This window comes from Neisseria sp. 83E34 (assembly GCF_001308015.1).
Classification (GTDB): domain Bacteria; phylum Pseudomonadota; class Gammaproteobacteria; order Burkholderiales; family Neisseriaceae; genus Neisseria.
Genome location: NZ_LGYH01000001.1, coordinates 342,383 through 397,871 on the forward strand (window position 1 = coordinate 342,383; position 55,489 = coordinate 397,871).

Annotated in this window: 57 protein-coding genes and 4 tRNA genes (1 of these 61 only partly in view); 43 read left to right on the plus strand and 18 right to left on the minus strand. The window is 47.3% G+C overall.

Going from position 1 to position 55,489, the window contains the following annotated elements; translation table 11 throughout:
* Positions 1-28: 28 nt before the first annotated feature.
* Positions 29-367, plus strand: a complete 339-nt coding sequence (locus AKG09_RS01615) for a P-II family nitrogen regulator (RefSeq protein ID WP_054617748.1) — start codon at positions 29-31, stop codon at positions 365-367.
* Positions 368-450: 83 nt separating this feature from the next.
* Here the strand turns inward: AKG09_RS01615 and efeB are convergent, their stop codons facing one another.
* From efeB to efeU, 3 genes are all read right to left on the minus strand, one after another.
* The gene (gene efeB / locus AKG09_RS01620; RefSeq protein WP_054617749.1) at positions 451-1,713 is read right to left on the minus strand and encodes an iron uptake transporter deferrochelatase/peroxidase subunit; all 1,263 of its coding nucleotides are present in this window, start codon (positions 1,711-1,713) and stop codon (positions 451-453) included.
* Positions 1,714-1,974: 261 nt separating this feature from the next.
* Positions 1,975-3,150 carry an iron uptake system protein EfeO gene (gene efeO / locus AKG09_RS01625; protein ID WP_054617750.1) on the minus strand — a complete coding sequence of 392 codons (1,176 nt, stop codon included), beginning with the start codon at positions 3,148-3,150 and terminating at the stop codon, positions 1,975-1,977.
* A 13-nt stretch (positions 3,151-3,163) separates the two neighbouring features.
* Complete coding sequence (gene efeU / locus AKG09_RS01630; protein WP_054617751.1) at positions 3,164-3,982, minus strand: iron uptake transporter permease EfeU; 819 nt, start codon at positions 3,980-3,982, stop codon at positions 3,164-3,166.
* Between the two features lie 419 nt (positions 3,983-4,401).
* Here efeU and AKG09_RS01635 point away from each other — a divergent pair, with 419 nt between their 5' ends.
* From AKG09_RS01635 to AKG09_RS01655, 5 genes are all read left to right on the plus strand, one after another.
* Positions 4,402-4,776, plus strand: a complete 375-nt coding sequence (locus tag AKG09_RS01635) for a hypothetical protein (protein ID WP_054617752.1) — start codon at positions 4,402-4,404, stop codon at positions 4,774-4,776.
* Positions 4,777-5,150: 374 nt separating this feature from the next.
* Positions 5,151-6,380 (plus strand): nitrate/nitrite transporter, encoded by a 1,230-nt coding sequence (locus AKG09_RS01640; protein ID WP_054617753.1) that lies wholly within the window; start codon positions 5,151-5,153, stop codon positions 6,378-6,380.
* Between the two features lie 17 nt (positions 6,381-6,397).
* Entirely contained in the window at positions 6,398-7,780 is a 1,383-nt protein-coding gene (locus AKG09_RS01645) for a NarK family nitrate/nitrite MFS transporter (RefSeq protein WP_054617754.1), read from the plus strand.
* Positions 7,781-7,896: 116 nt separating this feature from the next.
* Positions 7,897-8,388 (plus strand): peptidylprolyl isomerase, encoded by a 492-nt coding sequence (locus tag AKG09_RS01650; RefSeq protein WP_054617755.1) that lies wholly within the window; start codon positions 7,897-7,899, stop codon positions 8,386-8,388.
* 75 nt (positions 8,389-8,463) lie between these two features.
* Positions 8,464-8,772, plus strand: a complete 309-nt coding sequence (locus tag AKG09_RS01655; RefSeq protein WP_054617756.1) for a hypothetical protein — start codon at positions 8,464-8,466, stop codon at positions 8,770-8,772.
* Positions 8,773-8,937: 165 nt separating this feature from the next.
* On the opposite strand, the gene AKG09_RS11570 is transcribed toward AKG09_RS01655, so the two are convergent.
* The gene (locus tag AKG09_RS11570; RefSeq protein ID WP_009117145.1) at positions 8,938-9,072 is read right to left on the minus strand and encodes a DUF3149 domain-containing protein; all 135 of its coding nucleotides are present in this window, start codon (positions 9,070-9,072) and stop codon (positions 8,938-8,940) included.
* A 176-nt stretch (positions 9,073-9,248) separates the two neighbouring features.
* Entirely contained in the window at positions 9,249-10,259 is a 1,011-nt protein-coding gene (locus AKG09_RS01660) for an FAD-binding oxidoreductase (protein ID WP_054617757.1), read from the minus strand.
* Between the two features lie 122 nt (positions 10,260-10,381).
* Here AKG09_RS01660 and AKG09_RS01665 point away from each other — a divergent pair, with 122 nt between their 5' ends.
* Both AKG09_RS01665 and AKG09_RS01670 read left to right on the plus strand, forming a co-directional pair.
* Positions 10,382-11,839: a hypothetical protein gene (locus tag AKG09_RS01665; RefSeq protein WP_054617758.1), complete on the plus strand. Its 1,458-nt coding sequence runs from the start codon at positions 10,382-10,384 to the stop codon at positions 11,837-11,839.
* Between the two features lie 187 nt (positions 11,840-12,026).
* A complete protein-coding gene (locus tag AKG09_RS01670; protein ID WP_054617759.1) occupies positions 12,027-12,326 on the plus strand; it encodes a hypothetical protein in 300 nt (99 codons plus the stop codon).
* 218 nt (positions 12,327-12,544) lie between these two features.
* Here the strand turns inward: AKG09_RS01670 and AKG09_RS01675 are convergent, their stop codons facing one another.
* The 3 genes from AKG09_RS01675 to upp all read right to left on the minus strand — a co-directional run bounded on the left by AKG09_RS01675 (position 12,545) and on the right by upp (position 14,563).
* Positions 12,545-13,354, minus strand: coding sequence for a DUF4198 domain-containing protein (locus tag AKG09_RS01675; protein WP_054617760.1), 810 nt, complete (start codon positions 13,352-13,354; stop codon positions 12,545-12,547).
* Between the two features lie 176 nt (positions 13,355-13,530).
* Positions 13,531-13,848 carry a DUF2322 family protein gene (locus AKG09_RS01680; protein WP_054617761.1) on the minus strand — a complete coding sequence of 106 codons (318 nt, stop codon included), beginning with the start codon at positions 13,846-13,848 and terminating at the stop codon, positions 13,531-13,533.
* Between the two features lie 88 nt (positions 13,849-13,936).
* A complete protein-coding gene (gene upp, locus AKG09_RS01685; RefSeq protein WP_054617762.1) occupies positions 13,937-14,563 on the minus strand; it encodes a uracil phosphoribosyltransferase in 627 nt (208 codons plus the stop codon).
* A gap of 120 nt (positions 14,564-14,683) precedes the next feature.
* Between upp and AKG09_RS01690 the strand changes: the two genes are divergently transcribed.
* Positions 14,684-15,211, plus strand: coding sequence for a GbsR/MarR family transcriptional regulator (locus tag AKG09_RS01690; RefSeq protein WP_054617885.1), 528 nt, complete (start codon positions 14,684-14,686; stop codon positions 15,209-15,211).
* Between the two features lie 147 nt (positions 15,212-15,358).
* Positions 15,359-15,787, plus strand: coding sequence for a hypothetical protein (locus tag AKG09_RS01695; protein ID WP_054617763.1), 429 nt, complete (start codon positions 15,359-15,361; stop codon positions 15,785-15,787).
* Positions 15,788-15,850: 63 nt separating this feature from the next.
* Here the strand turns inward: AKG09_RS01695 and AKG09_RS01700 are convergent, their stop codons facing one another.
* Complete coding sequence (locus AKG09_RS01700; protein WP_054617764.1) at positions 15,851-16,213, minus strand: hypothetical protein; 363 nt, start codon at positions 16,211-16,213, stop codon at positions 15,851-15,853.
* Between the two features lie 163 nt (positions 16,214-16,376).
* On the opposite strand from AKG09_RS01700, the gene mutY reads away from it, so the two are divergent.
* From mutY to argS, 4 genes are all read left to right on the plus strand, one after another.
* Positions 16,377-17,459: an A/G-specific adenine glycosylase gene (mutY, locus tag AKG09_RS01705; RefSeq protein ID WP_156320767.1), complete on the plus strand. Its 1,083-nt coding sequence runs from the start codon at positions 16,377-16,379 to the stop codon at positions 17,457-17,459.
* A 23-nt stretch (positions 17,460-17,482) separates the two neighbouring features.
* A complete protein-coding gene (gene hpnC / locus AKG09_RS01710) occupies positions 17,483-18,298 on the plus strand; it encodes a squalene synthase HpnC (protein ID WP_054617765.1) in 816 nt (271 codons plus the stop codon).
* A gap of 228 nt (positions 18,299-18,526) precedes the next feature.
* The gene (locus AKG09_RS01715) at positions 18,527-18,826 is read left to right on the plus strand and encodes a hypothetical protein (protein ID WP_054617766.1); all 300 of its coding nucleotides are present in this window, start codon (positions 18,527-18,529) and stop codon (positions 18,824-18,826) included.
* 311 nt (positions 18,827-19,137) lie between these two features.
* The gene (argS, locus tag AKG09_RS01725; protein ID WP_054617768.1) at positions 19,138-20,856 is read left to right on the plus strand and encodes an arginine--tRNA ligase; all 1,719 of its coding nucleotides are present in this window, start codon (positions 19,138-19,140) and stop codon (positions 20,854-20,856) included.
* 99 nt (positions 20,857-20,955) lie between these two features.
* Here the strand turns inward: argS and AKG09_RS01730 are convergent, their stop codons facing one another.
* The 3 genes from AKG09_RS01730 to folD all read right to left on the minus strand — a co-directional run bounded on the left by AKG09_RS01730 (position 20,956) and on the right by folD (position 23,387).
* Positions 20,956-21,528, minus strand: a complete 573-nt coding sequence (locus AKG09_RS01730; protein WP_054617769.1) for a hypothetical protein — start codon at positions 21,526-21,528, stop codon at positions 20,956-20,958.
* Between the two features lie 262 nt (positions 21,529-21,790).
* Positions 21,791-22,492: a hypothetical protein gene (locus AKG09_RS01735; RefSeq protein ID WP_054617770.1), complete on the minus strand. Its 702-nt coding sequence runs from the start codon at positions 22,490-22,492 to the stop codon at positions 21,791-21,793.
* Between the two features lie 31 nt (positions 22,493-22,523).
* A complete protein-coding gene (folD, locus tag AKG09_RS01740; protein ID WP_054617771.1) occupies positions 22,524-23,387 on the minus strand; it encodes a bifunctional methylenetetrahydrofolate dehydrogenase/methenyltetrahydrofolate cyclohydrolase FolD in 864 nt (287 codons plus the stop codon).
* 213 nt (positions 23,388-23,600) lie between these two features.
* Here folD and AKG09_RS01745 point away from each other — a divergent pair.
* From AKG09_RS01745 to ubiB, 9 genes are all read left to right on the plus strand, one after another.
* Positions 23,601-23,678: transfer RNA gene (locus AKG09_RS01745), tRNA-Pro, on the plus strand.
* 47 nt (positions 23,679-23,725) lie between these two features.
* Positions 23,726-23,802 (plus strand) — tRNA-Arg (locus AKG09_RS01750).
* A 23-nt stretch (positions 23,803-23,825) separates the two neighbouring features.
* Positions 23,826-23,901, plus strand: a tRNA-His gene (locus AKG09_RS01755).
* Between the two features lie 133 nt (positions 23,902-24,034).
* Positions 24,035-24,541 carry a D-glycero-beta-D-manno-heptose 1-phosphate adenylyltransferase gene (gene rfaE2, locus AKG09_RS01760; protein WP_054617772.1) on the plus strand — a complete coding sequence of 169 codons (507 nt, stop codon included), beginning with the start codon at positions 24,035-24,037 and terminating at the stop codon, positions 24,539-24,541.
* Positions 24,534-26,282: a bifunctional biotin--[acetyl-CoA-carboxylase] ligase/type III pantothenate kinase gene (locus AKG09_RS01765; RefSeq protein WP_082391717.1), complete on the plus strand. Its 1,749-nt coding sequence runs from the start codon at positions 24,534-24,536 to the stop codon at positions 26,280-26,282. The genes rfaE2 and AKG09_RS01765 overlap by 8 nt, the downstream gene beginning before the upstream one ends.
* Positions 26,279-27,169, plus strand: a complete 891-nt coding sequence (locus tag AKG09_RS01770) for a hypothetical protein (protein ID WP_054617774.1) — start codon at positions 26,279-26,281, stop codon at positions 27,167-27,169. The genes AKG09_RS01765 and AKG09_RS01770 overlap by 4 nt, the downstream gene beginning before the upstream one ends.
* Positions 27,170-27,295: 126 nt before the next feature.
* Complete coding sequence (locus AKG09_RS01775) at positions 27,296-27,922, plus strand: protein-tyrosine-phosphatase (RefSeq protein ID WP_082391726.1); 627 nt, start codon at positions 27,296-27,298, stop codon at positions 27,920-27,922.
* 80 nt (positions 27,923-28,002) lie between these two features.
* Entirely contained in the window at positions 28,003-28,731 is a 729-nt protein-coding gene (nfsA, locus tag AKG09_RS01780) for an oxygen-insensitive NADPH nitroreductase (RefSeq protein ID WP_054617775.1), read from the plus strand.
* A gap of 230 nt (positions 28,732-28,961) precedes the next feature.
* Positions 28,962-30,473, plus strand: coding sequence for a ubiquinone biosynthesis regulatory protein kinase UbiB (ubiB, locus tag AKG09_RS01785; RefSeq protein WP_054617776.1), 1,512 nt, complete (start codon positions 28,962-28,964; stop codon positions 30,471-30,473).
* A gap of 228 nt (positions 30,474-30,701) precedes the next feature.
* Here the strand turns inward: ubiB and uvrC are convergent, their stop codons facing one another.
* Positions 30,702-32,540 carry an excinuclease ABC subunit UvrC gene (uvrC, locus tag AKG09_RS01790; RefSeq protein ID WP_369814076.1) on the minus strand — a complete coding sequence of 613 codons (1,839 nt, stop codon included), beginning with the start codon at positions 32,538-32,540 and terminating at the stop codon, positions 30,702-30,704.
* Positions 32,541-32,553: 13 nt separating this feature from the next.
* Positions 32,554-33,036 carry a DUF4124 domain-containing protein gene (locus AKG09_RS01795; protein ID WP_054617778.1) on the minus strand — a complete coding sequence of 161 codons (483 nt, stop codon included), beginning with the start codon at positions 33,034-33,036 and terminating at the stop codon, positions 32,554-32,556.
* A gap of 191 nt (positions 33,037-33,227) precedes the next feature.
* On the opposite strand from AKG09_RS01795, the gene guaB reads away from it, so the two are divergent.
* The 5 genes from guaB (at position 33,228) to AKG09_RS01820 (ending at position 39,921) form a co-directional block, all read left to right on the plus strand.
* A complete protein-coding gene (guaB, locus tag AKG09_RS01800) occupies positions 33,228-34,694 on the plus strand; it encodes an IMP dehydrogenase (protein WP_054617779.1) in 1,467 nt (488 codons plus the stop codon).
* A gap of 184 nt (positions 34,695-34,878) precedes the next feature.
* Positions 34,879-36,165, plus strand: a complete 1,287-nt coding sequence (eno, locus tag AKG09_RS01805; RefSeq protein ID WP_054617780.1) for a phosphopyruvate hydratase — start codon at positions 34,879-34,881, stop codon at positions 36,163-36,165.
* Positions 36,166-36,177: 12 nt separating this feature from the next.
* On the plus strand, positions 36,178-36,459 hold the full coding sequence (gene ftsB / locus AKG09_RS01810; RefSeq protein ID WP_054617781.1) for a cell division protein FtsB: 282 nt from the start codon (positions 36,178-36,180) through the stop codon (positions 36,457-36,459).
* A 251-nt stretch (positions 36,460-36,710) separates the two neighbouring features.
* Positions 36,711-38,369, plus strand: coding sequence for an electron transfer flavoprotein-ubiquinone oxidoreductase (locus AKG09_RS01815; RefSeq protein ID WP_082391718.1), 1,659 nt, complete (start codon positions 36,711-36,713; stop codon positions 38,367-38,369).
* Between the two features lie 298 nt (positions 38,370-38,667).
* Complete coding sequence (locus AKG09_RS01820; protein WP_054617782.1) at positions 38,668-39,921, plus strand: acetate kinase; 1,254 nt, start codon at positions 38,668-38,670, stop codon at positions 39,919-39,921.
* An 85-nt stretch (positions 39,922-40,006) separates the two neighbouring features.
* On the opposite strand, the gene AKG09_RS01825 is transcribed toward AKG09_RS01820, so the two are convergent.
* A complete protein-coding gene (locus AKG09_RS01825; protein ID WP_054617783.1) occupies positions 40,007-41,248 on the minus strand; it encodes a YihY family inner membrane protein in 1,242 nt (413 codons plus the stop codon).
* A 73-nt stretch (positions 41,249-41,321) separates the two neighbouring features.
* On the opposite strand from AKG09_RS01825, the gene wrbA reads away from it, so the two are divergent.
* Together wrbA and AKG09_RS01835 are read left to right on the plus strand one after the other, a co-directional pair.
* On the plus strand, positions 41,322-41,927 hold the full coding sequence (gene wrbA, locus AKG09_RS01830; RefSeq protein WP_054617889.1) for an NAD(P)H:quinone oxidoreductase: 606 nt from the start codon (positions 41,322-41,324) through the stop codon (positions 41,925-41,927).
* A gap of 394 nt (positions 41,928-42,321) precedes the next feature.
* Complete coding sequence (locus tag AKG09_RS01835) at positions 42,322-43,557, plus strand: sugar MFS transporter (protein ID WP_054617784.1); 1,236 nt, start codon at positions 42,322-42,324, stop codon at positions 43,555-43,557.
* A 359-nt stretch (positions 43,558-43,916) separates the two neighbouring features.
* On the opposite strand, the gene AKG09_RS01840 is transcribed toward AKG09_RS01835, so the two are convergent.
* From AKG09_RS01840 to AKG09_RS01850, 3 genes are all read right to left on the minus strand, one after another.
* A tRNA-Pro gene (locus tag AKG09_RS01840) sits at positions 43,917-43,993 on the minus strand.
* Between the two features lie 57 nt (positions 43,994-44,050).
* Positions 44,051-44,761, minus strand: a complete 711-nt coding sequence (locus AKG09_RS01845) for an SAM-dependent methyltransferase (RefSeq protein ID WP_054617785.1) — start codon at positions 44,759-44,761, stop codon at positions 44,051-44,053.
* 143 nt (positions 44,762-44,904) lie between these two features.
* Positions 44,905-45,495: a nucleoside triphosphate pyrophosphatase gene (locus AKG09_RS01850; protein ID WP_197272087.1), complete on the minus strand. Its 591-nt coding sequence runs from the start codon at positions 45,493-45,495 to the stop codon at positions 44,905-44,907.
* A 52-nt stretch (positions 45,496-45,547) separates the two neighbouring features.
* Between AKG09_RS01850 and AKG09_RS01855 the strand changes: the two genes are divergently transcribed.
* From AKG09_RS01855 to AKG09_RS01915, 13 genes are all read left to right on the plus strand, one after another.
* Complete coding sequence (locus tag AKG09_RS01855; protein ID WP_054617787.1) at positions 45,548-46,051, plus strand: DUF177 domain-containing protein; 504 nt, start codon at positions 45,548-45,550, stop codon at positions 46,049-46,051.
* A gap of 38 nt (positions 46,052-46,089) precedes the next feature.
* Positions 46,090-46,269, plus strand: coding sequence for a 50S ribosomal protein L32 (gene rpmF / locus AKG09_RS01860; RefSeq protein ID WP_002214744.1), 180 nt, complete (start codon positions 46,090-46,092; stop codon positions 46,267-46,269).
* A 186-nt stretch (positions 46,270-46,455) separates the two neighbouring features.
* On the plus strand, positions 46,456-46,986 hold the full coding sequence (locus AKG09_RS01865; protein ID WP_054617788.1) for a phosphoribosyltransferase: 531 nt from the start codon (positions 46,456-46,458) through the stop codon (positions 46,984-46,986).
* A 15-nt stretch (positions 46,987-47,001) separates the two neighbouring features.
* Positions 47,002-48,066, plus strand: coding sequence for a phosphate acyltransferase PlsX (gene plsX / locus AKG09_RS01870; RefSeq protein WP_054617789.1), 1,065 nt, complete (start codon positions 47,002-47,004; stop codon positions 48,064-48,066).
* Positions 48,067-48,235: 169 nt separating this feature from the next.
* Complete coding sequence (locus AKG09_RS01875) at positions 48,236-48,778, plus strand: DUF2062 domain-containing protein (RefSeq protein ID WP_054617790.1); 543 nt, start codon at positions 48,236-48,238, stop codon at positions 48,776-48,778.
* A 754-nt stretch (positions 48,779-49,532) separates the two neighbouring features.
* Positions 49,533-50,147 carry a lytic transglycosylase domain-containing protein gene (locus AKG09_RS01880; protein WP_054617791.1) on the plus strand — a complete coding sequence of 205 codons (615 nt, stop codon included), beginning with the start codon at positions 49,533-49,535 and terminating at the stop codon, positions 50,145-50,147.
* 106 nt (positions 50,148-50,253) lie between these two features.
* Complete coding sequence (locus AKG09_RS01885) at positions 50,254-50,583, plus strand: hypothetical protein (RefSeq protein ID WP_054617792.1); 330 nt, start codon at positions 50,254-50,256, stop codon at positions 50,581-50,583.
* A gap of 11 nt (positions 50,584-50,594) precedes the next feature.
* Positions 50,595-51,017, plus strand: a complete 423-nt coding sequence (locus AKG09_RS01890) for a VirB3 family type IV secretion system protein (RefSeq protein ID WP_054617793.1) — start codon at positions 50,595-50,597, stop codon at positions 51,015-51,017.
* 43 nt (positions 51,018-51,060) lie between these two features.
* A complete protein-coding gene (locus AKG09_RS01895; protein WP_231623880.1) occupies positions 51,061-53,337 on the plus strand; it encodes a conjugal transfer protein in 2,277 nt (758 codons plus the stop codon).
* Positions 53,338-53,379: 42 nt separating this feature from the next.
* Positions 53,380-54,120 carry a type IV secretion system protein gene (locus tag AKG09_RS01900; protein ID WP_082391719.1) on the plus strand — a complete coding sequence of 247 codons (741 nt, stop codon included), beginning with the start codon at positions 53,380-53,382 and terminating at the stop codon, positions 54,118-54,120.
* A 59-nt stretch (positions 54,121-54,179) separates the two neighbouring features.
* Positions 54,180-55,112, plus strand: a complete 933-nt coding sequence (locus AKG09_RS01905) for a type IV secretion system protein (protein ID WP_054617796.1) — start codon at positions 54,180-54,182, stop codon at positions 55,110-55,112.
* Positions 55,113-55,124: 12 nt separating this feature from the next.
* Positions 55,125-55,325, plus strand: coding sequence for a hypothetical protein (locus AKG09_RS01910; RefSeq protein WP_054617797.1), 201 nt, complete (start codon positions 55,125-55,127; stop codon positions 55,323-55,325).
* A 76-nt stretch (positions 55,326-55,401) separates the two neighbouring features.
* A protein-coding gene (locus AKG09_RS01915; RefSeq protein ID WP_054617798.1) for a hypothetical protein crosses the window boundary here: on the plus strand, positions 55,402-55,489 show its 5' end (the start). Its footprint extends 380 nt past the window's final position; only the first 88 of its 468 coding nucleotides appear in the window; it begins with the start codon at positions 55,402-55,404; the stop codon falls past the right edge of the window.

Sequence of the window (55,489 nt, forward strand, 5' to 3'; positions counted from 1 at the left end):
TTGCGTTATTTGAGAATTTGAGGAAACTATGAAAAAAATCGAAGCCATTATCAAACCTTTTAAATTAGACGATGTGCGCGAGGCGCTTACCGAAGAGGGTATTGCGGGCATGACGGTGAGTGAAGTGAAAGGTTTCGGCCGCCAGAAAGGCCACACGGAAATTTATCGCGGGGCGGAATATGCGGTGGATTTTCTGCCGAAAGTGAAGCTGGAAATCGTGTTGGGCGACGATATGGTGGAGCGTGCGGTTGAGGTGATTGTGGAAGCGGCGCGTTCGGGCAAAATCGGCGACGGTAAAATTTTTATCTTGCCGGTTGAAGAGGCCATCCGCATCCGAACCGGTGAAACTTCGGATGCGGCGATTTGATCATTGAAACTGTTTGAAACGTTTGCAATAGAATGCCTGTCTGAAAAGTTTTTTCAGACAGGCATTTAAGTTGCACCGAAACGTTAACCCAGCATCAGACTCTGGCCGATAAATTCGCCTTTTTTGACGCCCGGAAGGGTGAAGAAATAGCCGCCGCCGAAGGGGCTGATGTATTCTTCCAGCGGCTCGAGATCGAGCAGTTTTTGCACGAAGATAAAGCCGTCGTCAAGGTTCGCTTGGTAGCAGATAAATACCAAACCTACGTCTAATTGGCCCGATTTGGCTAGGCCGCGCGAATAGTTGAAGGGGCGGCGGAAGAGTTGGTGTTTTTTCATAAACTCGGGATCGCGCGGGTTGGCCAAACGCATATGGCTGTCTTGGGGGATGGTTTTGCCCTCGGGGTCTTTGGCATAGTCGGGCGTATCCTGTTCTTTTTTCATGCCTAATGGTGCGCCGCTGTATTTTTCGCGCCCGAAAATGGCTTCTTGTTCTTGCAGGGGCGTTCTGTCCCAGAATTCTACGAAATGGCGGATAATCCGCACGGCCTGATAAGTGCCGTTTTTGGCCCATGCCGGTTCGTCGAGGCTGTTGGGTGCCACGCCCGTCCATAACACCGCATCGGCGGTTTTGGGATTGGAAACGTCGGGGTTGGCCGACCCGTCGTGGAAACCGAGCAGATTACGGGGGGCGGAACCGGGCGTGGTTTTGGGCAGGAAGCCGTCAACGCTCCAGCGAACCACGGCAAATTGGGCGGTGTTTTTGATGATGTCGCGCAGGGCGTTTTGGCAGGTTTCGGGGCTGAGGGCGCAGATTTGCAGGCTGATGTCGCCGTCGCACCATTCTGCGGCCAGTTTGTCGTTGGGGAAGCGTTTCATTTCTTGCAGATGTTTGGGTTTTTTGGCTTCAAGGCCGAAACGCTTGTCAAAGAGGCTGTCGCCGACGGATACGGTAACGGTGAGGCCGTCGCTCGGCATTTGTTTGCCCAAGATGCCGCTGCCTGCGGGCGGCAGTTTGGCATCGCCGTCTTGCAGCTCACCGCCTTGTGTAAGGAATTCGATGCGGGTGGTGAGCACGCGGAAGAAGTTGATTAATTGGGATGCGTTGTTGGCGGTGATGTCGAAGGCGCACATGATGGAGAAAGGCTGGTGCGGCGTGGTAATGCCTGCCTGATGGGTGCCGTAGCAGTCGTAGCGTTGTTTGCTGTGCATGTTGGCGGCGGTTTTTTCTTCCTGCTTGCCGAATTTGATGCCGCCGAGCGCGCCTGCGGCAACACCGGCTCCGGCGATGGCGGCGGCTTTAAACAAATTGCGTTTGCTTTTGTCGGGTGTTTGGTTGGGGTCTGACATATCGGTTTCCTTGTTTTCAGACAGGCCTGTCTGAATTTATGGTTATTGGACATAATGACCGTACGCACCATAGTCAATTCATTTAAGTTTAATAACGAGACCGTCATACTCGGGCTTGACCCGAGTATCTCTTAAAGTTACTGCAACTCAAGATACTCGGGTCAAGCCCGAGTATGACGAGCGTACTATTTTTTAAGTTGATTCACTACAAAACGCGGGCAGAACCCACGTTTTAGTGTTCTGCCTTTTTTCAGACAGGCATCAATTCAAACCCAATGTGCCGCGCAATTGAGCCAAGTCTTCGGCCAATGCGTTGATGGGCGCTTGTAGGGTTTTGCGGTCGGCTTCGGAGAGTTTGTCATAAGTTTCAAAGCCGTTGGCGGTTTTGTATTTGGCCAGAATGTCGTTTACCTGTTTGAAGTTGGCATCGGTTTTATCCAACAGCGCTTTGTTTTTCTCGGTAATCATCGGGCGGAAAAGCTCGACGATTTTTTGTGCGCCTTCCACATTGGCGTTGAAGTCGCTTAAATCGGTGTGGCTGTAGCGGTCTTCTTCTCCGCTGATTTTGCTGCCGGCCACTTCTTCAATCAACACGGCGGCACCGCCTACCACTTTGTTCGGCGGGAAGGTCAGTGCGTCGATTTCTGTTTGCAGTTTTTTCACGTCTGCTTCCAGTTTGTCGGCCACTTCTTTCACGCCGTCGGTGGATTTTTCAACCCATAAAGCGTATTCGATGCGGTGGAAGCCGGTGAATTCCGGATCTTTCGGGCCTTTTTTGAAGTCGTCCTCACGCGCGTCGATGGCGGGGTCGAGCTCGTTAAACAATTCGGCAATCGGCTCGATGCGCTCGTAATGGGTGCGTGTGTCGGCAAATTTGGCTTTGGCATCTTCAATTTTGCCTGCTTTCACGTCGGCAACGAAGGCGGCGGTTTTCTTCACGAGCTCGGCGGCTTCGGCTTGAACGTAGGTTTTGTAGTCAGCCAGCGGTTGGGCAAGTTTTTCCAGGTTGGCGGTGTTGTCGGCAGGTTTGAAGCCACTGTCGGTTACGATCAGTTTGCCGCGCGGGTTGGTAAGCAGGCCGCAGGCCATTTCGTATTCGCCGGGCAGGAGGGTAACGGTCATTTTGTCAGACAGGCCGGGGGCGATGTTTTCGCGCTCGTCCACCACCATCACGCCTTTGAGGATTTCCCATTCGAGTTTGCGGCCGCTGTTGTTCTTGATGTTGAACACGGTTTCGCCGCTGGGCACGGTCAGCTCCATCGGGTCGCAGGCGCTGTCGTTAACGGCAATGTTGAACGATCCGTCAGGGTTTTTGGTTTGGGCCGCACCTGATGCACCGGAAGCCGGGGCTGCGGTTTTTTCCGCCTCGGGCGGTTGGCAGCCAGACAAGCCTAATGCAATTAAGATAGATAAAGCAGTTAGGTTGGATTTATTCATTTTTCTCTCTCCATTATGGTTTCGCAGCGGGTTTGCTGCCTTTTAAAAACAAGAATAAAACGGGAATCAGATAGGCGAAGTAGAGCACTACATCGCTTAAAACCGGATGATCGGTGTAGCCGAAAAAGCCGCCGAGCAGCACGCCTAACGGGCTGTCTTCATGCAGCACTGATGAAAAATCGGCGATAACGTTTTGTCCGATATTCCAAACGCCGGCTTCGTGCAAAGCGCGGAATGCGCCTGCAAATAAACCGGCGGCTACAAAAATCAGGAATACGCCTGTCCAGCGGAAGAATTTCGCCAGATTAATCCGCATACCGCCCTGATAAATCAGCCAACCGATAACGATGGCGATCAGCAGGCCGAGCACGGCACCGGCGGGCATCCAAGGCGTGGGGCTCTGCTGGAACACTGCGATTAGGAAAAACACGCTTTCCAAACCTTCGCGGATAACGGCGAGAAAGGCCATTAGCACCAAAGCCCAGCCTTGCCCGCTGCCCCTGTTGAGCGCGGCTTGGACTGAGCTTTGTAATTGCTGTTTGATGGAGCGCGATGCTTTTTGCATCCAGAGAATCATATAAGTAAGCATACCCACGGCAATCAGCCCGATAACGCCCACAACAAATTCTTGCTGCTTCTGGGGGATTTCGCCTGTGGTTTTATAAATGGCAACTCCTGTGCCGATGCAGATCAGCGCAGCAAGTATCACGCCAGTCCAAACTTTAGCCATCAGATGGCTGTATCCTGATTGTTTTAAGAAGCCGGCCACGATGCCGACAATCAATGCTGCTTCAATACCTTCGCGCAGCATGATGAGTAATGCAATCAACATATTTAATGCAAGCAGATTTTTAAGTTATGTAAATTATCGCGCTTTCTTTTTTTAAATGCAAATCGTTTTTGTTTTCTTTCGTGATAATTTGGCATGAATGCCTGTCTGAAACTTTTTTCAGACAGGCATTTGAAGCAGATTTATTCTTTTAAAAAGAAAGCAGTTAACGGAATCTTGCCGCAAACTTGAGTTTGTTTAATGATTCTTGAGAAACTTAAATCAGCCTGAAGGCTCCAATCCAAAGCCTGTCTGAAAACGATTCAGACGAGTGTGTATGGTTTGGGTTTGCGTCGCTTTGCCGGAAATACCAAACCAAATACAAGAAACAGAATGTTTAAACAGAGAGAATAGGGATAAGCCGTAACCCCGGGTAAGCGGGGCGGCCGCTGTCCTTTGAAGTAGACAAGAAAGGAATCTTCATGAAAAAAAGTATCGTAATGTCTTTGGCTGCAGTAGCCGCTTTGGGCAGCGCATTGGCTAATGCGCAAACTCCTGTTGAAAGCGCGCCAAGCGACATTCCGGGTTTGCAGGCTGTGGAAAACGATGGTGTTGCCCGCAGCTCTAAAAATGACGACAGCGTGAAATTCCAGTTTGAGCCGGGTGCTGCCGCGATTCCTGCCGCTCCGGCTGAAGCAGGTGCTGCAGTACCTGCGCCTGCCGATGCTGCGCCGGTCGCTCCGGTTGAAGCCGAACCTGTACAAGTAGATGCGCCGCCTGCATTGCCTGCTGAAGGTGCGATGGTTCCTGCCGCACCTGCTGAAGGCGGCATCAACGTGGCACCGGCTGCACACTAATCCCCGCTATTTAGCAAACAACCATGCCTGTCTGAAAAGCTTTTCAGACAGGCATGGTTGTTTGTGTAGGGAGTGAATCTAGTTCTTTTGCATTAGCTTGATGTTCATGTGGCGTATCTGCGTTCTAGTTACACACGATGCCTGAGCCGTGCTTTGTAATAATGTAAAAGGAAGTGCTCTTGGCGTAAGGTTATGTTCAGATGAATATAGTCAATCACCTTAACTTTTGCTACGGCGTTGCAGTGTCTCGCCGTACTAACTGTACTGTCTTCGGCTTGCTGCCTTGTATCAAAAATTAATTTGACTGACTATGGCGCGCCGTATTGCGGCGCTTATTCGGGAACTTCAATCCAGATACCGAAAAGGTAAATAGCATGGCTTCCTTAACATATAAACGATATTCCGTTTTAATATCCAGTACGCTCTCGTTTACGGTCTGCTTCATGATTTGGATGATGCTGGCTGTGGTGGGCATTCCGATTAAGAACGAATTAGGCCTGTCTGAAGCCGAATTCGGTATTCTGGCGGCTACGCCGGTGCTTTCCGGCTCGCTGGTGCGTGTGCCTTTGGGCATCTGGACCGACCGCTACGGCGGCAGAATCGTATTGTTTTCTTTAATGATTGCTTGTGTGCCGGCGATTTATTTGATGCAGTATGCCGACCATTTCTGGCATTTTCTCGTTATCGGTTTGGTGATGGGTTTGGCCGGAGGCTCGTTTTCGGTGGGTACACCTTATGTGGCGCGTTGGTTTCCGAAAGAGCAGCAAGGCATGGCGATGGGTGTGTTTGGTGCGGGTAACGCCGGTTCTGCTCTGAATAAATTTCTGGCACCTGCTCTGATTGCTTACGGCACTTGGCACTTTGTGCCGACTGTGTATGCAGCCATTATGCTGGGCACGGCAATTCTGTTTTGGTTCACGTCTTACAGCGACAAAAGCCATCAGGTCTCTTCTTCCGTAACTTTGGGCGAGCAGCTCGCGCTTTTGAAAGACCCGGGCGTATTGCGTTACAGCCAATATTATTCCGTGGTGTTCGGCGGCTATGTGGCGCTGGCTTTGTGGATGACCAAATATTATGTGGGCGAATACGGCTTGAGCCTGAAGACAGCGGCTTTCCTTGCTGCGTGTTTCTCTTTGCCGGGCGGTGTGTTGCGTGCGTTGGGCGGCTATTTTTCCGATAAATTCGGCGCATATAAGGTTACTTGGGCGGTAATGTGGATTTGTTGGGTGTGCTTTTTCATCTTGTCTTACCCGCAAACCGATTTGGTGATTCATACCAGCAAAGGTGAAGTGAGCCTGCACATCGGCTTGAACGTTACCGTTTTTACCATCTTGATGTTTACCGTAGGTGTGGCAATGGCGGTGGGCAAGGCTTCCGTGTTCAAATTTGTGGCCGACGATTATCCCGACAATATCGGCGCGGTTTCCGGCATTGTTGGCTTGGCGGGCGGTTTGGGCGGTTTCTTGCTGCCGATTATGTTCGGATTTTTGGAAGATCTAACCGGTATCCGCTCTACCAGCTTTATGCTGCTTTACGGCACGGTTTGTGTGTCGCTGATCTGGATGCACTTTTCATTCAAAGCCAAACGCCCTGCGGCCGAATAATTTGAGGAGATTTCGAGATGAGCTATACCATTCAAGATTGGCGCCCCGAGGATAAGGAATTTTGGGAAAAAACGGGCAGGCCGATTGCGCGGCGCAATTTGTGGATTTCCATTCCCGCGCTTTTGCTGGCATTTGCCATGTGGCAGGTGTGGAGCGTGGCGGTGGTAAACCTGCCTAATATCGGATTTAAATACACGCCTAACCAATTGTTCTGGCTGGCTGCTTTGCCTGCTTTGTCGGGAGCGACTTTGCGGATTTTCTATTCGTTTATGGTGCCGATATTCGGCGGCCGCAAGTGGACGGCAATTTCTACCGCCAGCCTGCTTTTGCCTGCTGTCGGCTTGGGCTTTGCGGTGCAAAACCCGAACACCAGCTATTTTCTGATGGCGCTTTTGGCTTTGTTGTGCGGCTTCGGCGGCGGTAACTTCTCTTCCAGTATGGCCAATATCAGCTTCTTTTTCCCGAAAGCGGAAAAGGGCACGGCGCTCGGTTTGAATGCGGGTTTGGGTAATTTGGGCGTGTCGGTAGTGCAGTTTACCGTGCCGTTGGTAATTACCGCAGGCTTGTTCGGCGCCTTGGGCGGAGAGGCGCAAACTTGGGTAAAGGGCAATGAAACCAAACAGATCTGGCTGCAAAATGCGGGCTTTATCTGGGTGCCGTTTATCATATTGTCGACATTGGCCGCTTGGTTCGGTATGAACGATTTGGCCAGTGCCAAAGCCAGCTTTAAAGAGCAGTCTGTTATTTTCCAGCGCAAACACAACTGGCTGATGTGTATTCTTTATCTGGGCACATTCGGCTCGTTTATCGGCTTTTCCGCAGGCTTCCCGCTTTTGATTAAAGGCCAGTTTCCGGATGTGAACCCTGTGAAATATGCGTTCTTAGGCCCGCTGGTGGGCGCGTTGGTTCGCCCGTTTGGCGGGTGGGTTTCCGATAAGATCAAAAGTGGTGCCAAAATTACCCAATTGGTGTTTACCGGTATGATTATTGCGGTGTTCGGTGTGTTGGCATTTTTGCCGACCAACGGGCAGGGCGGTAATTTTTGGGGTTTCTTTGCCTGCTTCATGGCCTTGTTTGCCTTAACCGGTTTGGGTAACGGTTCAACCTTTATGCAAGTGCCGGTGATTTTCCTGAATATGCACGAAAAGCTCGCTCTGCAAGGTGTGAAAACAAAAGAGCAGGCTTTGCAAGATGCCACCAAAGAAGGTGCGGCAGTAATTGGATTTACCGCAGCGTTTGCGGCTTACGGCGGTTTTCTTATTCCGAAAAGTTACGGTACATCTATTGAGATGACCGGCAGTGTGAACGCCGCGCTGTATCTGTTTATCGCTTTTTATGCGTTGTGCTGTGTGATTAACTGGTGGTATTACATGCGCAGCGGTGCGGAAGCGAAATGCTAGTTTGGGCTTTCCAATGCCTGTCTGAAAAATATTTTCAGACAGGCATTGAATATTGTCGGTAAAGCCCCATGTTTTTCAGGAATTTCAACCCGTTTGCAATCAATTAAGGATAGATTATGATTAAATTAACCACCAATAAAGGCGTGATTACTCTGGAATTGGATCACGAAAAAGCTCCTGTAACCTCGGCCAACTTCGAACAATATGTGAAAGACGGTTTTTACAACGGTGTGATTTTCCACCGTGTAATTAAAGGCTTTATGATTCAAGGCGGCGGTATGGAGCCGGGTATGAAAGAAAAGCAAACCCGCGAGCCGATTCAGAACGAAGCGCAAAACGGCTTGAAAAACGACAAATACACCATCGCAATGGCGCGCACCCAAGCGCCGCACTCTGCTTCCGCACAATTTTTCATCAACACCAAAGACAACACCTTCTTAAACCACACCGAGCCTAGCCTGCACGGCTGGGGCTATGCAGTGTTCGGCAAAGTGGTTGACGGCTTCGATGTGGTAGACGCAATCGAAGGCGTGGCAACCAAAAGCCACGGCTACCATGATGACGTGCCGGTAGAAGATGTGGTGATTGAAAAAGCTGAAATTGTGTAACTCTTTGTAATACAATACAATGCCTGTCTGAAAAACTTTTTTCAGACAGGCATTCATTATTGTTAAGGCACACGCATGTTTATAGAATTACTGCATCAAAAAATCAGAAATGCCGACTATGTTCGGTTGATAGAACAAAACCGAATCGATTTCTCCCATTCCGAGCAGGGTCTCTTGGAAGAAATTATCCAAACATTTGAATTCGATGTGGTCCAAGCGCAGGCACTGGCGCAGGCGGTGGCGCAGCAGGCCCGTTTTGATCCGAATACCTTGCACATTGAATTTGATGACGATGAAGACACCACTGCCATTTGCCCGCATTGTATCAACCCGCCCATGCCGCCTCTGCGTGATTATATGGAATGGCGCAGAATGCGCGGTTAGAAGTAAAAACAGTTTATTCTTTAAATATAACGGCAAGCGGTCGGGATAATAAAATGCCTGTCTGAACAATCGTTTGTTTAGACAGGCATTTTTAACACAGGCAAAAAAAAGGTGTGACATCCGCCACACCCAAACACACACACATCAAGAGGAAAGAGATTCGTTTTATTTTTTCGGAGTTTGATCTGCTTGTTTTTTTATCCAAAAAAATAAAAAAGTTGCAATCACAATCACAACCATAATTGTGATAAAAGATAAAATACCCACAGGGGATTTAAATAATTCTGCCAGTAGTTCCATAATCGTGTTCCCATATTTGTTTATTGATATTGGTTTAGAGTGATTATAGAGAATAATTCCTACATAGCATTGACTCAGGTCAATAGAATGCTCTAATCATAGTTATTATTTAAATACAATCTATAAACAACAAAACTGCCCAATGGGGCAGTTTTATTATGTAATATTTAAATATTCTAATGAGATGGCGAAAAAGCATCTGAGAAAAACGAATCTCGCGGCAGATTCTGCTGCGTTTCGCATTGCTGTTGGGTTGCTTCAATCATCGCCGGTGAACCGCAGGCATACACTTCGTAAGCCGATAAATCAGGATAGTCAGCCAGAATATGCTGCTGGATATAGCCGGTTTTCCCTTGCCAGCCGTCTTGCGGGCGCGACAAAACTTGTGTGAAGCAGCCGTTGGGCAGGCGGCTGATCAATTCGGCTGCGGCATCGGCTTGATAAAGATCAACTTCATGCCTTGCTCCCCAATAAAAGTGGACTTCGCGCTGTGGATCATGCGCGGCGAGATAGTGCAGAATACTTTTAATCGGCGCGAAGCCCGTGCCAGTAGCCAATAAAAGCAAAGGCGCGCGGCTGTTTTTGCGCAGAGTAAAACTGCCCAAAGGTGCGCGGATACGCATCACCGCACCGGTTTTCACAACGGCATCTTCGCCAAACAGCATATTGGAAAACAAACCGTTTTTACGGCGGCGGATGTGCAGCTCCAGCGTGCCGGGGTTATCGGCGGAACTAGCGATGGAGTAGCTTCGGATATGATTGCTTTTCAGAAGAATATCAATATACTGGCCGGCGTAGAATACAAAAGGCGGGGCTTTGGGCAGGGCAAGCGTAACGATGGCGACATCATGAATATATTCTACTGAGTTAACACGCGCTGGTAGTGTGCGTACGGGCGGGGTATCGGCGTCAAAGCCCGGAATATCGAGCACCAAATCACTTTGTGCGATTGAGCAACACATTAAAATTTTGCCTGTAGCCTGCTCTTCCGCTGTCAGAGCTTGTTCGGCATGGTCGCCTTGAACGGCATGGCCGCTCACAACTTGAGCTTTGCATTGGCCGCAGATGCCGTTTTGGCAGGAATGGGGCAGGTTAAGGCTTTGGCGTTTGGCTGCGCTCAGGATGGATTCATTATCATCAACGGAAAAGCTGATCGAGTTTTGGGAAAAGGTAACGGTTTGGGTCATTTTTATAAAAATTGCATTGGAACTAACGGGATTATAGCGAAGTTTTGCAAGAAATAAATAATTCGGGCATAATCCGAACTTTGAAAAAATTAAACTAATTTAACAAAAAAAGGGTGAAAGTTATGAAAAAAACATTATTGGCGGTAGCCGTAGCTGCTTTCGGCTTGAGCGCGTGCAGCACTTTGAACGGTAAAACGCCACACGAAATGGTGGGAATCTCTGTCGACCGCAGCTTGAGCAAAGATTACAGCTACAATTTCGAAGGTAAAGCGCATGTTTTTCTAAGTGATAAAGATAAGGGGCTGGCGCCTCAAGTGGCTGCCGAAGCAGCAAAAAAACGTGCGGAGGAAAAAGGGCCGGAAGCTGAAGCAGCCAGTGCTGCGGAATCTGCTGAAACTGAATCTGCTGAACAATGCGGATGCGAGGAAGAATATAATCCTTATGCCGATATTGAAGAAGGCAACTGGGGAGCCAAAGTTGCGGATTTGGCGCAAGGCTATCCGGCTATAACCAAATATATTCAAAATACACAGTTACGCGTGAACGGTGCGGTTGATTTGCGCCAGCAAAAAATCGAATTGGTTCCTGAGTTTGTTAACGACAATAAAAACGAATACAGCAGCATGAAAATGCCCATTCTGTTGGACGGTAAAAATATGACGGCTACGATTGATATGCCGGCAACCATTCCGATGATTATGGATATTGTCATTCAAGACAAAGCATTGGTTAGCCGCTTAACCGATCAGCCGATTCAGTTTGCTTGGAGCGATGTGGAAAAGAAAAGCTTTCCGCTGAAATCAACTTTGAAAGCGCTTGTGAAAGCCAGCTACACCGCTTATAAAGCCGTGCCGCCCGAGGCTTACAAAGCGGCAGAGATGGATGAGTTCGGCAAACGCGCAGGTGCGAAGCACCGTGTGGATATTGTGTGGAACAAAGAAAATCTGGAAGCTTTCTACAAGGCATTTTACCGTGATTTCGATCATGAGTTCACAAATATGCAGAAAGCCGGCTTGGAGGAGGGCTCTTCCGAGGAAGATTACCAAACCGTACGTTCGGTTATGGCCAAAGTTTTTGGGGTTGAATTAGAAGATACAGGTTCTGCACTGGATGGTGCGATGGCTGAAGTGGCTGAGGCGGCGTCGGCTATTAAGGCGTCAGGGGAAGCTGCTGATTCTTCGAAAGCCGAAATGACTGCAGATGATTTGGCCGATAACCATGGTGTTTCCAGCTTGACAGAAGATCTCGATGCTTTTGAAAAAATGATCGGCAGCCCGATGGTTGAAAGCATTTATTTAGACGGAAAAGGCCGCGCTGTGGCGCGCAGAAGCTATCTGCAAGTCAACGGTAAAGAAAAAGCTTTGAACTTTGAAATGGTTATGACGCTAAACCGCTTCGGTAACCCTGTGTTCACATTCAAGCCTGAAAACAGCAAGGTGGTTAAATTCCCTGAGGTGATGAAAGCATTCAAATTGCCTTTCGGGGAGAGCGGCTACAATGAAGTTGGCGAATATGAAGTAGACGAAAGCATTGAAGCGCCGGAAAATGCAAATGAAATCAAAGAAGAAGTGATTAAATAAGTACCGGTTTAAAACAATGCCTGTCTGAAAATATCTGTTTCAGACAGGCATACTTTTTTATATGTTTAAGACACACTTTAAGGTGTGTTTATGTAAAAAATCCGAAAAAAAGCAGCTTCTTGCAAGATTATCCCTTATATTGGAACTGTCTGCGCTCTACAGCGCAACTTGCATAAGGAATAAAACCATGAACAAACGCACAGGTACCATTTTGTTGACCGTGCTGTCTTTGGCGCTGAGCCCGATGGCGGTGTCTAAAGAAAAATCTATCGATATTCAAGAAGATTCATCAGGCTTACCGGCCGAATTGTCGGAGAATTTGGCTAGAACATCGCTTTCGATGGGCGTGAAAGAACCGGTAAGCATCCGCAGCAGCAAAGAGGGCGGTAATAATTATGTTGTCGTGAGCGGCTCGTCTTCTACCAGCTGCAAAATCAAATTGTCGAAAGATGACCAACCTAAAATTTTAGGCGTTTCCTGCAAATAAGCACCGCTTGATTTGCATGCCGTATAAAGCAAATACAGCTTAAGTAATATGATGCCTGTCTGAAAATATTCAGACAGGCATTTTTCATTCGCTAAGAAAACTTATATGGTTAAGCCACTTAACGTAGTAACGGTGCCGTCGTACCCGGGCCTGACCCGAGTATGACGAGTGTACCATTTAAACATTGAACCACTATAACGTGATTTTCTAATATTCGCCTAATGATGAGTATGGCCGATTTGGAAAGTCATGGTGGTGTAGCTGGCGAGCTTTTGGCAGACTTTTTGATCGGGATAATCGGCTTTGTGCTCCACGCTGGCTTTCCAAAAACCTTGACGTAGCGGAATGATGCTTACAGTACCATCGTCGCCCGTAACATCCGAGAAAGCTTGGGCTTCTACTTTATGCGTTTTGCTGCGGTCGCTGGTATCGAAGCCGTCAAAGGTGGCGGTAAGTGTGGCTTTAGGCAAAGGCTCGCCGTTGAACAACACTTTCACTTTGAATTTATCGCCCACATGTACATTGGCCGGGTTATCCAAAGGTACGATTTCCAAACCTTGGCCTACCGGGCGGGTGATGATGGCGGTGTCGGCGCTTTCGTGGCCTACATTAACAATGTTTTTGCCGTACATGCGGGTTTGCTCGCAGTATTCGGCATCTGGCATTTTTTTCATATCGGCTTGCTTCCAGCCTGCTTTGTTTTTTGACCAGAAAGTGGGCTGATATTCGGCAGTTACCAGATAGCTGCCGTCTTTTACCGGTTTTTTGCTTTGGTATTGATAGTTATACCTGCCTTTTTGCACTAAGTCTTCTTTGCCTTTTTCGGTAATCAGCTGCATGGGTTTGCTGAAAATATGCAAACGGTCTTTGGCAATCGGCTCCATATCGGGAAATTCACCGTAGCCCAGTTCGGCTTTTAAAATTTCTCCGCCGTGGGTGTGTGCGGTTTCCACCCATACACGGTGGGCTTGGGTTGATGTTGAAAACAGCAGGGTGCCGAGAACGAATAAAGCGGTTTTGTTTTTCATGAGATCTTTCTTTGAAGGTGTGATGAAATCGAATGACTAATATGAGATGTTATAATATAACATTATTAAAGTAAAGATAAATGCCTGTCTGAAAATGTGACGCTCCACGTTTATTTTCAGACAGGCATGTTGCTTGTAAGACCAGTGCTTACCACTGCGGTTGCGCCCAAAGCAGTTTATGCGCTTAACGGCTTGAGCTGCAAAATGAGGTTTTCGTTTTTCACCTTAAAAAGCAGGTCGATATTCGGGTGTTTGCCCGGATTGGCTTCGGCATCGGCAACGTGTTCTGCAAAAAGCGCCAAGCCGCGTTCGGCTGTTTGGGTGTTTAATACGCCGTTAAATTCTTGCGCTAATGCGTTGTAAAGCTTCAGCGAACCGAGTTTGCCAGGTGCGGCAGGAATGTGATGGAGCGTGTTGCCGGCTGTATCTAGAACATCCAGTCCGCTCAGATGGCTGATGTCCGGCATGGTTGCGAGGTTGTCTTGAAAATTCATGATGCGTTCTTTCTTGAGTAGCTTGAATAGATGCCTGTCTGAAATTTTCAGACAGGCATGATATTGATTGAGATTTTAGGAGTAGGGTTCAGCGTGTGCCGAAAATTTTATCGCCCGCATCGCCCAGTCCGGGGATGATATAGCCGTGTTCGTCAAGATGGCTGTCGAGTGCGGCGGTGTAAATGGTTACATCAGGGTGCGTTTCGTTTACCAGTTTCACGCCTTCGGGGGCGGCAACTAAAACCAGTGCTTTGATATTGCGGCAGCCTTTTTGTTTCAGCAGGTCAATGGTGGCAACCATAGAGCCGCCGGTGGCCAGCATGGGGTCGATAATCAACGCGGGGCGCGCTTCCATGCTGTCGACGAATTTTTCGAAATAGGAAACGGGTTTCAGCGTTTCTTCATCACGCTGCAGGCCGACCACGCTGATTTTTGCGGTGGGAATCAGGTCGAGTACGCCGTCAAGCATGCCTAAACCGGCACGTAGAATCGGCACGATGGTCAGCGTTTTGCCTTTGATGCGTTCGCCTTCGATTTCGCCGCACCAGCCGTCGATAATGTATTTTTCGGTGTCGAAATCCCGGCTGGCTTCGTAGGCCATCAGGCGTGCCAGCTCGGTGGTGAGGGTGCGGAACTTATAGGTGCTGCAATCGGCTTCGCGCATCAGGGTGAGTTTGTGTTTCACCAGTGGGTGGTTGATGATTGTAATATTCATGGTGTATCTCTCTTGGATTTGGCTTGGTTATTATAAAACTTTCTAATCTTCCTAACCAATAATTTAATTTTTTTAAATTTCTGTATTGACAGAAATTAATGATTAGTTATAATGTTGAGCATGAAACTGAATCCGACCACTCAAAAATTTGTATTGCATTGGGGCGAAATGGGCACCCAATGGGGCGTAAACCGGAGCGTTGCGCAAATTCATGCCCTGCTGTTTATTATCGGGCGGCCGATGAACGCGGAAGAAATTGCCGAAACTTTAAGCCTCGCGCGTTCGAATGTAAGCAATAGTATTAAAGAGCTGCAAAGCTTGAAGCTGGTTCAGATAACCCACCAGCTTGGCGACAGGCGCGATTATTTTACTACTTCCGATGATATTTGGACTTTGGTGCGTACAATTGTGGAAGAGCGCCAGCGCCGGGAAATCGAGCCGACACTGCATTTTTTAAACGAATTGATGGCCACGCCTGAATTTGCTCAGGAAAACGAGCAGGTTCAGAAACGCATCCGCGATACGCAGCAGTTTATGGAAGTGGCAACGAATTGGACGCGTGAAATGCTGAAGCTTTCTACCGGTACGCTAACCCAGATTTTGAAGCTGGGTGCGAAAGTGCAGAAGTTTTTAAGCGGCGGCAAGTGATGTGGGTAGTGCAAAAATGCCTGTCTGAAACCGCCATGCCGGCTGTTTGGTTTGAAAAGTAGTATTCCAATTAATTAAAGCAGAGCATCTGCTTTAATTTTTAAAGGTAAATTTCTATTTTAACAGAAATAACGAAAGGAATGAAAAATGAACTATCCTGTAAGCCATGTGATGAGTGTGATCGGTGTGCTAACAGCCTCTTCTTTACTGGTGAGTCTTGCCTGTTGGGCTTTGTTGGGCAAACCGTTGCAAGGAGTGTTGAGATATTTGTGTGATGATCCGCGTGATGAAGTTAAAGACATAAGCGGCTCTTTCTGGAAACGGCTGTATATTTTGCTGATTATGATGGTACCTTTATTGATGGTGCTGCTGTTTGCGCCTGAGTTTGGGGAAAATATCGGTTTCAACCTGCTGTATGCGATGCGCGCGGCATTTATGGGCGGTGTAATGGTATTGGTGGTGTTGGCATTTTTGGTGCGCCGTCAGATTCAGTTTATTCAGCGCAGCCGTGAGCAGGTGGCGCCGAAAGTTGAGGAGCCGAAGTTTGTGGTCAAACCGGCAGCCGAGGTGGAATAAGAATGAGGCCATGCCTGTCTGAAAAGTGTTTAAGACAGGCATGGTTTTATTTGTGTTGGCGGATTAAAAACCGCAAAGCAGTGAAAACGTGCTGACCGGCATCATTTCTTCAGCTTCGCCCAGCATGCGTTCGGGCGCGTAGTCTTTGCCCAAAAGCTGCTTGGGTTTGGCGCGCTCCGAGTTGGCAAAGCCGAGGGTGATGACATCGGAGTTTTCAGGCGGGTAAACAACAGTGAAATGGGAAAAGCCCCGTTTCAGCGTTATTTCGGTAGCAGTCATGTCAAACGGGGCGCCGGTGTCTTTTGCATTGATGGAATAAAGCCGGGATTCTGCCGCGCAAGCTGTGGCGATGACGCAGGAACAGATAAGCGATAAGAAGAATTTATGTGTCATGATGGGGTTTGGGGAGTGAATGGTAAGCGGCATTGTAGAGTATCTGTTTTGTTGGATACAACCATGTTTCGCAGGCTGGTATGGTTTCGGATTGAACCATGCCTGTTTGAAAGATTTTCAGACAGGCATGGTGAAAACTAGGTGCGTATTCTTGCTACAATACCGGCCTTGTATTATTTGAAATGCCTGTCTGAAAATGGATGCTGCCGAGAAAACCTTAAACGCAATGCCCGAAGCGGCGCAAAGGCGCTTTGCCGATGCTTTGATAAATTGGCAGAAAAAGCATGGCCGCCATCATTTGCCCTGGCAAACGCAAGATCCTTACCGCGTATGGCTGTCTGAAATCATGCTTCAGCAAACACAGGTGGTAACCGTATTGGACTATTACCCGCGCTTTATTGCTGCATTTCCTGATGTGCACACGCTTGCTGAGGCGGAGCAAGATCAGGTGCTGGGGCTTTGGGCCGGGCTTGGTTATTACAGTCGCGCGCGCAATCTGCACAAAGCCGCCAAACAGGTGGTGGCAGAATTCGACGGCACTTTTCCGGACTCACGGCAGCAATTGGAGCAGCTTTGCGGCGTGGGCAGAAGCACGGCGGCGGCGATTTCCGCGTTTGCTTTTCAGCAGCGGGAAACGATTTTAGACGGCAATGTGAAGCGCGTGTTATGCCGCGTGTTTGCGCGCGAAGGCAATCCGGCCGACAAAAAATTCGAAAGCAGCCTGTGGGCGTTGGCAGAAAGCCTGTTGCCCCCCAATCCGGCCGACATGCCTGCCTATACGCAAGGGCTGATGGATTTGGGCGCAACCGTATGCAAACGCAGCAAGCCCTTGTGCGGCGAATGCCCGATGGAAGCGTTTTGCCAAGCCAAAGCGGAAAACCGCGTGCACGAGCTGCCGCTGAGAAAAGCGGCGGTTGCAGTGAAAGCACAGCCGCTTTATTGGCTGGTGTTGCATGATGCGGATAGCAGAATATTGCTGCAAAAGCGGCCGCAAAGCGGCATTTGGGCGGGGCTTTATTGCGTGCCGTGTTTTGAAAGTCTGCAAGCGCTTTATGACTTTGCCGCCGAACTCGGTTTGCAGCCCGAAAGCCTGAGCGAACAAGCCGCGTTTACCCACAGGCTTACCCACCGTTTGCTTGAGATTATGCCGTTTGAAGCCCAATGCCTGTCTGAAAACGTTTCAGACAGGCATTGGGTGGGCATGGAAAACCTGCAACAATACGGCTTGCCCAAACCTTTGCACAGTTATTTAAACCGCGCTCAAAAAACTTTGTTTTAAACATTCTGAATTAAAAAGAAACCATGTCAGTCAACCACTACGAAAATTTCCCCGTCGGCTCGGTTATGCTGCCGCGCCGTTTGCGTAAGCCCGTTCACGCTATTTACGCTTTCGCCCGCACTGCGGACGATATTGCTGATGAAGGTGCTGCCCCAAATGAAACACGCTTGCAGCAACTAGCCGGGCTTAAACAGGAATTGGATGTCATTGCCGCCGGAAAAACGCCGGAAAACCCAATGGTTCAACGCTTGCAGAAACAGGCAATCGAACCTTTCAACCTGCCTTTGCAGCCTTTTTACGATTTGCTTTCGGCATTTGCGCAAGACGTAGAAAAAAAACGCTACCAAAATTTTGCCGAGCTGGTGGATTATTGCCGCCGTTCCGCCAATCCGGTCGGCAGGCTGATGCTGCACCTTTACGGCGAAACCGACAGCCGCAGCATTGCCCAAAGCGACGGTATCTGCACAGCTTTGCAACTGATTAATTTTTGGCAGGATGTGGCAGTGGATTGGAAAAAAGGGCGCGTGTATATACCGCAGGATGATTTGGAAAAATTCAGCGTTAGCGAGGCGCAGATTGCCGCAAACAAGGTTGATTTTGCATTTCAGAGGTTGATGGCCTACCAGTGTGAACGTACACACAAAATGTTGAAGGCCGGTTCGCCTTTGGGCAAAACTCTCAAAGGCAGAATAGGTTTTGAATTGAGGATGATTATTCTGGGCGGTCAGCAGATTTTGCATAAATTAGACGAAAACCGTTACGACGTATTCAATAGGCGCCCGGTTTTGGGCTGGAAAGATTGGTGGATCATGTTTAAAAGGGCAGCGCAGAAGAAATAAAGCGTTTATTTTTTACACAAAAAATGATTCATTTTTCATGAAAATAGCAATGCCTGTCTGAAAATAACCACGTTTATTTTCAGACAGGCATTGTTTTAAGCCCTTATTAATAAAATTCATTTAATTAGTGAGCAATTAGCTAGAGTTTTGATATAGAATCTCCCGCCTAGCAGGAAGAAACTAATAAAAAAATATAACATTGTCCACACACACATAGGAAAACAACTCATGAAAGCCAAGCAAGAATTGTCTGATAGTGCTGTTTTGACCATTATTATTGTTTTAATTTTAGGTACATTGGGATACTTTATCTACGGACAGTGGAAACTGATTCGTGATATGCAGTATTCTGCTGACGGTGTTTCCGCTGAACAAGTGGCGATCAAGATGGCTAAAGAGCGTCAAGATTTGAGAGCCGTATCCGAAGGGCAGAAAAAATTGGAAGATTTGGATAAAGAGCGGGAAGCTGCCAGTGCCGTTAAAATCGGAAAGTTTGAAGCCGCTGCTGCCGGCCTTAAAATAAAATAAAGCCGGCCGTCCATTCTTCCCCGATATAATGATTGTCTGGATACTTAAGCCTGTCTGAATATTTTCAGACAGGCTTAAGTATATGAATTTGAAGCTTTCGCTTTGTATCGGCCCGCCTTCTTGTAATGTTTGTGTTGTCTGTTGTTAGCTGGTTGTTATGAACATTATTTTCACAACCATAGTAAAAAAACGTATTGGTTTTGCCGTCGGATGCAGTAAACATATAAACGTTGCGGGTGTTTATCATGGCTGTTTTCCTTTAGAATAATGCCTTAATTTTTGATACTCATTTTGATAAATCGAGAAGCAATATGAATTTACACCAAAGCGTTGCCAAAGAAATTGAAGCTGCATTCGAAGTGGCAGGCATCGGCGGCAGCCCGATTGTGTTGCAGCCCGCCAAGAATGCCGATTTCGGCGATTTTCAGATTAACGGCGTGATGGGTGCAGCAAAGCAAGCCAAGATGAATCCGCGTGAATTAGCGCAGAAAGTAGCAGATGCTTTGGCGAATAATGCGGTGATCGAGCATGCGGAAGTGGCAGGCCCCGGTTTTATCAATCTGCGCCTGCGTGCCGAGTTTTTAGCAAATGGGCTGCGTAACGCTCTAGCCAATGAGCGCTTGGGGGTGCAAGTCGCTAAAGAGCCGCAAACCGTGATAATTGATTATTCTTCGCCTAATTTGGCCAAAGAGATGCATGTGGGTCATTTGCGCTCCAGTATTATCGGTGACAGCATTGCCCGTGTGTTGGGCTTTTTGGGGCATAAAGTGATCCGGCAGAACCATGTCGGCGACTGGGGTACGCAATTCGGCATGCTGGTGGCCTATATGGTGGAGCAGCAAAAAGGCAATGCCGGATTCGAATTGTCTGATTTGGAGCAGTTTTACCGAGAAGCCAAAATCCGTTTTGACGAAGATGCAGCCTTTGCCGACACGGCGCGCGATTATGTGGTGAAGCTGCAAGGCGGGGATGAAACCGTGCTGGCATTGTGGAAACAGTTTGTCGATATTTCCTTGAGTCATGCTCAAAATGTGTATGATGCACTCGGTCTGCTGCTCACTCCGGATGATGTGGCTGGTGAGTCTAGGTATAACAACGACTTGCAAGCCGTGGTGGACGAATTGACCGCTCAGGGCTTGGCAGTGGAAGACGATGGCGCAAAGGTGGTGTTTCTGGAAGAGTTTCAAAACAAAGAAGGCGAACCGGCTGCATTTATCGTGCAGAAACAAGGCGGCGGTTTCTTGTATTCTTCAACCGATTTGGCCTGTATCCGTTATCGCGTCAACCAGTTGAACGCCGACCGTTTGCTTTATGTGGTGGATGCACGCCAAGCCTTGCATTTCCAACAGTTATTTACTGTTGCACGTAAAGCAGGATGGCTGTCTGAAAATGTGGTAGCCGAACATATCGCGTTTGGCACGATGATGGGTAAAGACGGTAAACCGTTTAAAACACGCAGCGGCGATACGGTAAAACTGGTTGAGCTGCTTGATGAAGCGCTAGAGCGCGCCACTGCATTGGTGCAGGATAAAAATGCGGAGCTGGATGCACAAACCGCCGCCGGTATCGGCAGAGTGGTCGGTATCGGTGCCGTTAAATATGCCGATTTGAGCAAAAACCGCACCAGCGATTATGTGTTTGACTGGGATAATATGCTGAGCTTTGAAGGCAACACTGCGCCTTACTTGCAATACGCTTATACGCGCGTGCAAAGCGTGTTCCGTCGGGCGGGTGAATGGGATGCAACTGTTGTGCCCGTGTTAAATGACGCTTTGGAAAAACAGCTTGCGGTTGAGCTTTTGAAGTTTGAAGATGTTTTGAATAATGTGGGTGACACAGCTTATCCGCATTATCTTGCTGCTTATCTTTATCAAGTGGCTACGCTATTCAGCCGCTTCTACGAGGCGTGCCCGATACTGAAAGCCGAAGGCGAAGTGCGAAATACGCGTTTGCAACTGGCTAAGCTAACCGGCAACACTTTGAAAACAGGGTTGGAGCTGTTGGGAATTGAAACGCTGGAAGTGATGTGATGCGTGGAGATCAAAAGCATTTTTTGGAAGATGCAGCATAGTTTATTGAGTGCATTGAATAAATGCCTGTCTGAAAAGCTTCAGACAGGCATTTGCCTTTTAAGGAGCAAGTTGGCTGGCTTTGAATATCTGCTGACTGCGCTCCATCAGCTCTGCTTGATCAAATAAGCCGAGGCCGACAAACAAACTGAGGAGGATAAATAAAACAATAATCATGATGACCGAATAAGAAAGATAGCCGAGCAGAATTTTCAGGCCGTTTGATTTGCTTAGGCTCATTAAACCTGCAGCTTGAGCCCAAAAACACCAAATCTGCCAGAATACGGCTACGCCTGATAAATCCGGGTAGTAGAGCACAACAATAGCAGGTGCCAACAAGGCTTCGGTAGCCAAGATAAACCCGAAATAAGAGGTTTTTTCGGAATGGTTGTTCGGACGCAAAATGGTCTGCATCACCAAACTGAGTAGCAACCATTTGACGACAACAAGAATCAGAGAGAACGCAATTGCAGCAGCGTCGCGACCGAAGAACGGGGCGAAAGCCGCTGCATTTTGCAAACCGAGCAGCAGCAAAACACCAATAATCGCCGAAGGAGCGTAACGGTAAGCTTCGGCGGGCTTGTAGCGAAGTAATAAAGCATCGCGTGCATCGGTAATCAGTTTGAGCAGCATGGTTTCTGGTGTTTTGTCCGAAAGATAAAATAAGGAGGCGTAGTATAACAAAAGAATGAACAAGAGCTTTGCAAAACTGTTATCTGTGGGAAATTTCTGCGCTAATTACTGCTCGTCCGCCTATTTGGCATTGCGGGTTAGGTAAAAGAACAAGCCGAAGATGTTGCCAATAGTGGCAATGTATTTGCAATAGTAAGTTTCTGTGGCGTTTCTGCTGCCGGAGAAGGGTTTTATGCAGTGAAAAATGCCGCTTTAACGGACTTTAACTGCGATTGCTGAAAAAAGACATACATACGGCAGCTGCTGTGGTGGAGAGCAGCGTGTATTGCAGCGGCTTTTCCAATAGCGAGTTGGTAATGTTGGCATAGTAATAGAAAGGAACAAGTGCGGCCAGCAGCAAACCCAGGCGGCGGGCGTAATCTATTCCGGGGTTAATGCCGGTGCGGACATCATCCCACCAGTCGCCGACACGGGCGACGCTACTGAGGGCAAGCGTGAAGCAAATGCTCATGTAGATGCCCACAGGCTTGGTTTCAGGCGTAGCTTGGCGGGAGAAAAACCAAGTTAACAACAGAGTGATTAATGCGGCTGTGCTGGCGGTGTTTTGCAGCAAACGGCCGAGTGGTATGGTACCTGCGTGAATATTGAGCGAAGATTTCAAACGCCAGAACAGAGGGGAGTATGTAAGCAGAATTGCGGCTTGACGGCGCTTTTCTTCAGGGCAGTGGTCAAGAAAAAAGTTAAGCAAAGAGCGCTGTCCGAGTCGGTATTCTGCCCGCACGGTTTCATCTTGGAAAAGAGTGATGCCGTTTTTATCCAGCAGATAATAGGCACCGGAAGATGATGTATCTTCCGGCTTATTGTCCGCACAATAAACCGCCATCACGCCGAAAGGCGCTTTTAATTTGCGGGAAAGCATCACGTTGAGGGAGCGAATGGTTTGCAGAATGTGTTCCGGTGCCATAGTGCGGACATATTTTAGAATTGTTGTGAAATTATTGTGCCGATTTATCGTGCAACTCGGCGGCGTAAAGTGTATTTTCCAGCAGTGTTGCAATAGTCATAGGGCCGACACCGCCAGGTACGGGAGTAATCATAGAAGCGCGTTCTTTGGCTTTTTCAAATTCCACATCGCCGCACAAACGCCCGTCGCTTTGGCGGTTGATGCCTACATCAATTACCACGGCCCCGGGCTTAATCCATTCACCTTTAATAAAATTCGGTTTGCCTACGCCTGCCACAACAATATCGGCAGCGGCCACTTCTTCAGCCAGATTTTTTGTGGCACTGTGGCAAACCGTTACCGTAGCGCGTGCAAGCAATAACTCTAAAGCTTGCGGGCGGCCAACGATATTGGATGCTCCCACTACAACGGCTTTTTTGCCTACAACATCAATTCCGTAAGCATCTAACAACGTCATCACGCCTTTGGGCGTACAAGGACGCATCAGCGGCATTTTCACTACGAGGCGGCCAACATTATAAGGATGGAAACCGTCAACGTCTTTATGCGGCAAAATCCGTTCTAAAACCGCCTGGCTGTTGATTTGAGCGGGAAGCGGAAGCTGCACCAAAATGCCGTCAACTTTCGGGTTTTCGTTCAAGTCATCCACCAATTTTAGAAGAGCTTCTTCTGTGGTGTCTTCCGGCAACTCGTAAGAGAGTGATTCAAAGCCTACTTTTTCACAAGCCAGTTTTTTGTTGCGTACATATACGGTACTGGCCGGATCGTTACCAACCAAAACCACCGCCAAACAAGGAGCCCGCAAGCCTTGCGCTTTACGCTCTGAAACTTTTTGCTCTACAAGGGATAAACGTTGTTGTGAAATTTTTTTGCCGTCGATGATTTGTGCTGTCATGGTGAAAGAAAGCCTTTATTTGATAAGGATAGGATAATTGAACGGCGTTATTGTCGCATTTTTTGCAAAAATTTGCATCTCTTGTTTAACTTTAATGAATGCCTGTCTGAAAAGATTTTTTTAAAAAAACAAAATGATGTGATTTTGGATACAAGTTTTCACAAAAAAAACTTGTTAAAGGCCGGATGCTCGGGTATAGTTGCATCTTCTCGTCGGGGCGTAGCGCAGTCTGGTTAGCGCACCTGTTTTGGGAACAGGGGGTCGTGAGTTCGAATCCCACCGCCCCGACCAGAAAAGCAAACCTAATTAAGGTTTATGCACGATAGGATTAAGGTAGAGCGCCCGTAGCTCAACCGGATAGAGCACCGGCCTTCTAAGCCGGGGGTTACAGGTTCGATTCCTGTCGGGCGTGCCAAAAATGCACCAGTTTAAATTGTGGTGGCTGTAGCTCAGTTGGTAGAGCCCCGGATTGTGATTCCGGTTGTCGTGGGTTCGAGCCCCATCAGCCACCCCATAATTTCAAAGCCCGCTCATTTTGAGCGGGCTTTGTCTTTTATAAATTTTGCCACTTAGGTATGATTCAAGCAAAATTCATTACATTAGAATGCATGGTTACCTCAACCACGCAAAAGCGAAGGAACGATATTGTGAATAATTGGCCTTTACCTGAGTTTGAGCAAAAAATCTGCCCGCCGGAGCAATTGAAAGAGCACCTTGCCAAGTTACCGCGTCCGCTGGTGTTTACAAACGGCTGTTTTGATATTTTGCACAGAGGGCATGTAACCTATCTTGCGCAGGCAAGGGAGGCTGGGGCGGCTTTGGTGTTGGCCTTGAACACGGATGCTTCGGTTAAGCGGCAAGGCAAAGGAGACGACCGGCCGATTAATTCGTTGGAAAATAGGGCTGCGGTAGCGGCAGCACTTGGTTGTGTTGATTTGGTAACGTGGTTTGACAGCGATACGCCTGCGCAATTAATCGAGGAAGTTAAACCGGATATTTTGATTAAAGGCGGAGACTGGCCGGTGGATAAAATTGTGGGTGCGCCCGAAACGCTTGCCAGAGGCGGAAAAGTGTACTCGATTCCCTTTTTACACCAAACTTCTACAACCCAAACTTTGGAGAAAATCCGCTCTGCTCAAAAGAAAGATGTTTGAGATGATGCGGGAGCAGCATTGGGTTTTACTGGCGGCATTGGCCGATGGTTTGCCTCAGCATGTTTTTGAGCTGAGTAAACGCACGGGTATGAAGCCTTACCAATTAAACGGAGTGTGGCAGCAAATGCCGCCGCATATCCGTGGTTTGCTGCGCCAGCATGATGGTCATTGGCGTTTGGTGCGGCCTTTGGCTGTGTTTGACGAAGCTGCTTTGCAGCAAGTTGCCCCCGGTTTTCAGACAGGCATTTTGCATGAATGCACATCCAGCAATGATGTGTTGCTGGAAGAGATTAAAAATAAGCCGGAGCGGATGCACCGACGCTTGCTGGTTACGCATTATCAAAGTGCGGGGCGGGGGCGGCAAGGTAGAAAATGGGTAGGGAAAACAGGCGAATGTTTGATGTTCAGTTTGTGCTGGGTATTTGATAAGCAGCAGGCGGATTTGGGCGCGTTGGCGTTGTTAACTGCTTTGGCCTGTCAAAAAGGTCTGACGGGCTTGGGTGTGCAGGCGGAGATAAAGTGGCCGAATGATCTGGTGGTGGGCTTGCGTAAGTTGGGCGGCATTTTAATTGAAACCTTGCGGCGTGATGGCAAGACTTATGCGGTTATCGGTATCGGCATTAATTTTGTGTTGCCTAAGGACGTGGATAATGCCGTGTCGGTACAGGCGTTGTTTCAGACAGGCAATAGGCAGCCGGTGGGTGCATCCGTTGTGTTGGGCGCCGTATTGCAGCAGCTTGAGCAGATGTTGCCGCTTTTTGAACAGCGCGGATTTGCTGCGTTTGTGGAGGATTATCAGGCCGCACATCGTGATCAGGGGCGGGAAGTTTGTTTATTGAGCGACGGTCAAGTTATGTGTGAAGGAAAGGTAATAGGTGTCGGGCTGCACGGTGCGCTATTGCTGGAAACTGAAGAGGGTGTGCGCGAAGTTGTCAGCGGTGAGGTAAGCTTGCGGCAAAGTAGTGAAATAAAACCTGCGGTAAAAAACGAAGAAACCGAATACCTGCTTTTGGACGGCGGCAACAGTCAGCTCAAATGGGCATGGGTGAGGAATGGGCGTATTGTGCATTTGAACCATGCACCTTATCGGGATTTGTCAGAGCTTGGCAGGGAGTGGGCGCAATATGGCGGAGATGAAATCCGCATTGTCGGTTCGGCCGTATGCGGCCCGATAAAGAAAGCGCAGGTGGCGGAGCATATTCCTAGAGAAATCGATTGGCTCGCCTCTATGCCTCAAGGGTTGGGTATTCGCAATCATTACCGCAATCCTGCCGAGCATGGTGCGGATCGTTGGTTTAATGCTTTGGGCAGCCGCCGTTTTACGCAAAATGCTTGTGTGGTGGTCAGTTGCGGTACGGCTGTGACGATTGATGCTTTGAGTGAAGACAATCATTATTTGGGCGGCACTATTATGCCGGGTTTTCATTTGATGAAAGAAGCGATGGCGCAGAAAACGGCCAACCTCAACCGGCCATTGGGAAAAGTGTATCCTTTCCCCACCACCACGCCTAATGCGCTTGCCAGCGGAATGATGGATGCTGTGTGCGGCTCTATCTTGCTGATGCACGCACGCTTGAAGGAAAAAACAGGTGCGGGCAAACCGGTGGATGTTGTGTTAACCGGCGGCGGCGCGGCGCGGGTGGCTCAGGCCATGCCGCAGGCATTTGTTTTAGACAACACGGTTAAAATCATAGATAATCTTGTGATTTACGGTTTGTTAAACTGGGTAGAACAAGAATGAAATGGTTATTTGCCGTATTGGTGGCATTGAACATTATTGTTTTCGGCGCCGTGGTCAATATCCACATCAGCAAGAAAACAAGCGGGGAGAGCAGTAAGGAGCTTGTGGCAGAAGGTTCGCATGAATTGAAAGTGCCGGAGTCGGCTTTGGTGCAGAAGCGGGAAGACACTCCGCCGTCTTGGATTAAAACGGGTGATAAAGCGGATGCGAAAGAGCCTACCGTAGATGAAACCCATGTGCCGAAAGAAAAAACGGCCGAGCAGAAAGCAGCGGAAGAGAAAGCCCGTTTGGAGCGTGAGAAAAAGCTGCAGGCTGAAAAGCTGAAAAAAGAAGCAGAAGAAAGGGTGCGCCGCGAGCTGGTGCAAAATAATGCAGGCGAAGCAGCGAAAAGCCCGTTTGCTCCACCGCCTGCTGCAACGCAAAACGCGCGTTGCAGCCGCACTGCAACGGTTACCATTCCTGAAGACGATTACCACAGAATCAAAGGCTTGCTGGTGCAATGGCCGCACGCAGCCACCCGTAAGGTAGAGCAAAGAGAAGGTGGCAGCGATAAGCGCAATGTGAAATACACGGTTACTGTGTCAGGCCAGGGCGATGCGCAAACGGTATTGGATGAGGTAACATCAAAAGGGTTTAACGGCTCGATTGGCGGTGGCGGCGTTGTGGTTGGGATTTATTCAGACCGCCAGTCTGCACAGGCTACTTTATCCCGTTTGCAGAATGCGGGTTTCAATGCGCAAATCCGTGAGCAGAGCAGCGGTGGAGCAAGTAGTATGAGCATAGCTAAAATGCAGATTTATTTCAGTGGCTTGAGTGATGCAGATATTCAGGGTGTGCAAAGTGTAGTAGGAAAATACGGTAACTTGCAACGTGGAACATGCAAATAAAAATTGGAGCAATTGAGAGCAAACATGCCTGTCTGAAACTTTTCAGACAGGCATTCGTTTATGTTGATGATTGATGATAGAATGCTTTCCTGCAAAAAATACATTCAGAACAAAAATAGGAAAATAATGAACGCTTGCCATTTTTTGCCCGTTTTGTTGGTTTCGGCAGCGTTGGCAGGTTGCAGCACGATTAAGCAGCCGCAAGATGCCGCTGTTTACGGAAGGGCAAGATGGGCCGTTTTGGTTAAGCAGGACGCTAATCTGTATAAAGTAGATTCAAGGCTTTATCGCAGTGAACAATTGGTTCATGATGATATTGCACAAATCGAACGCTTAGGTATTCAAAGCATCGTGAACCTTCGTTTCTTCGACCGAAATGATGACAGGCAGTTGTTGGGCGGGCGTGGTTTCAACTTGATAAACAGCCCCTTGCTAACCTGGCAGATTAAGCCGAAAGATATTGCCAAAACGCTTTATCTGATTGAAGCGTCTCAACAAAGCGGCCCTGTTTTGGTACATTGCTATCATGGTGCAGACTGCACCGGCTTAATTGTGGGTATGTATCGGATTATTTATCAGGGGTGGCCGGTAGAGGCGGCGAAACAAGAAATGCAGCAAGGGCCTTACGGTTATCATAGTATTTGGAAAAATATTGATAAGCTGTTTACGCAAGAGAAAGTGGATGAAGTGAAGGTTCATTTAAATACGCTGCGTATGCAGCAAGTGTTTCGGCCGGTTGAAATGCCTGTCTGAAACAATCTGCAAAGTAACTTAGTTCGGCAAAATCACAGTTAACTGTGTTTTAAACCATCATTTAATGAAGAGGAACTGACATGGAATTTACCAGTAAGCCCGCGTTGCAAACTGCGCTTAACCACCGCTCCATCCGCAAATACACCGGTGAGCCGATTCCTGCAGAAATGCTGGAAATCATTTTGAAAGCAGGCCAGGCAGCTTCAACTTCCAGCTTTTTGCAGTCGGCACACATTATCCGTGTTACCGACATGGAAATGCGTAAAAAACTGCGTGCCGTCGGCGCTAACCAACACTATATCGAAACCTGTGCGGAATTTTTGGTATTCTGTATTGATTTTGCCAAACACAAGCAAATTGCGCCCGATGCTCAAACAGACTGGACAGAGATGACGCTGATGGGCTCGATTGATGCCGGAATTATGGCGCAAAATGTGATGCTCACTGCAGAATCACTCGGCTTGGGCGGCGTGTATATCGGCTGCTTGCGCGACGACATCAATGCAACTAATGAAATATTGAATCTGCCTGAGAATGTGGTGCCGCTGTTTGGTATGTCTTTGGGTTGGCCTGCCCAAGAGCCCATGATGCGCCCGCGCTTGCCTACTGAATGCGTGGTTACTGAAAACGGATACCGCTCTATGGATAAAGCAGTTTACGAAGTATATAACGCGCAGGTTAAAGACTACTATAAGCAGCGCAGCAATCTGGATTTGGATTTTACTCAGCAAGTGCGCAATTCTCTTTGTCAGGAAGTGCGCCCGGATGTGTTGCCGTTTTTGCAGCGTAAAGGATTGGCTAAACGCTGATGCCTGTCTGAAAAATAGGTTGGAGAAGCCCGAAAGTATTTTGGCGTTGGCGTATCTTGCTAAAAAACAAACCAGTTTCTCGACTGTTTAAATGCGGCTGATTCGTTAAAACGGGTCAGCCGTTTAGGGTGTATTGATGCCAAACCTGCCTGATATGGTTATATAACGAGCGCGTTTGTTTCCACATAATGCGCAGATTTTTTAATGATTTTATTGTCTGATGATTTGTTATGAAATGGCTTAAACGCACGACCACATTAGCTAAAACCCTATATCGATATGGTTTGTCCGATTTGCTAATTCCGATGGGAGGGCGAACATGGGTATGTGGTTTGTTGCGTAAGCTTCCCCAATCATCTGAATATTCAGATACCTCCTTGCCTGTGCGTCTGCGTCTTGCTTTGGAGAGCTTGGGGCCTGTATTTGTTAAATTCGGACAAGTGCTCTCCACACGTCCTGATCTGATTCCGCATGACTATGCGGTAGAGCTTGCAAAGCTACAAGACCGTGTGCCGCCTTTTGATGCCGAGTTGTCGCGCCGCCAAATTGAGCAGTCGTTGGGAAAGCCGATTGATGCGCTTTATGCAGAATTCGATACCACTCCGGTAGCCAGCGCGTCTGTTGCCCAAGTGCATAAAGCGCGTTTGCATACAGGTGAGCAGGTTGCTGTAAAAGTGTTGCGGCCGAATTTGGCGCCGGTGATTGAGCAGGACTTGGCTTTGCTGCGTTTTGGTGCAGGATGGATCGAACGCCTGTTCTCCGATGGAAAAAGGCTGCGTCCGCGTGAAGTTGTGGATGAGTTTGACAAGTATCTGCACGACGAGTTGGATTTGATGAGGGAAGCGGCCAATGCCAGCCAGCTCGGGCGTAATTTTAAAGACAGCACCATGCTGATTGTGCCGCAAGTTTATTACGATTATTGCAGCCGTGATGTGCTTACAATCGAATGGATGAATGGCACTCCTGTTGCCGATATTCCCCGGCTCAAAGAAAAAGGCATCGATTTACACCGCCTGGCGCGCTATGGTGTGGAAATATTTTTTACACAAGTATTCCGCCACGGTTTTTTTCATGCCGATATGCATCCTGGCAATATTCTAGTAGCGGATGACGGCCGTTATATTGCGCTTGACTTCGGTATTGTCGGTAGTTTAACTGATTATGACAAACGCTATTTAGCCATCAACTTTTTGGCGTTTTTTAACCGCGATTACCACCGTGTGGCAACCGCACACATAGAATCCGGCTGGGTGCCGCCTGATACGCGGGCGGAAGAGCTGGAGGCTGCTGTGCGTGCGGTGTGCGAACCGATTTTCAATAAGCCCATATCGCAGATTTCTTTCGGTCTGGTTTTGATGCGTTTGTTTGAAACCAGCCGGCGCTTTAATGTTGAAATCCAGCCGCAGCTTGTATTGCTGCAAAAAACGCTGCTGAATATCGAAGGCCTAGGCCGTCAATTGGATCCTGATCTGGATTTGTGGATCACAGCGAAGCCTTTTTTAACCCGCTGGATGACAGAGCAAGTCGGGCCTAAAGCCTTTTTGAACACTTTGAAAAACGAAGCGCCTGATTGGGCCCAAATCCTTCCCAGTCTGCCGAGAAAAATCAATATGTTGGTGGATGAAACCCGCCAACAAGAAATGCGTGATGCTTATATACATTTGGTAAAAACACAGCAAAGGCAGAATTTCTGGCTGTGTATTATTGCTGTGGCGCTCGTGCTGATTGTGTTGTTTAAGTAATTTTTTCGATTTGGTTGCGGATAAAGCCGGTATTGTTCGCGATATAGTCAATCAACTCAACACTACTTGTCATGTCTTCGGCTTGCTGCCTTGTACCAAGGTAATTTGATTGACTATATTTGACAAACAATGTGCTTTGTATGATTTGCAATGCCTGTCTGAAAACTTTTCAGACAGGCATTGTTCTTATTATGATTGCGTATTTGAAAGGTTACGCAAAGACTTCGGTTAATGCAGGCTGTCGTAAATTTTTTGAGCCAGCGCTAAACTGATGCCTTCGGTTTGCGCAAGCTCTTCCACGCCCGCAGCCTGTACCCCGCGCAAGCCGCCAAAGCGGGTAAGTAATGCCTGGCGACGCTTGCTGCCGATACCCGGAATATCATTGAGAGATGATGTAACCCTTGCTTTATCCCGCTTTTTACGGTGGCCTGTGATGGCGAAACGGTGCGATTCATCGCGTACCGTCTGTAAAAGATGCAGGGCAGGGCTGTTGGGAGGGAGTTGGAACACTTCTCCTGTAAAGGGCAGAATCAATTCTTCCAAACCCGCTTTGCGTTCAGGGCCTTTTGCTATGCCGATAATCGGGATGTTCAAGCCCAGTTCTTCCCATACTTCCACAGCTACGCCGACTTGGCCTTTTCCGCCATCAATCAATACGGCATCAGGCCATTTCACCGATTCACCGTTGGCTTCGGCTTCAGTCATTTTCCCATAACGGCGGGTCAGCACTTCCCGCATCGCTGCGTAGTCGTCACCTGCTTTTGCGTCTTTGATGTTGTAACGCCGGTATTGGGAGGGTTGGATACTTTGTTCATCATAAACCACGCAAGAAGCCATGGTGGCCTCACCTTGAGTGTGGCTGATATCGAAGCATTCCAAACGGTTAAGTTCTTCCGGGTTTACATTCAGTAAGCGTGCAAGCTCATCTAGCCGGTGCTGCTGGTTGGTATGTTGGGAAATATGTTGGTTAATTGCCAAAGCTGCATTTCGTTCAGCCATTTTCAGCCAAACTTTGCGCTCGCCTATGGTTTTGCTGACAAACTGAATTTGCTTGCCATGTTCGCCGTTTAATGCTTCTTGCAGGCTTTGGGGAAGAATGAAATTGCTGATAATGATATCCGGCTTGGATTTGCTCAAATAATGTTGTGCAACAAAAGCTTCGGCGTAATCTTGGATATCGGGATTAGGATCGTTGCGGGTGTCGGGAAAAAAACTTTTGTCGCCCACATGTCGTCCGCCGCGTATGCTGACCCAGTGCACGCAAACAACACCATGCTCTGAAGCGACTGCAAGAATGTCGATATCATTTGGGTTGTTCGGGTTTTTACTGTCGATAAATTGCTGGCTTTGCACCAAACCTAAAGCCTGAATTTGATCGCGGTAACGCGCGGCTTCTTCAAAGTGGAGTTGCTCAGCTGCCTGCTGCATTTTGTGATACAGCATCTGGGTAAGTTCATCGGTTTTACCGTTTAGAAAGGTAACGGCTTCGCGTACGCTATTCTGATAATCCTCACGGGAAATATGGCCGACGCAAGGGCCGGAGCAGCGTTTTATTTGATAAAGCAAACAAGCGCGGTCGCGGTGTTCGAATACACTGTCCTCACAGGTGCGCAGCCGGAATACTTTCTGCAAAATCTGTATGCTGTTGTGTACGGCATACCCGTTGGGGTAAGGGCCGAAATATTGATTGGGCTTTTTGAGCGTTCCGCGGTAATACGCCATCTGCGGAAAATCGTGCCCGCTGAGCATCAGATAGGGATAGCTTTTATCATCACGAAAGAGAATATTGTATTTGGGTGATAAAGCCTTGATCAGATTGTTTTCTAAGATTAGTGCTTCTGCCTCTGAGCGTGTTACCGTGGTTTCCACCGAGGCAATCTGCTTAATCATCAGGCTGATGCGGGGTGAATGATCGCTTTTTTGAAAATAGCTGGATACACGGCGTTTTAAGTTAACCGCTTTACCCACATACAAAACCTGCCCGTTTTTATCGAGCATGCGATAAACACCGGGCAGATTTGGCAGGTTTTTTAAGAAAACAGACAGATTAAAACTGTGTGACACAATATCTCAGAAATGATTAACTGGGCGATTGGGCCGCAGGCGTGGATGCAGGAGCCGGAGTAGAGCAGAATTTTTCAATATCTGCATCATAACGTGCCATTAAGGTATCGCGATTGGCTGTTCGGGCAGACTCGGCAAATGCGCGGTTCATGCGCGCAGTTTTACAGTTAGCTTCTTGTGTTTTACGGTTTTCTTCTTCAATTTGTTTGTTTTTTTCTTCGACCTGTTTATTATTAGCAGCCATTTTGTCGTTAATCTGCTTTTGCTGTTCGGCCAAAGATGCACCTTCTGAGGCGGAATTTGCAGCAGGCGGTGTGCTTACGGTTTGCGTGCGCACATTGATCGTGTTAACACCGTTGCTTTTCAAATTGCGGGGAACATCCGAGTAAGTATTGGTTCCGTTAGCATTTTTCCAACTATATACCTCTTTGGCCTGAAGGCTTGTTGAGGCGAGAATCAAACCGAGCGCGGTTAGTTTGGCAAATGAAGTAATGTGCATATTTATTCTTTCGGAATTTCAATATTATGTATGATTGAATAAAGCTTAGTGTTTGATTCTACCGTGTTCCGTTGGTGCTGTCATGGAAACTTGTAAAAAAATGGTTTTTTTTGTTTGGTGCGGCTTACTAAAGCGCGGCGGATTTGCTACAATATCGTGCATCTTGCACAAACTGAAAGTTTCAAAGCATCATGCGTATCGTAGAAAAAGCCTATACTTTTGACGACGTTTTGCTGGTTCCCGCACATTCAACCGTGCTTCCGCGCGACGTTTCCCTCAAAACCCCTCTTACCCGTGAAATTTCTCTGAATCTCCCCCTTCTTTCTGCTGCGATGGATACTGTTACTGAAGCCAAGCTGGCCATTTCTATGGCACAGGAAGGCGGTATCGGTATTATCCACAAAAACATGAGCGCCGAGCAGCAGGCTGCCGCCGTGGCTAAGGTAAAGCGTCATGAAAGCGGCGTGGTCAAAGACCCTGTTACCATCGCCCCGGGTATGCTGATTCGTGATTTGATTGAGATGCTGTCGCAACGCAAACGTAAAATGTCCGGCTTGCCTGTGGTGGAAAACGGCAAAGTGGTGGGGTTGGTAACCAACCGCGATTTGCGCTTTGAGAAGAGGCTGGATCAACCGGTTTCCGCCATTATGACGTCGCGTGAGAAATTGGTTACCGTGCCGGAGGGCACGTCTATTGAAGATGCGCGGGATGTGATGCACGACCACAAAGTAGAGCGTGTTTTGGTGGTGAATGAAGATTGGGAACTTAAAGGCCTGATTACTGTTAAAGACATTTTAAAAACAACTGAATTCCCAAATGCCAATAAAGATGCCGACGGCCGTTTGCGCGTGGGTGCTGCCGTGGGTGTGGGCTCAGACACGGATGAGCGTGTGAAAGCGCTTGTGAAAGCAGGCGTAGATGTGATTGTGGTGGATACGGCTCACGGTCACAGCCAAGGTGTGCTTGACCGCGTGAAGTGGGTAAAGCAAAACTTTCCGCAAGTTCAAGTGGTGGGCGGCAATATTGCAACGGCACAGGCGGCGCGTGATTTGGTGGCTGCCGGCGCGGATGCTGTGAAAGTGGGTATCGGCCCGGGTTCGATTTGTACTACCCGTATTGTGGCCGGAGTGGGTGTGCCGCAATTAACGGCGATCCATAATGTGGCGGAAGCTTTGAAAGGCACTGGTGTGCCGCTGATTGCCGATGGCGGTATCCGTTTTTCGGGAGATTTGGCTAAAGCCTTGGCTGCGGGGGCATCTTGTGTGATGCTGGGCGGTATGTTTGCCGGTACAGACGAGGCGCCGGGTGAAATCGAGCTTTATCAAGGCCGTTCGTATAAATCTTACCGCGGCATGGGCTCTTTAGGTGCGATGAGCCAAGGCTCCAGCGACCGGTATTTCCAAGACAAACAGGAAAGCACGGATAAATATGTGCCGGAAGGCATTGAAGGCCGCGTGCCTTATAAGGGGCCGATTGTGCAGATTATTCACCAATTGGTCGGCGGCTTGCGTTCCAGCATGGGCTATTTGGGTTGCTCAAGTATTGCACAAATGCATGAAAAAGCAGAATTTGTGGAAATTACGTCTGCCGGTATGAGCGAATCGCACGTTCACGACGTGCAAATTACCAAAGAAGCGCCCAATTACCACGTGCGCTGATATTTGTGATAAAACTGCCAGTTTAACTACTGGCAGTTTTTCTGGCTGGGCACTGGCTGTTAAAAGCTGTTGGCTTGCTGATTGATGCCGAAAAAACATGATATTTTTCAGACAGGCATTAGCCCTGTTTCAATGCCTGTCTGAAACTATTTTAAACCCCGATCTAACAATGGAGAGTTCTGTAATGAGCGCTATTATTGATATTTTTGCTCGTGAAATTTTGGATTCGCGCGGCAATCCCACTGTTGAGTGTGATGTGTTGCTGGAATCAGGCGTAATGGGCCGTGCGGCCGTACCTTCCGGCGCATCAACCGGCCAAAAAGAAGCTTTGGAATTGCGTGACGGCGACAAAGGCCGTTATTTGGGCAAAGGCGTGTTGCAAGCCGTAGAAAACGTAAATAACGAAATCGCTCAAGCGCTAATCGGCGTGGATGCTTCCGAGCAAACTTATATTGATAAAATCATGCTTGATTTGGACGGCACCGATAATAAGGGCCGTTTGGGCGCCAACGCTACTTTGGCTGTTTCTCTCGCAGTTGCCCGAGCTGCTGCCGAAGACGCAGGTTTGCCGCTTTACCGCTATTTAGGCGGTGCAGGCCCGCTTGCTTTGCCGGTTCCGATGATGAACGTTATCAATGGCGGCGAACATGCTAATAACAGCTTGAATATTCAAGAGTTTATGATTATGCCTGTGGGTGCCGACACGTTCCGCGATGCTTTGCGTTGCGGCGCGGAAATTTTCCATGCTTTGAAAAAATTGTGTGACAGCAAAGGCTTCCCAACGACTGTTGGTGATGAGGGCGGCTTCGCACCCAACTTAAACAGCCATGAAGAAGCTTTGCAATTAATCGTCGAAGCTATTACCGCTGCCGGTTACAAATCGGGCGAAGATGTATTGCTGGCATTAGACTGCGCTTCCAGTGAATTCTACAAAGATGGCAAATACCACTTGGAAGCCGAAGGTAAATCGTTGAGCAGCGCTGAATTTGCCGAATATCTGGCAGGTTTGGTAGCAAAATATCCGATTGTTTCCATCGAAGACGGTATGGATGAAAACGACTGGGAAGGCTGGAAACTGCTGACTGAAAAATTGGGTGATAAAGTTCAATTGGTGGGCGACGACTTGTTTGTGACCAACCCGAAAATTTTGGCAGAGGGCATTGAGGCCGGCGTGGCCAATGCGTTGCTGGTAAAAGTGAACCAAATTGGTACTTTGAGCGAAACATTGAAAGCGGTAGAGTTGGCCAAACGCAATTGCTACACCAGCGTGATGAGCCACCGCTCGGGCGAAACCGAAGACAGCACCATCGCCGATTTAGCCGTTGCCACCAACTGTATGCAAATCAAAACCGGCTCACTCAGCCGTTCAGACCGTATGGCTAAATACAATCAGCTGCTGCGTATTGAAGAAGAGCTGGGCGAAGCCGCATACTATCCGGGCAAAGCAGCATTTTACCAACTGAAAAAATAAGGCATTACCAGCATGAGATGGGTTACTGTTTTTCTGAGCATCTGTATTGTCGGCTCGCAATACGACCTTTGGCTGTCGAAAGGCGGCTGGCGCGACATGTGGCGCCTGCAAAACGAAGTGGCAACGCAGGAAACGGAAAACAGTATGCTCACTTTGCGTAATAATGCCTTGGCGGCTGAAGTGGATGATCTGGCAAACGGTAAAGAAGCCATCGCCGAAATCGCTCGGGTAGATTTAGGCTACATCAGGGACGGCGAGATTTATTACCGCATGGTTGACCAAAGAAACCGCTGATTGGTATTTGATTTATCCTAGTTAAAGAATGCCTGTCTGAAAAGTTTTCAGGCAGGCATTTGGTTTGCGGTTCGGTTTTGAGGAGCGCTTCGGTATGCTTGAGCACTTTTCAGACAGGCAATGCCTGTCTGAAAATATTTGCTTCGGCAGATGTTATAATAAACAGTAAACCATTCAATTTATTCAGTTTGAATCTCTATTTGAATGCATTCAAGCTGGCACAAGCAATAAAAATCACAGGAACATAAACAATGGACATGCAAGGCATTGAACGCGACAGCATGCAATATGATGTAGTTATTGTCGGCGCAGGCCCCGCCGGTTTGAGCGCGGCCATCCGCTTGAAGCAGCTGGCTGAAAAAGCAGGTAGGGAAGCGAGCGTCTGCGTGGTGGAAAAAGGCTCGGAGGTGGGTGCCAATATTTTATCGGGTGCCGTTATTGACCCAATTGCATTAACCGAGCTGCTGCCGGATTGGCGGCAAAACGGTGCGCCGTTAACCCGCAGCGTTACCGAAGATAAGGTATTGTTTCTCACACAAGAAAAGGCCTATAAATTACCGACTGCACCAAGCTTTAAAAATCATGGCAACTACATCATCAGCCTCGGGCAGCTTACCCGTTGGCTGGCCGAGCAGGCGGAAAACCTCGGTGTGGAAATCTATCCTGGCTTCGCAGCTACCGAAGTGCTCTATCATGCTGACGGCTCGGTTAAAGGCATTGCTACCGGCAATATGGGTGTGGGAAAAGATGGCGAGGCCACTGATATGTTCCAGCCCGGCATGGAACTTTGGGCGCAGCAAACGCTGTTTGCCGAGGGCTGCAGGGGTTCCTTATCGAAACATCTGATTGAGCGCTTCCAGCTTGATAAACATAGTCAACCGCAAACTTACGGTATCGGCATTAAGGAAATTTGGGAAGTGGCCGAAGGCAAATGCCAACCCGGTTTGGTGGTGCACAGCACAGGCTGGCCGCTGGATACCAAAACTTATGGCGGCTCGTTTATTTATCATCTCGATAATAATCAGGTTGCGGTGGGTTTCGTGGTGGGGCTGGATTATGAAAACCCTTATTTGTCGCCATTTGAAGAGTTTCAGCGTTTTAAAACCCATCCTGAAATCCGTAAAACATTTGAAGGAGGCCGCCGCATTGCTTATGGTGCGCGCGCTTTGGTGGAAGGCGGCTGGCAGAGCTTGCCGCGTTTGAGTTTCCCCGGTGGCTTGCTGGTTGGCGATGCTGCAGGTTTTTTGAATGTGCCGCGTATTAAAGGCATACATACCGCGATGAAGTCGGCCATGCTGGCCGCAGAGGCGGTGTTTCCCCGTTTGGAAGAGAGCGGATTCGAACCGGAAAGCGGCAAGGAAATCACAACTTTGCAGGGTTCGCTGGAAAGCAGTTGGTTGGGCAAAGAGCTGTATGCGGTGCGCAATATCCGGCCTTCGTTCAAATGGGGCATGTGGGCAGCGTTTGCCTACACAGGCTTGGAGCAGTATGTGCTTAAGGGCCGCGGCCCGTGGACACTCAAACACCATGCGCCGGATTATGCAACGCTGAAAAAAGCTGCCGATTGCCGTCCGATTGATTACCCGAAGCCGGATAATGCGCTCACTTTCGACCGGCTCAGCAGCGTATTTCTGGCTAATATCAGCCATGAGGAGAATCAGCCTTCCCATTTGGTTTTGCGCAATCCCGAAGCTATGATCAATGTGAACCATAAAGAATATGCTTCGCCCGAAACGCGCTACTGCCCGGCTGCGGTTTATGAAATTGTAGAAGAGGGCGGACAGCCGCAGTTGCAGATCAACGCCTCAAACTGTGTGCATTGCAAAACCTGCGATATCAAAGACCCAACGCAGAATATCAACTGGGTTTGCCCCGAAGGCGGCAGCGGCCCGAATTACGGCGCGATGTAAAAATAATTAAGACAAGCCTGTCTGAAAAACCGGAGCGTTTATATTTTCAGACAGGCATTATTTATGTATATCACAAATAGACTTTATTCCTGCTACGGCGTTGCTGCGCCTTGCAGTATCAATCGTACTGTCTACGGCCTGCTGCCTTGTATGAAAAATGTGTCGGTTTAACTATACATCAGGCAAATGGCAGTCATCAGATTTGCTGATGGCTGCCATTTAAATAAAAGATTGTACAAAGAGCCGGATTTTTGAGTACATTTCGGCGGCAACATGAGAATAATTAAGGAGAAACCATATGACCAACGATCTGATTTTGGTATTAAACTGCGGCAGCTCTTCCCTCAAGGGCGCATTAATTGATAATAAAACCGGCGGCCTGATTCTCAGCTGCCTTGCTGAAAAGCTGACCACCCCCGACGCCTATATTACTTTCAAATATTTCGATAATGCCGATATCAGACCGGTTGTGCGCCGTTCTTGGTTTGTAGACAGAAAAGACGGCGATAAACACGAAGTCAGCCTATCCGACCGCCATGATCATACCGGAGCAGTAGAAGCACTGCTCGAAGAATTGCGTGCGCATGATTTGCAAGATATGGTGCGTGCTATCGGACACCGTATCGTACACGGCGGCGAAAAATACAGCGGCTCGGTTGTGATTGACGACAAAGTATTGGATGTACTCGAAGAGTGTATTCCGCTTGCGCCGCTGCATAATCCGGCGAATCTTACCGGCATTCGTGCCGCACAAAGCATTTTCCCCGGATTGGTTAATGTGGGTGTGTTTGATACGGCTTTCCATCAAACCATGCCGGAGCACGCCTACACTTACGCAGTACCGCAAGAGCTTTACAAAGAATACGGCTTCCGCCGCTATGGTTTCCACGGTACCAGTTTCCGCTATGTTGCCCCGGTGGCTGCCGAAATGATCGGTAAAGACATTAATGATTGCTCTCTAGTTATTGCACACTTGGGTAACGGTGCATCCGTTTGTGCAGTGAAAAACGGTGAGTCGCAAGACACCAGCATGGGTGTAACACCACTCGAGGGTTTGGTGATGGGTACACGAAGCGGAGATGTAGATCCCAGCATTTGCTCGTTTTTAGCTGAAAATGCCGGTATGGATGTAAAAGCCGTAACCGATATGCTCAACAAGAAATCCGGCCTGCTCGGTATTTCCGGTTTATCAAACGACTGCCGTACTATTCAGGAAGCTGCAGCCGAAGGTCATGCAGGTGCGAAACTTGCGCTTGAAGTGATGACTTACCGCCTCGCAAAATACATTGCTTCTATGGCTGTGGCAACCAATGGCATTGATGCGTTGGTATTTACCGGAGGCATTGGTGAGAATTCGGACGTTGTCCGCAGTAAAACCGTAAACTATTTAGGTTTCTTGGGTTTGACCATCGATGAAGAGGCGAATAAAGCAGCACGCTTCGGTGCATCAGGCGTTATCAGCCAAAAAGGCCGCGAGCCGGCTGTGGTGGTGGTGCCGACTAATGAAGAGCGTATGATTGCCATGGATACAGGCCGTTTGGCAGGTTTGTAAGCGAGTTAGGCTGATATCAATAATGCCTGTCTGAATTTTTAGACAGGCATTATTGATTTTTCAGCTTTAAAGGCATCGGCAATGCTTAAGCCGGCTCAGTTTTCTCGTATTCCTGCATATGCCGTTGAAACTCAGCCAAACTGATATTCATGCTTTCCGTGCACGGTTGCATGATATCGTCGACAGTTTTTGAAATAGGGTCGTTGCTGGAGATATGCTCGGGGCGGCGGTAAATAAAATGCTTGAACAGGTCGCTGATGATAATTTGCTCCGCATTGGTTTTCAACACCCAGCCGTGGTTGCCGTGGAAAGTATAGCCATGGCGCGCAAGCTGTTCCAAAAGGTCGCCCAGTTCATCATAGCCCATATTGATGTGCTGGCGGAATTGCTGAACTTTCATTGTGCGGCCACGTTGTTGTGCCTTATCCAATAACAGCAATACTTTCAATACATCATCAAAGCGCCCCCGCGAATCAAACTGGCGCAGGAATGCCCCGCCGCGCCAATAAGAGAAAGAGGAAGTTAACACGGCTCCGCTGATCACGACCATCCACAAAGCATGCAACCATACCAAAAATACAGGAATCGCCGCGAATGCACCGTAAATCAATTGGTAGCTGTTAAACTGGCTAACATAAATGCGAAAGCCCCAGCGTAGAATTTCGAGTAAAACCGCCGTAATGGCGGCGCCGGCAAAGGCATGTTTATTGGGTACGAAACGGTTTGGAACCAAACGGTAAAGTAGCCATAAAGCGATGGTGGTAAACAATAATGAAGTAAAAATGGCTAAAGCACGGGATAAAACCGGAAAAGTCGACTCTAACCCGCTTTTGCTCAACAACAAACCCCATACGGTTAAGCTCACTCCGGCAACCAATGGGCCGAAAGTAAGCAATGCCCAATAAACCAAAAACTGCATCCAAATAGAACGCTGATTTTTTACCTGCCAAATCCGATTGAACGTTTGATCAATGGTTTGAATCAAAAGCAGGGAAGTTACACCGAGCATGATGATACCGATGGCAGTAAGATTGCTGGCTTTCTGTTTGAATTCATTAAGATAATCAAACACCACATCGGCGCCCTCGGGCACAATGGTCATGTTGATAAAGCCGATAAATGCTTCGGACACATCGTTAAACATGGGAAAAGCAGACACAATCACCAAGGCCACAGTCAGTACAGGTACCAGAGCCAATAATGAAGTGAAAGTTAAACTGGCGGCAATCTGAGGCACGCGCACTTCGTTAAAGCGGTGGGTAAGAAAACGGGCAAAACCAAACCAGCGCGATTTTCGCCACTCTTGCAAAGCAGGGGTTTTAAGCATAATAATCGGTGTATCGCCGCATCATATACGGCCAAACTGTTTAAAGAGACAACATTCTAACGGAAAAAAGATGATGAGCCAAAAAGCCTTGAAAATTCTTGTTTTATATTATTCCCTGCATGGCAGCACATTAAATTTGGCGCGCCAGATTGCACGCGGCGTAGAAAGTGTTGAAGGATGCGAAGCCGTGCTGCGCACGGTGCCGAAAGTATCGACAGTGTGTGAAGCCGTAGAACCTGACATTCCGCAAGAGGGCGCGCCTTATTGCACGGCGGAAGACCTCAAAACCTGTTCAGCACTGGCATTGGGCAGCCCTACGCGTTTCGGTAATATGGCTGCGCCGATGAAATATTTTGTTGACGGCACAATCGCGCAATGGCTCTCAGGTGAGCTGATAGGCAAACCGGCAACCGTGTTTACCAGCACTTCCAGCCAGCATGGCGGGCAGGAAAGTACACTCTTAACCATGATGTTGCCTTTGCTTCATCACGGCATGGTGATTAGTGGTATTCCGTTTAATGAAAGTGCTTTGTCGAACACCCAGACAGGAGGTACGCCTTACGGTGCCTCGCATGTGGCTGGCTCCGATGGTAAGCCGCAATTGAGTCATGATGAGCAGCGGCTTGCGTTTGCACAAGGAAAAAGATTGGCAGAATTGGCTAAAAAATTGTCTGTTTGATATTTCTTAGGTATTTGTTTTCAGACAGGCATTTGCCTGTCTTTGTTATTTTGTTGCGGAGAATTTTGCATTAACAATTTTATGTAAGATTGTTAGTATGACTTGGCTCGATTGCTGGATGCTGATTATGTAGGCCAGTGATTGGGTGATAGATTAATGTGTTGTTTGTAATAGATTTATTTGAAATTCTTGTTATTTGAGATGGTGATGTTTGTAATTTAAGTTCTTTATTTGTTATGATTTAGTAAATTTGTAGTAATATAACACTGGCGTCATTCCGCAAATAACAGTATGATTTCCTGTTGTCTAAAATTTGGACAAAATTTTACACTTGATGTTTTCTAAGTAAGTGTAAACCATATAATTATTTAAATTCAGAGATAGGATAAACATAATGTCTTCACAAGCTTCAAGCAATAATACGCCGGCTCTTGGCGTGTTGACATCCCTCTTTTTTATGATGGGTGCAATCACTTCTCTAAATGATGTGTTGATTCCCCATTTGAAAAATGCGTTCAGTTTAAATTATACGCAAGCCATGTTGATTAACATGGTGTTTTTCGGCGCATACGCGCTCATGTCGATTCCAATGGGTAAAGTGGTAGAAAAATTAGGTTATAAAAACGGCGTAATCGGCGGCTTTCTGATTGCTGCTTTGGGCTGCATTTTGTTTTACCCCGCTTCTACCAGTTTGTCTTACCCGGTTTTTCTTAGTGCTTTATTTATTTTGGCTTCCGGTATCACTTTATTGCAGGTGGCCGGTAACCCTTATGTAACTTTGCTGGCCAAGCCGGGCAAAGAATCTGCAACCCTAACATTGGTGCAGGCTTTTAACTCGGTAGGTACTACGGTTGCACCTCCTTTGGGCGGCTTGCTCATTTTGGCTGAAGCCAGCCAGCATATGGATCCGCTGCAAGAAGCACAATCGGTACAAATTCCTTATCTGGGTTTGGCCGGAGTATTAATCTTGCTGGCTGTTTTCGTGAAGTTGATTCGATTGCCAGATGCAAAGGCAATCGCCGAAGCAGAAACCGAACATAATCATGACGGCAAAACCAGCGTGTGGCAGTATAAGCATATGATTTTGGGTGCGGTTGCTATTTTCTGCTATGTAGGTGCAGAGGTTGCAATAGGTAGCTTGTTGATTAATGTGATGGAAGCGGCTGCCGGTGTGACTCATTTGCAAGGTTCTAAATTGATTGCTTTTTATTGGGGTGGTGCAATGATAGGCCGCTTCTTGGGGTCTGCTGTAATGAGCCGGTTCCAACCAAGCAAATATTTAATGTTTAACTCAGTGATGGCGATGATTTTAATTGCTGTAGCCATCCTCTCTGGTGGTAAAGTGGCGATGTTTGCTTTGTTGGGCGTAGGTTTCTTTAATTCAATCATGTTCCCGACAATTTTCTCGCTGGCTACCCGTGGTTTGGGTAAATTTACCGGCGCGGCTTCCGGCGTTATTTGCACAGCTATCGTGGGCGGTGCAATTATTCCTTTCACGCAAGGTATGTTGATTGACGGTTTAACCGGTAGCATGGGTGCAACCAGTGCATTGATGGCTTCTTTTGTATTGCCTATTTTGTGCTACTTGTACATTTCATTCTTTGCGGCTAAAGGTCATAAAGTTGACTAAGTAATTGATTGATCAGTATGCCTGTCTGAAACGGTTTTCAGACAGGCATTTTTAATTTTAATATAATTGAGGAGCTTAAAGGTTAATGATTGAATTGTATCGTTTTTAGTTTGTCGTACGTAACATAGAAAAACAATAGTAGCGCCATTTTCCGGACAAATCTGAATACGGTGGGAAGTGGCCGTGTTGTGGAAATGCCTGTCTGAAAATCACTTTTCAGACAGGCATTTCATTGCGCGGCAATTGCTTAGGAAGACATCTATGGCTCAATGATTTGCAAAAACATTACTTTTCAACACTATTCTTTTATTGTTATAAAAAAACGGCTTTGAATAATTTCAAAGCCGTTTTTAGATGTTTGGTCGGAATGAGAGGATTCGAACCTCCGACCCCTTCGTCCCGAACGAAGTGCGCTACCAGGCTGCGCTACATTCCGAAAGACGATTATTTTAGATAGCGGCTTGAGCCTTGTCAAGGAAAAGCTCGGTTGTGCTTAGGCAGCGTGCAGGACAAAAATAGTCGGCCGTTTTTTGAGGTCGGGCAGAGTACCCAGTTTACGCCAATCCGCTATGGTCTTGCTGATAATGATTTGTGAAGGCAGCGTTAAATCGCAGGCAACGCAAAAGCGCGTGGCGGGATGAAGGTTAGTTAATGCGTCGGTTAGCAGGGCATCGTTGCGATAAGGCGTTTCAATGAAAATTTGAGTTTCCCGGTGGCGGCGTGAATGTTGTTCCAGTGTTTTTAAAGCATGGATGCGCTCGGTTTTGTCGGTGGGTAGATAGCCTTTGAATGCAAAGCTTTGCCCGTTTGTACCGGATGCCATTAATGCCAGCAAAATGCTGGATGGCCCTACCAGTGGACGTACTTCAAAACCATGTGCATGTGCCAGTGCCACTAGATTCGAGCCGGGGTCGGCCACGGCAGGGCAGCCGGCTTCGCTCAAGATGCCCATGCTGCGGCCTTCCGTTAACGGTTTGAGTAAATCGGGTAAGGCTTCCGAGCTGGTGTGCTCGTTCAGCGTTTGCAGGTTGAGTTCGCGGATGGGTGTCTTGATACCTAGATGCTTCAAATGCGCTCGTGCGGTTTTTTCAGCTTCAACTACGAAATCGGTCAGGCCGGTAATTTGCTGCTGCTCATGTGGCAACAGGCAGGGGGTGTCGTGTGCACCGAGAGGGGTCGGAATGAGGTATAAAACGGGTTGCATCGGGTTTTCCTGATTTTTTATTAAAAAATGCCTGTCTGAAAGTTATGGCCAAAAAACTCAATATTCCAGGGTGTTGGTTCGTATAACTGTACTATCCATATTGATTGTGGCTGAATATTAAGTTTTGCGGTGTTATATAGTGGCTAAAGTATATTAATGTTTTCTTCGGCTAAAAAATCAATCAATTTGAAAATGGGCAGGCCGATAAGGGCATTGGGATCGCTGCTGTCGATGCGCTGTAATAGCGCGGCGCCCAAACCTTCGCTTTTGGCCGCTCCGGCGCAATATATAGCATCCGGCTCACGCTTCAGATAGTGTGCGATTTGTTGGGTGGTTAGATTGCGCATGGTTACAGTCGTTTTATCAACATGGGTATGCAGGTTGCCGTTACCTGTGTTGAGCAGACACAAGGCGCTGTAAAATTCGATGTGTTGCCCGCTTAATGTTTCAAGCATTTGTTGTGCGTTTGCTACGCTCATCGGCTTTCCTAATTGCCTGCCGTGGCACCAGGCAACTTGGTCTGCACCTATGATTAAAGCATGTGGAAATAATGAAGCGAGCGAGCGTGCTTTGCCCACAGCTAGTCGCAGGGCAGTGGCTTCTGCACTTTCTCCTGCTTTCGGTGTTTCGTCAAAATCAGGCTTTGCCGTTTGAAAAGAAAGACCTAGGCGTTTTAATTGCTCTTGGCGGAAAACCGAGCTTGAGCCTAAAATAAGCGGAAATTTTGAATTCATATGCGTAAAAAACATTGACGTTAAACCGCTAAAATTATATCATGCCCTGTTTATGTTAGACCTTAATTTGATTGACCCTGAAGTTTTCGCCGCCGAGAAGCAGACACTGGAAGGTTCTGTGAAACTGGGTGAGTTGGATGAGCGTGTTTGGTCGCACGAATATTTGGCAAGCAAAGAGGCCGATGTGTCTTTTATATTAAAAGGCGGATTGGATAAATGGCAGCGCTTGTTTTTGGATCTGAGCTTGAAGGCGGATATGCCGCTAATCTGTCAAAGATGCGTAAAACCGATGTCGTTTGAACTTGATGAAACGAGTCATATTGTGCTGTTTGCCGATGAACAGAGCTTGGATGATGCTATGCTTTCCGATGATGAGTTGGAAGGTATGCTTTTAGAAAAAGAGCTCGATATCCGCACTTTGATAGAAGATCAGATTTTGATGGCCTTGCCTTATTCGCCCCGCCATGAAAACTGCCACAACATCGAATTGGAAACAGTCAATCACGACAAACCGAATCCTTTTGCCGCTTTGGCAGGGCTGAAAAGCAGCCGCTAACCGATTTACAGTTTTATTTTAATTATTAGGAGCTTGAAATGGCCGTTCAACAAAATAAAAAATCTCCCTCTAAACGCGGTATGCACCGTTCACACGATGCTTTGACTGCGCCTGCTTTGTCTGTTGACAGCACCACCGGCGAAGTCCACCGTCCGCATCACATTTCTCCCAACGGTATGTACCGTGGCCGCAAAGTGGTAAAAGCCAAAGGCGAATAATTTTATTCTCTGCGGATACTTATGAAGGAAGCCAGAAGATTGTCCATCAGACAAATCGCTGGCTTCTTAGCGTTTTAAATGCTGATTACCTCAGATGTCGATTTATGAAGTAGCCTTTGTTTCGTTGATCTTGGACAAGTCAGGCACATTCTAAATTAGGTTTTCAAAACTCAGGCAGTTAAGATTATGGAAAAAAAAGTTTGGTATACCTACGATGATATTCACTGCGTATTAAAAAGCTTGGCAGAAAAAGTGCAGGCAGGCAGTGTAAAGTATGATGCGATGATTGCAATTGGCGGCGGCGGATTTATCCCTGCACGAATTTTACGTTGTTTTCTGAATATCCCTATTTATGCCGTAACTACTGCTTATTATGATAGTGAATATCAAGGAAAACATACTGAGAGCGTGAAAAAAATCCAATGGTTGGATCCCTTGCCTGAAAATTTGGTAGGTAAAAATGTATTGGTGGTTGACGAGGTTGACGACAGCCGCGTTACCATGGAGTTTGTGCTGAACGATTTATCTAAACTCGACTTGGGTACTATCGGTATTGCCGTCTTGCATGAAAAGAAAAAAGAGAAAAAAGGCAAACTGCCGGAAGGCATTCCTTATTACAGCGGCATTGTTGTAGAGGACTGGTGGATCAATTATCCATGGGATGCCGAAGATATTGAAGAGCATAACCAATTGGCTAAACAATCTGAAAAGATTTAGCGCGGAGAAAACCTTATGATTACATTGGCTGTAGATGCTATGGGTGGTGATTCGGGATTGGATGTAACCGTTCCCGGAGCCGTAGCTTTTTTGAAGCAGCACACAGATGTCCGCCTGATTATGGTAGGGGATCAAGAGCGGTTGACCTCATTACTTAAGGCCGCCGGTGCGCCAATGGATAAAGTGGAAATCAAGCATGCATCGCAAGTTGTGGATATGGATGAACAACCACAACTTGCCTTGAAAAATAAAAAAGATTCCTCTATGCGTGTGGCCATTAATCAAGTTAAAGAAGGTGCAGCGCAGGCAGCGGTTTCTGCCGGTAATACCGGTGCACTGATGGCTACTGCACGCTTTGTTTTGAAAACTATCCCCGGTATCGAGCGTCCTGCGATTGCTAAGTTTCTCCCTTCAAAAGGAAGCCACACCACCTTGATGCTTGATTTGGGTGCCAACGTAGATTGTACTGCCGAAAATCTGGTTCAGTTTGCCGTGATTGGAAGTGAGCTGGTACAGGCGCTTTTCCCGCAAAACGGTTGTCCGCGCGTGGGTTTGTTGAATGTCGGTTCCGAAGATATCAAAGGTACTGCCACGGTAAAACAAGCGTTTAAACTTTTAAAATCAGCAGATTTAAACTTTATCGGGAATATTGAAGGTAACGAAATTTTCAGTGGAGAAGTTGATGTGGTGGTTGCCGATGGGTTTGTCGGTAACATTATGCTGAAAACCATCGAGGGTATGGTGAAGTTTATGGGGGGCGCCATTAAGCAAGAGTTTCAGGCCAATATCTTTACCAAGATGGGGGCATTGGCAGCTTTGCCTGCGTTGAGAGGTTTTAAAAGCAAATTCGACCCGCGTAAATTTAACGGTGCGATCTTTTTGGGATTGCGTGGTGTGGTTGTAAAAAGTCACGGCGGTACTGATGCAGAAGGCTTTCGTTATGCTTTGGAAGAAGCCTATCATGAAGCCAAAGCCGACAGCTTAGTTAGAATAGAGCAGGGTGTTGCTGCCCAACTTGCTGTATTGGCAGAGAAAAAGCAAGAAGCTGAAAATGCTGCTATGGCGAATAATATCGAATAGTTTTTGAAACAGTATTTGTCAGTGAAACTTTAAATGCCTGTCTGAAAAATATTTTCAGACAGGCATTTAAAATTAACTCAAATATTGCTCACGTTTTCATGACTCATAACTTTAAATTTTGGCAACAACTACAATATTAAATATTCAGCACAGTAAGAATGAAAGCATTATGAACCAACCACGTAACAACAAAACTTGGAGGCAGAAGTTACCCAAAAGGGAAGAAATATTTGCTTCCCGTTGGACAAAGCCTTTTGCTCCCATGTTTGACAAACCTTATTTTTGGACACTGAACCGCCGGCAGGCTGCTGTTTCAGTGGCCGTGGGGATGTTTTGTGGTTTGATGCCAGGGCCTACGCAGATGATAAGCGCTTTGATTGTGGCCTATTTTTTGCGGACCAATTTGCCGGTTGCTGTGTTTTCTACACTTTACACTAACCCGCTTACCTATATGCCGCTTTATTATCTGGCTTACCGCATCGGTAGTTTCCTGATGGGTATGCAGCCTGAAGCATCATTGAATTTACCTGATTGGGGAGATCATTTTTTTACTGAACTTGGTCATTGGCTTTTAGGTGCAGGCAAACCTTTGTTGCTTGGCGTACCTGTTTTAGGTGGCACTTTGGCGATTATTGGTTATTTTGCCGTATTGCTGTTTTGGCGTGGCCGCACAGCTTATCAATGGAAAAAACGTCAAGAGGCGAGAAAGTAATTGCAATGAAAAAGCCTGAATAAAAATATTCAGGCTTGAAATTTGGCTCCCCGACCTGGGCTCGAACCAGGGACCTGCGGATTAACAGTCCGAGATTGTAAGTATAACTAATTGTTTTTAAATAAAAGTGAAGCCTGCAACTACAGTCACAAACAGTATCTAAGTTAGATATTTAGTCACAATTTCGTCACAGCAAAAAAAAACAAAAACTTAAGCCAGCCTATTGTATGGGTCATGTTTAAGTTTTTGTTTTTTATACAAGAGGAGTTTATGGACTTGGTTTCTTTTATCAATACAGATAATGCAGTTTTATTGTTCTTATCGCTTTAATTGGCATTTATTTTATTTGGAAGATTACTAATGGAAATGAGATCGCTACTTATGCGATTTTTTTATTGGTTTATTTGCAGCAACGGTATTTGTGCTGTTATTAGATGAGGGTGCTAAATGGGAGAAATTCAAAGTGGAGCATAATTGTAAGGTTGTCGAGCATATTAAAGGCGATATTCAAACGGGCGTAGGAATTACAACTAGTGGATACTGGGTTGGTGGTTGTTCCTGAAGCCGATAAAACAGCCTACCTGTGCGACGATGGTGTAACTTATTGGAGGTAAATTAGGGTGATGAAACAGGCTAATTATAGAAATGATGGATACAAGTTTAATTGCAACAAATTGTCAAAGAAGGCCGTCTAGAATGAATTTTAGAAGGCTTTTACTTTATCCGATTTTAAAAACAAGAGAAAGGAAATTACATGCCGAGGCGAACATTTGTTGTGGCTTTATGTGCTTTATCAAGCATGGTAACGGCTGCCCCTTATCCACAATACCAAGCCTTAGTAGAAAAACATGCGGCGGCGCAAGGTTTGGACGCAAATCTTGTATGGGCGGTCATGGCTCGCGAAAGCGGCGGACGCTGGAATGCAACATCTCCGAAAAACGCCCGAGGATTGATGCAAGTTATCCCGCCGACCGCTGCAAGGATGGGTGTTAATCCTAAGCAACTGTATAACCCTGAACATAACATCATTGCCGGCACACGTTACTTACGATTTCTAAGTAACCGTTATAACGGCAATATTGACTTGATGTTGGCCGGCTACAACGCCGGTGAGGGAGCCGTGGATAAGTACAAGGGTATCCCTCCTTATCGGGAAACACAGAATTATGTTCGGTTTGTTAAAAACCGTTATGCGCAACTCAGTGGCAAACCTGCTTACGCTGCCGGCAAAAATGTTGTGATGAAAGCGGTTTATCAGCCACAGGTAAAAGGCCGTCCAAAGACGAAGCCGGCTATCACTGAGAGTGCTGCCGTTTATGCCCAAGCACCCAAACAATTCGCTGCTTGGGATGTGTTCCAAGAATTTTAATTTAGCAGTTCGCCTTCGGGCACAAAAAGCGTTCCGGCCAAGTGCCGGTTTTTTTATGTCTGCCGCATATAAGCGGCTTTTTTGTTTTCTTCAAAAAGGAATCAATATGGATATTTCAACCTCAACATCTTCTCGTAAAACAACATTGTTCAAAAATATACTGACCGCGGCAGCCATGTGTATTGCAAGTCACGGCGCAATGGCTGCCGGCTTTGACGACGCGACGTCAATGGCAACCACCATCCGCACAGGAATTTATACGTTCCTCGGGGTTGTCGCATCCATTATTGTGTTGTGGCAGTGTATTGAAGGAGCACAAGGCCGCAAACAGTGGGGCGATATTCTGGTTGTTTGTTTATGGGTGGTTGGTGCAGCTGCCAGTCTTGCCTTTGTTGCATATCTGTGGACTAAAGGCGGCTCTATGTCGTTCTCATAAAAGGATGCCAAATGACCGAGAATATAGACACGGAGCAGTCTACCTTTAATGGTATGGCCCGGCAAGCGATGGTAGTTGGTGTACCTCTGCCCGCTCTCGCTGCCAGCGGGTTCGTCGGTATTATGGCAGCGATGGTTTCTTTGCCGATCCTAGAAGGATCGGCATTGTTTTTCCTGTTGCTGCCGGTCCCGTTCATTATGTTTTTCCGCACAATCTGTGCCAACGATGACCAGGCAATCAGGATGTACGTGTATGAACTAAAATGGTTTTTGAGAAAGAAAAATTCAAAACTGTTTGGTGGCACTAATACATTCCTTGCCACTAAATTCGGGAGACAATTAAGTGATTATCAGCGATTTTTTGACCAAAGCTCTGCAAAAACAGCCGGCTCAGTCAGATTTTCTACCCAAGATCTGCCAACACGTCACCAATAACATTGTTCGCTACAAAGACGGCTATCTTGCCTTTGTAATACGCATGAATGGTATTCCCTTTGACGGGGTTGACGACAAACATCTGTTTTCACAGTTTGTATCACTTCGAACCCTGTTGGCCGGTATGGGTAAAACACTGGGAAACCGATTGGCAATCTGGGGGACTTTGCAGCGCCAAAAAATCAACTTCGACAGGCAGTATGAATTCGGTTCTATTTTCTGTCGGAAGTTTGCCGAAAAATATCTGCGGCGTTTTGAGGAGCACGACTATTTCGAAAACGTTTACCACCTTACCGTTTTGATAAAAACCGACAACATTGATATGGGCATAAAAGAAGCGGAGGAGCAAATTCAGATCATGATGCGTTCCCTTGATGTCTATGACCCGTATTTGTTGACGGCATATCAAAACCAAAACGGGATTCCTTTTTCCGAGGTGTATGAATTTTTCGGCAGCCTGATTAACGGGCAGAAAGAACCTATCCCTTTGTCTACTGTGGATGCATATCAAATGATTGGCGGTGCCAGCTTGCATTTTGGTTCTGACATTTGTGAAATCCGCTCACAAGACGGCACCATTAAGTTTGCCAAAATGTTTGATTTGAAAGATTTTGGATTGAGCAAACCGAAAATTTTCAACAGCATCCTGACTTTGCCTTGTGAGTTTACGCTGACGCAAAGCTTGATTTTTGTTAATCCCCATACAATGAAAGATAAAATCAAAAAGCAGTTGAACAATCTTGAATCTGCCGGTGATTTGGCTAGTGGGCAGTTTAATGAGTTGCTTGAAGGGCAAGGTAAGCTGGCTGCTGGGGAATTGATGTTCGGGGACTACCATTGTGCGTTGGTCGTTTACGGGAATACACCCGAAGCAGCGGATGCAAACGGTGCGCGGGCTTATTCGACTTTCCTGAACGCCGGCGGCTACCGGTTTACCAAAGCCGGACTGTCTGCACCTGCGACGTTCTTCAGCCAAGTGCCGGGCAGTAAAGAAAAACCGCGGATGTTTCCCAAAACCACCACCAATTTCGCCACCACTTTCGGCATTCACAACTATTCGCAGGGAAAGAAATCGGGCAATCCGATTGGCGACGGTTCCGCTTTGATGCCGCTGCAAACGGTTTCAAAAACCATCTACGATTTTAACTTTCACTTTTCCAATCCGAAAGAAGACAATATCGGTGAAAAAATTGCAGGTCATTCCCTGCTGTTTGGTGCAACCGGAACCGGTAAAACTACCACGCAGTCGGCAATTATGGCATTTGCCGAACGTTTTAAGCCCAACTTGTTTGTGATGGACTTAGATCGCGGGATGGAAATTTTTGTCAGGGCGATTGGCGGCAGCTACTTCTCACTTCAGGCCGGCGAACCGACGGGTCTTAATCCGTTTCAGCTTAAAGATACACCGGCCAACCGCGAGTTTCTGTATTCCCTGGTCGGCATGTGCGGAGAAGACGAGAACGGCAAGCTGACTGCTGCAGAAGAGAAGGAAATCCAATTTGCAGTAGACAGCGTGCTGAGCCTTGATTTTGAAAACCGTAACTTCAGTCACCTGTTGCAGAACATTCCGGTTATCAACAATCCCAATTCATTGCGGGTACGTTTGTCGAAATGGTGCCGCAGCGAAGGTGGTCGCTTCGCATGGTGCTTGGATAACCCGACCAACCGGTTTGACCCGGAGGACTTTAGCCGTGTCGGTTTTGATTTGACCGATATCCTGAAAGACGACTACCCGCCAACCGGCCCGGTGCTGGCATACATGTTCCATCTTCGAAATATTATGATGCAGAAAATCGCCAAAAACAGCGGTATTTTGGCCACCATCATCGAAGAGTTCTGGTATGCGGCGCGTTACACGGTCACTCAGGACATGATGCTGAAAATCCTGAAGACCGACCGTAAGTTGGGTGGTTGGCTGATTCTGGTTTCGCAGTCACCGGAAGACGCAATCAATTGCCCGATTTTTGCCGCGATCGTACAGCAAACGCCGACCAAAATTTATCTGCCCAACCCTGACGCAGAGTATGAGGGTAGCTACGAAAGATGCGGCATTACCCGGAAAGAGTACGAAGAACTGGTCAAACTGTCGAAAGAGAGCCGCACTTTTCTGATTAAGCAATCCAAGCAATCCGCTTTTGCCATGCTTGACTTGTACGGGTTCAAGGACGAGATGCCTTTCCTGTCCGGCTCATCCGACAATGTGGAGCTGCTGCATGAGGTAATGGAAGAGGTGGGTAGCGAAGACGTCAATGACTGGTATCAGCCGTTTATCGATGCCATTCGCAAACGTGAAGCGGCAAAAGTACGCAAAACTTTTTAGGAGGAGTTTTATACGATCAAAGCGTTACTTTCCCAATCTGCTATGCCTATATCGGACCCGTATACGGGTTTTTTAACGACCACCCTAACGGGTGGTTTTTTATTCCTTAATAAGGAGATTCACATGAACCTGAATTTTTTCAAAAAAACAGCCTTCGCTGCTGTGATTTCGACGAGCTTAATGTTTGGTGCAGTTACGCCTGCTACGGCGGGCATTCCCGTAACTAATCCGCTAGGACTGGTACAGCAGATTCAGCAGACAGTTCAGATGGCTCAGCAGATCCAAAACCAAATTAAGCAGTTAACGGAACTCAAAAACCAATTGAAAGCCGTTACCGGCTCCCGTAACATGGGTAACCTGCTGAAAGATACGGCAAAATCCCAGATTCCTACCGAGTGGAGCTCTTTATACAACGGTATTAAAGACATTGACTACAAATCAGTGCTTGACGGCAAAAAATATAACCCGGAAACGGCTTTACAATTGCTGGCCAGCAACGAAGAATTGACCAAGAAAGCATTTGACGAGCTGTATGCCCAGTTAACTACTGTCGAAAAACTACGCGAGGAGATAAACAACACGCAAGACATTAAGGCCGCTGCCGATTTACAAAACCGCATTGCAACAGAGCAGGCAAAAATCCAGACCACGCAGGCAAGGCTTGATATGATGGATCGGTTTTTTGCCCAACAGGAAAAAATCGAGAAGAAAAAATATGCGGCGCGTGAAGCTTGTATGTCGCGACATATGTTCGACAAAAAGTTTGACGAGTGCAACCGGTAACATTATTCGCCTGTTCGACACCCGGCTAAATGCCGGGTGTTTTTGATAAAGGAAGGTATATGGGACAAACCTATACGTTTTTTTCCGACATCGCCAATATGATTATGAACGGGATGGGTTCCAACCTATTCAGCAAATCGGGTTCCCTTATTGCCGGTGTCGCTCCGCTGTTTCAGGCAGGCTTTTCAATCTACGTGGTGTTGTTGGCATTTGATTATTATAAGAAGGGTTTTGACGAAAGCGTGGTAGACATCGCCAAAAGCCTGATTGCCTGGCTGATTATCATCGCCTGCGCTTTCAACGCATCACAGTATGACAAGTTGGCCAACTGGATTTGGATGTTTCCCGACCGGTTGAGCGGCTTCTTGGGGACGCAGGAATATACAGCCAGCGCATTGGATACTAGTGCCAGCAACTTGATGAATACTTCGACTACTATCTTAGAATATGCCGCTGGTTTAGATTTTACCCAAGTATCTGATAAATTGATGCTGTATATCGGATGGGCCGTTATAGTGGGGTGTGGCATTATATTTTTTGTTATCAGCTTTTCGTATTATGTAATTGCCAAATTGTCTTTGGCCATGGTAATCGTAGTCGGTCCGATTTTTATCGGCTCGTTTTTATTTCCCTCCACCCGGCAATGGGGCATGAACTGGATTGGTCAGGTTTTAAACTATTCCGTAACCATTTTGTTTTTTACTGTTTTGGGTGCCTTACAGCAGGATTTCTTTACAACGCATATGGAGAATGCTATTGTGGGAGACATCACATCCGTGGCGCAGGTTTTTGGTTTGATTCCGTTATTTTTGCTGTCAACCGTTTTCTTTATTCTGGTGGCATGGGGTATTCCATCCATCGCTTCGGCATTGACCGGCGGTGCTTCGGTAAACGGCTTCAGCCGTACCGTCATGTCGGTGTACGCTTGGGCCAAAACCAAAAATATCCCTTCTTTGGGTAGGAAAGGAGGGGATATCCGCCAAGGCAAATAAAGGAGTTTTATCATGATGGGTAAGTTGGCAAAATATTCTTTTTTGTTGTTTATTCTTGGCCTTGTGTGTCAAATTATCATTGGCCCGCAATTAAATATGAAGGTAGCTTTTTTTACATTTATTTGTTTCTTTGTCAGCATGATGGCTTTTTTAGGCTGGTTTTTTGGTGGTCCGATTACCGTTGTGGTCAAAGATGACCGTGACCACCGCTGAATTTTAAAAAATTTATTTTGTGGATGATCAAGCCCGTACTGTTTTCAGTACGGGCTTTTTGTTTGAAGGAGTTTTCATGAATATCCGTTTTACTGTTTCGGCACTCGTTGCCGTCGCCGCTTTGTCGGGCTGTGCCCAACTAAATGCAGGGTTGGAACAATTGA

What these genes read in the sequence shown, in the direction of transcription:
- AKG09_RS01865 (WP_054617788.1), top strand. Translation starts at nt 46,456, where the DNA reads ATGGAAAAAAAAGTTTGGTATACCTACGATGATATTCACTGCGTATTA.
- AKG09_RS01820 (WP_054617782.1), top strand. Translation starts at nt 38,668, where the DNA reads ATGACCAACGATCTGATTTTGGTATTAAACTGCGGCAGCTCTTCCCTC.
- AKG09_RS01650 (WP_054617755.1), top strand. Translation starts at nt 7,897, where the DNA reads ATGATTAAATTAACCACCAATAAAGGCGTGATTACTCTGGAATTGGAT.
- nfsA (WP_054617775.1), top strand. Translation starts at nt 28,003, where the DNA reads ATGGAATTTACCAGTAAGCCCGCGTTGCAAACTGCGCTTAACCACCGC.
- AKG09_RS01775 (WP_082391726.1), top strand. Translation starts at nt 27,296, where the DNA reads ATGAACGCTTGCCATTTTTTGCCCGTTTTGTTGGTTTCGGCAGCGTTG.
- AKG09_RS01900 (WP_082391719.1), top strand. Translation starts at nt 53,380, where the DNA reads ATGCCTATATCGGACCCGTATACGGGTTTTTTAACGACCACCCTAACG.
- argS (WP_054617768.1), top strand. Translation starts at nt 19,138, where the DNA reads ATGAATTTACACCAAAGCGTTGCCAAAGAAATTGAAGCTGCATTCGAA.
- AKG09_RS01855 (WP_054617787.1), top strand. Translation starts at nt 45,548, where the DNA reads ATGTTAGACCTTAATTTGATTGACCCTGAAGTTTTCGCCGCCGAGAAG.
- AKG09_RS01875 (WP_054617790.1), top strand. Translation starts at nt 48,236, where the DNA reads ATGAACCAACCACGTAACAACAAAACTTGGAGGCAGAAGTTACCCAAA.
- AKG09_RS01795 (WP_054617778.1), bottom strand. Translation starts at nt 33,036, where the DNA reads ATGCACATTACTTCATTTGCCAAACTAACCGCGCTCGGTTTGATTCTC.
- AKG09_RS01880 (WP_054617791.1), top strand. Translation starts at nt 49,533, where the DNA reads ATGCCGAGGCGAACATTTGTTGTGGCTTTATGTGCTTTATCAAGCATG.
- AKG09_RS01640 (WP_054617753.1), top strand. Translation starts at nt 5,151, where the DNA reads ATGGCTTCCTTAACATATAAACGATATTCCGTTTTAATATCCAGTACG.
- AKG09_RS01730 (WP_054617769.1), bottom strand. Translation starts at nt 21,528, where the DNA reads ATGCTGCTCAAACTGATTACCGATGCACGCGATGCTTTATTACTTCGC.
- AKG09_RS01770 (WP_054617774.1), top strand. Translation starts at nt 26,279, where the DNA reads ATGAAATGGTTATTTGCCGTATTGGTGGCATTGAACATTATTGTTTTC.
- efeO (WP_054617750.1), bottom strand. Translation starts at nt 3,150, where the DNA reads ATGAATAAATCCAACCTAACTGCTTTATCTATCTTAATTGCATTAGGC.
- AKG09_RS01645 (WP_054617754.1), top strand. Translation starts at nt 6,398, where the DNA reads ATGAGCTATACCATTCAAGATTGGCGCCCCGAGGATAAGGAATTTTGG.
- AKG09_RS11570 (WP_009117145.1), bottom strand. Translation starts at nt 9,072, where the DNA reads ATGGAACTACTGGCAGAATTATTTAAATCCCCTGTGGGTATTTTATCT.
- AKG09_RS01765 (WP_082391717.1), top strand. Translation starts at nt 24,534, where the DNA reads ATGTTTGAGATGATGCGGGAGCAGCATTGGGTTTTACTGGCGGCATTG.
- AKG09_RS01835 (WP_054617784.1), top strand. Translation starts at nt 42,322, where the DNA reads ATGTCTTCACAAGCTTCAAGCAATAATACGCCGGCTCTTGGCGTGTTG.
- AKG09_RS01910 (WP_054617797.1), top strand. Translation starts at nt 55,125, where the DNA reads ATGATGGGTAAGTTGGCAAAATATTCTTTTTTGTTGTTTATTCTTGGC.
- efeB (WP_054617749.1), bottom strand. Translation starts at nt 1,713, where the DNA reads ATGTCAGACCCCAACCAAACACCCGACAAAAGCAAACGCAATTTGTTT.
- AKG09_RS01825 (WP_054617783.1), bottom strand. Translation starts at nt 41,248, where the DNA reads ATGCTTAAAACCCCTGCTTTGCAAGAGTGGCGAAAATCGCGCTGGTTT.
- AKG09_RS01675 (WP_054617760.1), bottom strand. Translation starts at nt 13,354, where the DNA reads ATGAAAAACAAAACCGCTTTATTCGTTCTCGGCACCCTGCTGTTTTCA.
- upp (WP_054617762.1), bottom strand. Translation starts at nt 14,563, where the DNA reads ATGAATATTACAATCATCAACCACCCACTGGTGAAACACAAACTCACC.
- folD (WP_054617771.1), bottom strand. Translation starts at nt 23,387, where the DNA reads ATGACAGCACAAATCATCGACGGCAAAAAAATTTCACAACAACGTTTA.
- AKG09_RS01665 (WP_054617758.1), top strand. Translation starts at nt 10,382, where the DNA reads ATGAAAAAAACATTATTGGCGGTAGCCGTAGCTGCTTTCGGCTTGAGC.
- AKG09_RS01735 (WP_054617770.1), bottom strand. Translation starts at nt 22,492, where the DNA reads ATGGCACCGGAACACATTCTGCAAACCATTCGCTCCCTCAACGTGATG.
- ubiB (WP_054617776.1), top strand. Translation starts at nt 28,962, where the DNA reads ATGAAATGGCTTAAACGCACGACCACATTAGCTAAAACCCTATATCGA.
- AKG09_RS01680 (WP_054617761.1), bottom strand. Translation starts at nt 13,848, where the DNA reads ATGAATTTTCAAGACAACCTCGCAACCATGCCGGACATCAGCCATCTG.
- AKG09_RS01850 (WP_197272087.1), bottom strand. Translation starts at nt 45,495, where the DNA reads ATGAATTCAAAATTTCCGCTTATTTTAGGCTCAAGCTCGGTTTTCCGC.
- hpnC (WP_054617765.1), top strand. Translation starts at nt 17,483, where the DNA reads ATGTCAGTCAACCACTACGAAAATTTCCCCGTCGGCTCGGTTATGCTG.
- AKG09_RS01690 (WP_054617885.1), top strand. Translation starts at nt 14,684, where the DNA reads ATGAAACTGAATCCGACCACTCAAAAATTTGTATTGCATTGGGGCGAA.
- guaB (WP_054617779.1), top strand. Translation starts at nt 33,228, where the DNA reads ATGCGTATCGTAGAAAAAGCCTATACTTTTGACGACGTTTTGCTGGTT.
- ftsB (WP_054617781.1), top strand. Translation starts at nt 36,178, where the DNA reads ATGAGATGGGTTACTGTTTTTCTGAGCATCTGTATTGTCGGCTCGCAA.
- mutY (WP_156320767.1), top strand. Translation starts at nt 16,377, where the DNA reads ATGGATGCTGCCGAGAAAACCTTAAACGCAATGCCCGAAGCGGCGCAA.
- AKG09_RS01700 (WP_054617764.1), bottom strand. Translation starts at nt 16,213, where the DNA reads ATGCCGCTTACCATTCACTCCCCAAACCCCATCATGACACATAAATTC.
- AKG09_RS01615 (WP_054617748.1), top strand. Translation starts at nt 29, where the DNA reads ATGAAAAAAATCGAAGCCATTATCAAACCTTTTAAATTAGACGATGTG.
- wrbA (WP_054617889.1), top strand. Translation starts at nt 41,322, where the DNA reads ATGAGCCAAAAAGCCTTGAAAATTCTTGTTTTATATTATTCCCTGCAT.
- AKG09_RS01635 (WP_054617752.1), top strand. Translation starts at nt 4,402, where the DNA reads ATGAAAAAAAGTATCGTAATGTCTTTGGCTGCAGTAGCCGCTTTGGGC.
- AKG09_RS01890 (WP_054617793.1), top strand. Translation starts at nt 50,595, where the DNA reads ATGACCGAGAATATAGACACGGAGCAGTCTACCTTTAATGGTATGGCC.
- AKG09_RS01715 (WP_054617766.1), top strand. Translation starts at nt 18,527, where the DNA reads ATGAAAGCCAAGCAAGAATTGTCTGATAGTGCTGTTTTGACCATTATT.
- AKG09_RS01815 (WP_082391718.1), top strand. Translation starts at nt 36,711, where the DNA reads ATGGACATGCAAGGCATTGAACGCGACAGCATGCAATATGATGTAGTT.
- efeU (WP_054617751.1), bottom strand. Translation starts at nt 3,982, where the DNA reads ATGTTGATTGCATTACTCATCATGCTGCGCGAAGGTATTGAAGCAGCA.
- AKG09_RS01885 (WP_054617792.1), top strand. Translation starts at nt 50,254, where the DNA reads ATGGATATTTCAACCTCAACATCTTCTCGTAAAACAACATTGTTCAAA.
- eno (WP_054617780.1), top strand. Translation starts at nt 34,879, where the DNA reads ATGAGCGCTATTATTGATATTTTTGCTCGTGAAATTTTGGATTCGCGC.
- AKG09_RS01845 (WP_054617785.1), bottom strand. Translation starts at nt 44,761, where the DNA reads ATGCAACCCGTTTTATACCTCATTCCGACCCCTCTCGGTGCACACGAC.
- AKG09_RS01695 (WP_054617763.1), top strand. Translation starts at nt 15,359, where the DNA reads ATGAACTATCCTGTAAGCCATGTGATGAGTGTGATCGGTGTGCTAACA.
- AKG09_RS01660 (WP_054617757.1), bottom strand. Translation starts at nt 10,259, where the DNA reads ATGACCCAAACCGTTACCTTTTCCCAAAACTCGATCAGCTTTTCCGTT.
- plsX (WP_054617789.1), top strand. Translation starts at nt 47,002, where the DNA reads ATGATTACATTGGCTGTAGATGCTATGGGTGGTGATTCGGGATTGGAT.
- rpmF (WP_002214744.1), top strand. Translation starts at nt 46,090, where the DNA reads ATGGCCGTTCAACAAAATAAAAAATCTCCCTCTAAACGCGGTATGCAC.
- AKG09_RS01655 (WP_054617756.1), top strand. Translation starts at nt 8,464, where the DNA reads ATGTTTATAGAATTACTGCATCAAAAAATCAGAAATGCCGACTATGTT.
- AKG09_RS01670 (WP_054617759.1), top strand. Translation starts at nt 12,027, where the DNA reads ATGAACAAACGCACAGGTACCATTTTGTTGACCGTGCTGTCTTTGGCG.
- AKG09_RS01895 (WP_231623880.1), top strand. Translation starts at nt 51,061, where the DNA reads ATGAATGGTATTCCCTTTGACGGGGTTGACGACAAACATCTGTTTTCA.
- AKG09_RS01905 (WP_054617796.1), top strand. Translation starts at nt 54,180, where the DNA reads ATGGGACAAACCTATACGTTTTTTTCCGACATCGCCAATATGATTATG.